Here is a 44,052-nt window from a genome sequence, read left to right on the forward strand (position 1 = left end):
GGCTTGTGCTGCTTGCTGGACGCAAGTTGGATGAGCCTTGCAACAGGACGTTGCAGTCTTGGCTCATCTTCAACGTGCCATTTTTCGTATAATCATATGCAATTTTAAATGGTTGTTGCGCTTTTGTTGTGTACGTCAGTGAACCGAGTAAATTCGCATCGTTCATGTTGATTTGAAATAAAGTCATACCGTTTGTAAAAAAGATTGGCTAAAACATATGTCATTTATGATAAATCCTTTTATACCAAGGGTTTATCACGACGTTTTAATCAATCTTTATTTTAATTATGGCTATTTTGAACAGACTTTATTTTAAAATAATAATTCATTCTATCAATTACTGTTTTTCTTTTTATAAAGTCGCCACTCATAAAGGGCAGCTCCTATGAAACATTGAACAAATACCGCCTTATATAAAAATAATACAAGCGCCGTTGACATATTATCTCTTGATGGATCATAAGGTAAGCCATTTTCAAACTGGACATTACTAAAAAGAAAATGTAAAAACAGGCTTCCTATAGTTCCAATTAAAATAAAAATCAAATTGCTTTGTGACTCTGGCTGTAGCTTTTCTCTCAAAAAATAATTACTCATAAACAGAATAAAAGGTGTAACAAGTACTAATAGATAAGCTATAAAACGATATACCTGATCAGTTAAAATACTGAACAAAAAACCACCTAGATGTAATATGCCAATCGCTACAATATTAATTAATGTCAGTCTAATACATTTCATCCATATACATCCTTTTAATATTTATATTTAGAGTTACCAAATAACTTAGCAATTGGTTTTCGAATATTATGAACTTTTCCTCTTAAATTTAATCGTGTATGTAAAACGCTCATTTACTTATACGCAATAATTTTAATATAAATAATATATTTTTGATAAAAATGCACCATGTAAAAAATTAACATAAAATACAAATAGATAAAAGGGTTATTTAAAGAAATACTTATTTTATTAGTAAAATTTTATTTTTTACTTACATTCATCAAAAATAGGGCAAATAAAAAGGAACCACATCAAATGTGATTCCTCTTCCTAAAATAAATCTTATTTCACTTTAATCTCATTGTCTTCTACATAAACTGTTAGTGTGTCGCCAGGTACTTTTTCACCTTTTAATAATTCTTTTGCGACTGGTGTTTCTACATGGCGTTGGATGAAGCGACGAAGTGGTCTTGCGCCGAATGCAGGATCTGCTCCTTCTTTCGCAATCCAATGAATAACATCATCGCCAACTACCAATTTAATCTCTTGTTCTGCTACACGTTGTACGAGATGGTTCACGTACTTACGTGTAATTTCGTAGAAGTGCTCATCTGTTAATGCGTGGAACATGATGATATCATCTAGACGATTTAATAGTTCTGGTTTGAAATGATTTTTCAATTCTGCCATCACTAAATCTTCCACTGCATGTCCTTCTGTATTGTGTAAATCAAGTAAATAGTGTGAACCGATATTCGATGTCATAATGACAACTGTATTCGTAAAGTTCACCATACGTCCTTGACTATCTGTAATACGACCATCATCTAAAATTTGAAGGAGAATGTTTGCGACATCTGGATGTGCTTTTTCAATTTCATCTAATAGAATGACCGAATACGGATTACGACGAACTGCCTCTGTTAATTGACCGCCTTCTTCATAGCCGATATAACCTGGAGGTGCACCCACAAGTCGAGATACACTATGTTTTTCCATGTATTCCGACATATCAATACGTACAAAATGGTCTTCTGAGTCGAATAGTTGTGCTGCGAGTGCTTTCGCAAGTTCTGTTTTACCTACACCAGTTGGTCCTAAGAATAAGAACGAACCGATTGGTTTATTCGGATCTTGGATACCTGCACGCGCGCGCCATACAGCTTCTGAAACAAGACGAACTGCATCATCTTGTCCGACTACACGCTCATGTAGTGTATCTTTTAAACGAAGTAATTTTTCACGTTCTCCCTCTAACATTTTCGTTACAGGAATACCAGTCCAGCGAGATACGATACTCGCAATTTCTTCCGCTGTGACATCTTCACGTAATAGCTTATCTGAGCTTTCTACTTCTTCTTCTAAATTCGCTAGCTCTTTTTCAAGCTCTGGAATTTTACCATGTCGTAGAATCGCCGCTTTATTCAAGTCATATTGACTCTCTGCTTCTTCTAATTCATGACGATATTGATCGAGTTTTTCACGTTTTTCCTGCACAATTTGAAGCGCATTTTTTTCACGTTCCCATTGTTCACGCATCGATTGTGATGAATCTTTTAATTCTTGTAATTCTTCACGTAACGCTTCTAAACGCTTTTTACTCGCATTGTCGCCTTCTTTCATCAATGCTTGTTCTTCAATTTCCAACTGCATTTGTCGACGTGTAACCTCATCTAATTCAGATGGCATCGAGTCGATTTCTGTACGAATCATCGCACACGCCTCATCGACTAAGTCAATCGCTTTATCTGGTAGGAAACGATCTGTAATATAGCGATTTGATAATTCTGCCGCTGCCACAATCGCACGGTCATGGATACGTACACCATGGTGTAATTCGAAACGTTCACGTAAACCACGTAGAATGGAAATTGTATCTTCTACAGATGGTTCGCGTACAAGCACTTGTTGGAAGCGTCGTTCAAGTGCAGGGTCTTTTTCGATATTTGTACGATATTCATCTAATGTTGTCGCACCGATACAATGTAGTTCACCGCGTGCTAACATTGGTTTTAACATATTCCCTGCATCCATCGAACCTTCTGTTTTACCTGCACCAACAATGGTATGAATTTCGTCGATGAATAAGATAATATTTCCTTCTGCTTCACGTACTTGTTTTAAAACACCTTGTAGACGTTCTTCAAACTGTCCGCGATAACTTGCGCCTGCAATTAATGCGCTCATATCAAGTTCATATATTTGTTTATCTTTTAAACCTTCAGGTACGTCTTTTTTTACAATACGTTGCGCTAATCCTTCAACAATCGCTGTTTTACCTACACCTGGTTCACCGATTAGAACGGGATTATTTTTTGTTTTTCGAGATAAAATGCGAATGACATCACGAATTTCTTGGTCACGTCCAATAACAGGGTCCATCTTACCTTCTTTAACTGCCTCTACTAAATTACGTCCATACTTCTCTAGCGGATTTTCTTCTTCTTGGTTCATTTGATTCATTTGCATTATTTTTTCCTCCTGTTTGACTATCTTTGACTATTTATTAATTTTATTATATCGACTTCATTTCAAAAACTCAAGTAATATATTTGACCTTTTTTGACTTTCATGTTTTTTGTACTGTTTATTATTTATGTTAAAATAAAAAACAGTTAATTATGGAGGTGTTTTGATTGTGTTTGATGCAGTCCCCCAAATCGTCCAGCAGATTTTTAAAGCACATGGTACAAAACATCATTTCGTTCGTCATCAACATATTTGTACTGCAGGTGAAGCGGCAACACATCTTTATTTTGTGGAAAAAGGTCGTATTGCCATTACAAAAGAGAGCGTTGGTGGTAAAGAATTAACACTTTGCATTGCGACGAAAAATGATTGTATTGGTGAAAGTATTTTATTCACCCCACTTATTACATACCCACTTTCAGCAAAAGTATTAGATTGTTGTACCATTTTTTCAATTTCGAAAGAACAGTTGGAACATGAATTATCCGAAAACCTTGCAGCACTACGGGAATGTCTCACATGGATTCAAATTCAAAGAATGCGTGAACAAACTAAATTACGCGACTTACTGCTATATGGAAAAAAAGGCGCACTCTCCTCTATACTCATTCGTTTAGCGAATTCATATGGCGAAAAGAAAACAGACAAATCGATTCAAATTAGTGAAAAATTTACACATAGTGAACTAGCAAGTCTTTGTGCAACAAGTCGTGAAGTTGTAAACCGCTTATTACAAGAATTCAAAAAAGAAAAAGTCATATCAGAAGAAAATGGCTACCTTACAATCCATCGTTTAGATTATTTACAGCAGTTTTGTGAATGTGAGCAGTGTATCGAATTTTTATGTCGTATTAATTAGACATGAAAAGAAGACCACTGCTTTTTTGCATGGTCTTCTTTGTTGACTATATTTCGATTAGCTATATTCTAATTATATGTTTCATAAATTAACTACTTTTAATCACATGCATGTTCTTAGATTTTAACTCTAGAACCGTATCACATTGTTCTGCAATCTCTTTTTCATGTGTAATGACAATGACACATTTATTTTGTTCATGTGCTAGTTGTTTAAACAGACGAATGATTTCGAGTGAGTTTTGTTCGTCTAAATTACCTGTCGGCTCGTCTGCTACGACAAGGCGCGCATCACAACACATGGCGCGTACAATCGCAACTCGCTGTTGCTGTCCGCCTGATAAATGTTGGACATTCTTCTTCGCCATTTCAGTGTCAATTCCTACTTTTTGCAACATCTCGAGTGCATATTCTTTACGATTCGCTTTTTTTGAATGCGTAATTTCAAGTGCTGCTGTTATATTATCAAGTGCCGATAAATAAGGTAGTAGATTATACGACTGAAAGACAATCGATACACATTCATTACGATAACGTGTTAACCCAATCTTTTTTAATGACTTCCCTTCGTAATAAATATCACCTGATTTTGGTGTATCCAGTCCTGCAATTAGCGATAAAAAAGTCGTTTTTCCCGAACCACTCGATCCTAAAATACCGTATAATTTTCCTTCATCAATAGCAGCTATAGCTGCAATGATTGGTCTAACTGTTAGAGAGTTATTATTACATTCAAAATTAAATTTCGGAGAGGAGAATTTTATGAAATTATTTAACAGAATATTAAAACTTAAAAATCTAGAAATTTTTAAGTTTTTCAAAGAAAGCAATTCGGTATGTTACATCTTGCTAGAAGATACTAGACGACCTCTTTCAAAAGAAGAAATAAAACATGATCCATTATGTTATATGGATGAGGAAGATATAAATGAAATTTTAAATGTTTTCAAAATTTCATTTATAAGTGATGAGAAACTAGAAGAAGATTCTTATTTTTTAAGAACTTTTTTCTCAGAATTAGTTAATAATACAGATATAACTACTTTTATTATCGATGAGTTTGTAAAAAAAGATTTATATGATGCCCCCCATTTAGATGAAGTTCCATTTTTCAATAACTTGTTGACATATATAGATTCGGATATTGTATTGAGCGAAATAGATGATCATAAATGGATGTATTTATCTCAAGACTAAGAAAATATCACTCTAATTTATAATTTTTGTAGTAGAATACTTAAATTTTAACAAAAAAGGCTGTTTTTTTGTTTTGTATAGGCGTGTGGATGTGACTTATGCAGAAACAGCATCGCCCAAAATGAAAATCCGCAAACAGACTAAAAAGAGCTTCAGCATTTTCATATGCCGAAGCTCTCTTACTTTTAACTGGGATTTTACCCAGACTCTTCTAACCATTTTATTTTTTTAAGATGTCATTAAATTGTTTTTCAAAAATCGGCGCAAAAGATTCGGCATACGTATTTGTAATATGATCGTAATCACGATAAACGACAACATTCCCAATAATCGGTCTGAATTCATCACCTATTTTGAAATACTGTGTTAAATCTAATGTATGAAATTCTTGATTTTTCTCTAAGTTTGTCCAAGCTGCTCCGTCTAATTGATTTTGTTCACGATTCATTTTCTCAATCGTTTTTTGCTCACCATCTTGATCAAGAGACTCCACAACATTGAATGTATAGCGTGGATTATCACGTAACGCTAAAATTTGAACACCCGCTTCCTTTAATTCACGCAGTGGATTTAAAAGATGTTCTTGAATACGTTCTTTATCTGTATTCGAAGCTGTCGCATGTCCTACTACTAAATCGATATCCTGTTCTTTAATATAGGCTAATGTATTTTCCACCCACTTAGACTTGATATCATCTTCATCATAACCTGTAGAAAAACGAGTAGCTGAACGTGTCATATTGAGTACACGATAATCCGTTCCTTCAACTGCTTTTAATACGCCACCTAGCCATTGTTCGGAATGTGAACTTCCGACAACTGCGATGGTAGCTGTGTACCCTTCTTTTTTACCATAGACACCGACTTTTACATCCGCTTTTTTTTGAGTTTGATTACTACCATCTATATGCGACTGTGGTAAATCATTAAATACATTGGCTAAAGTTGGATAGGCAGGTACATCTGGTACTTCAACTTTTCCAAGAGCTGCTACTGCTCCAGGATAATTTTCAACAGTTTTATTTTTAGCTTGTTGATTTTGCGTAAAAAGATTTGTACTCACCAAAACAGCAATTAAAATAAGGTTCACCGTTCCAATCCATGAAATTCTACGGAATGCACGATGCGTTGTAGATGATTCGCGAATCGGTTTTTCAATAAAGCGCGTCATTAAGTACGATAAGATGAACGATGCAATAATAATCGTCATACCTTCTAAAAAGTTCGGATTCTCTCGGCTAATATTATAATGATAGAACGAAAGAATAACCCAGTGCCATAGATAAACACCGAAGGATAAACCACCTAATTTAATCATGACAGGTGAGGCTAAAATACGACGTACACCAAAACGAGTTACCACTGTTCCAGATACAATAATAAAGACAGCACAAGCCATTGGCCATAGTGCAATATAACCTGGGAACATTTGTGATACATCAAATAACATACCTGTTAAGATTAGGCCAATTAAGCCTAGCCATCCTAATATCATTGCGACTACTTTATTGATGCGAATGTATGCTAGATTTACACACAGTAATCCACCTAACGAGAATTCCCATACACGTGTAAATGTAATGAAATAAGCAAATGGTTGGTTCACTGAAGTTAAATATATTGAATAACTAAGTGATACGATGAATACACTACCTAAAATAAAATTAATTAATTTTCGGGTATTCGTGATTTGATATTTTTTAATCGCCCATAAAATAAATGCAAATAATATAAACCAAATTATGTAAAATTGACCTTGGATGGACATCGCCCAAAAGTGTTCTACAGGAGTTTTCATTTGTTGTGAATCGAGATAATCTGTATTTGAAAATGCTAACTGCCAGTTTTCAAAATAGAACATGGAAGCAATAATTTCTTTAATCGTTTTATCTAGGATTGTTTGCGGTAATAAAAAGAAGCTAAGTAAAAGAACGACTGCTAATATAAAAAATACGGATGGCAATAAACGTTTCAATAGCTTAGAAATATAGGGTAGGAACTTAAACGTCCCTGTACGATTAATGGTTGAAATAATAGAGGTTGTGATTAAAAATCCAGAGACTACGAAGAAGACATCTACACCACCTGAAACGCGGTTAAACCAAATATGGTATGTGGCGACTAGAAGTGCTGCAACAACACGTAAACCCTCGATTTCGGGTCGGAATTTACGTTCAATTTGAATCAATTGTTTATCCATTTTAAAAAAATTCAATTCTCCTATCTTTATTTATTCATAAAAAAATGACCTTTACGATTCAAGTATCGAACGTGAAAGGCCATTCTATTATTAACGTACGCCTAGAGCCATTTTTGCATAACGCGTCATATTGTCTTTTGACCATGGTGGATTCCAAACAATATTTACGTCTACATCTTTTACTTCTGGTAATTCAAATAGTGCTGTACGAATTTGGTCGATAATCATTGGTCCCATTGGGCAGCCCATTGATGTTAATGTCATTGTAACCATTGCGACGCCTTCATCATTCATATCTACGTCATAAACAAGACCTAAATTAACGATATCAATCCCTAATTCTGGGTCAATAACGTTTTCAAGTGCGCCTAGGATACTGTCTTTCATATCTTGATCGATTGCCATGAAAGTTTACCCCTTTCTACATAGTGTTAAGTTTATCATAACAAAATTTAAGGCTTATGCCAAATACTCTGCAAACCAATCAACGTTCGCAAGCATACCTTTACGATTTACTTTATGACCTGAACTTTTTGATGTCATATGTTGCCACTTCTCAGGATCATCTGCATACTGTTCTTTCATTGCTTCATAAAAAGCGTGTGCTGGTGCATATGGAACCATTTGATCTTTTTTACCATGCCAGAAGAATACAGGTCGTCCTGCTAATTTTTCAGGATGACTACTAATTTCGAAGTAAGCTAGCGTGCGGTATAAATGTGCCAATTCTTCTTCAGAAAGCGGTAATGGTAATCCCATCGCCTCCACTTGTTCGATTTGTGCTTTTGCTAAATCAACATAGTTTGGTGTACCCATCATCACTGCTGCTACATCAATCCATGGATAGACAGTTAGGCATCCTAATGTCGTAATCGCTCCCATTGACGTACCACTTAAACCAATTTTTGTACCTTCTTGAATAATCCCTTTTTCTTGTAACGCGTGGTAAATTGTTTCAACTTCCTCGATATTCGTTAAGACAATCTCCCAAAATCGTAAACTTAATTGAACAGGATCGAGATGTTCGTCACGATCACCATGTAAGATGGCATCTGGCATAATGACACGCATTCCTTTATTCACATAATTATAAGCATAGTGCAAATTATGCTCTTTCGCACTTTCAAAACCATGTAGAAATAGGATGGTTGGTGTCGACGCATCCATCGTTTCATCATAGATGTGTAGTAGTGGGATATTACCCCATTGTTCTTTTTTAATCTCCATTTCCTGTTCACTCCTTTACATTCTTATCCTTATCGTAACAGAAATTATTTTATGTGACGAATAAAAATGAACAAAATCGGGAAAAGGTCATTTTATAAAGCAGTAGACAATTTGAGTAAGTATTGTATAGGGTTCCAAGCGATTTTTGCTTTAGCCGTTGGTATTTTCTTTTTGGCACGCGGAGTTTTTGCTTTGGTGAAAGACAAAGCTGCCAGATTAATCGTTTTAAGTTTTGTATATGGTGCAGTGCTTATAATTTATGCGTTCTTTTATAATTCAATTAATTCTTGGTTGTTCTTTGGTGTCATTATCGTATTCAGTACAATTGTATTCGCTATAAATCCTAAAAAAGTAAATTAGTAAAATGAGATGAAAAGAAAATTAGCAATTTACAATTTTCTTTTTTATTATGACTTATTCACTCTTTTCGAAAGGAAGTTTTGACGGAATACGGTGTATAAGGTTAAAATTACGGGATAGAGAGGAGTTTTGCGATTCATGAAGCCTCATTTAATTGCGCTTGATTTAGACGGCACATTATTAACGGATGAAAAAGTGATATCACCTACAACAAAAGAAACAATCTTGCAAGCAAAGTCAGTAGGACATCAAGTAATGATTGCAACTGGGCGACCTTTTCGCGCCAGCAAACATATTTATGAAGAACTAGGACTACATACACCAATCGTTAATTTCAACGGTGCATACATTCATCAACCTCATCACACGCAGTTTAAAACACAACATAATCCGATTCAATTACATACTGCAACGGACATTGTGGAATCTCTTCATGAATACCGTCTTACCAATGTCATTGCGGAAGTGATGGATGATGTTTATGTTGAACAGCAAGACGATCCACTTCTTGCGATTTTAGGAATGGGTAATCCACGTATGACATATGGCAAAATTAAAGAGCATCTAAAAGATGATCCAACAAGTTTATTACTTCATGCGAGTGACCAAGAAGTTGCAATCATTCGTGAATTTTTAGAACATACGAAAGCAGAAGTAATTGATCATCGTCGTTGGGGTGACCCGTACCATGTAATCGAAATCGTGCGCAGCGGTATTCATAAAGCAATTGGTTTAGGGATCGTTTCAAAGCATTTACAAATTCCAAAAGAACGTATTATTGCATTTGGTGATGAGGATAATGATTTAGAGATGCTTGAATATGCCGGTCTTGGCGTGGCAATGGGCAATGCGATTGGCGATGTAAAAAATATTGCAAATGAGATTACGGACAGTAACAACGAAGACGGAATCGCGCGTATTTTACGTGAACGTCTAAAACTCTAAATGAATTATAGGAGGTGTAAGCACATGAAACTATTTGCAGATAGCGCATGTGATTTACCACAATCTTTTTATGTAAATAATAATGTACATCTATTTCCACTACGTGTTGAGCTAGATGGCAAAGAATTCGACGATGTCATTGGCATTGATGTACAAAAAGTATATGACGAAATTCGAAATGGCAAATCGCCAAAAACCTCTCAAGTATCACCTGAAGTATTTTTGTATGCTTTTGAAGAACTTGCAAAATCAGGCGAGGAAGGTTTATATATCGCATTCTCTTCTGAACTTTCAGGTACATACAACACTGCTCGTATGATGCGTGAACAGGTGCTTGAAAACTATCCTGATTTAAAACTCGAAATTATTGACTCGAAATGTGCATCACTTGGTTATGGTATGGTCGTAAAAGAAGTGGTTCGCATACGCGACCATGCCTACTCATTTGAAGATATTGTAGCGCGTACACGTTTCCAAGCAGAACATATGGAACACTTATTTACTGTAGAAGACTTAGATTTTCTTGCTAAAGGCGGACGTGTTTCTAAAACAAGTGCTTTCATTGGTGGATTATTAAGTATTAAGCCACTCCTTCACGTAGAAGATGGCAAACTAATTCCAATCGAGAAAATGCGTGGTCGTAAAAAAGTGTTTAAGCGTATTTTAGACGTAATGGAAGAACGTGGTGAAACACTATCTAAACAAGTCATTGCAATTAGTCATGGTGACGACCTAGCAGCTGCACAGGAAATGAAGGAAATGATTATCGAACGCTTCCACCCTGTAGCTGTTGAGTTACATGTGATTGGTTCGACTATCGCATGTCATGCAGGTCCTGGAACAATCGCTGTCTTTTTCTTAAACGAATTATATCCTGAAGCTCTATAAATCAAAAAAAAGGTTGAGACCTATGTGTTATAAACACATTAGATCTCAACCTTTTTTAAAGAGATACACTATATTCCTTCCCCCCTTCTTTTTTCGCACGCCACCAATCACAATCGTAATCATAAGCAATACAAATAGTGTCCCTACAACCGCCAGTGATAGATACGGAAATTCAACATTCTTTCTTGGCTGGATTTCAAAAATTTCTGCCTGTTCACGATCTAATGCGATACGATATTTTTGATTAGGACTCGCATAGATCTTTTCTTCATCTAATAAGCTTACCAATTCTCGATTCTTGCCTATCGCTTTTTCAGAAAGGTTCATTTGCTGCGTCTGGTCTGTATTATTGACAACTACGAGCCACTTCTTTTTATCATCATATCGTTCGTAAGCGACAAAACCATCTTGATGATTTAATAATTTGAATGAACCATTTCGCAAGGTTGGATTATCTGAACGAATTTTTTGAAGCTTTCCGATGTAATCTGTTAGCTCATTATTTTCTTTAAATTCCATCATGCCAAGTGTATCGGGTGGACTTTCTCCACTCATTTCATTTTCAGTACCATACATCATAATAGGCGTCCCTGGTAAAGTAAATAAGGTCGTTAGCGCCAATTTCAACTGTGGACTCGATTCACCTTTCGATATTTTGGTGTGTTCTGAAAAACGTGTATTATTCACATCATCAATCATGAGTAGACGTGGATTAACTTCACGATCTTCTCGAATATTTTTCACAACCGATGTAGCAGTCGTATTCGGTTTTTTAAAGACTTCCTGAAAAGCTCTCATCTTTCCTACATCATAATCCACATCAAAATTCGCATCTGAGTCATTATCAGATAGGACGACTAAGTCAGGATTACTTGCTTTTAAAATCAACATTAAATCATTTAAAAAAGTTGGATCTACACCTTGTATCCCTGTAAGTCGAATACCATCCACTTGATTATGATAAGCATAATCTGCTGCAGCTTTCATCAAAGCTTTTTTCACTTGTTTATTTTCTAAATTCCAATTAATCGTTCCCTTTTCAGTCGCGGGCTTCGTCCAATTCGCTTTTTCACCTTTTGGAATCAATATATTCTTTTCACTCACACCATTAATCGGAAAATCAGCAATTATTTTGATTTGCTCTTCATTTAAGGCTTCACGCATCTTTTGATAATCTGCTTCTGTCCCAAAGTAAGGCTGTAGTTGACCATAATCCACTACCTTTTTTCCGCGATAGTCTTCTGCTTTTGCTAGGCTTCCGAGTGAAACATATGAAAAACGCAATTTTTTAAAATAACTTGCCTTCGTTCGAACTCCTTCAAAATCGCCACCCATAAAAGGCTCTTTTAGATTTGTCGGTCCATTATTTGCTGGGTTCCCATCCACAAAACGATCAATAATAATGTCATAAATACTCTCATCGTGCATGTCCTGCTTAGCTTTTACAAAAAAGGTAGGCGAAATTAAAAAGAGTAAACATAACGACAAGATGAAAGAACTTATTTTTTTCATCTATCCTTTGCCACCTTTCATAATCTATTCACTCTTATCCTTTACCCCCTTTAACGAAAAAAAGTAGTACAAACCATAAAAATTGGTCTGTACTACTTTTTATAGGTGGTTTTTTAGAAGAACTGGAAGCCCATTGGCAATTTGAAGCCCAGTACAAGTACAACGATTAAGCAGATAATAAAACCTGCCCACATACCACCAGTCGATTTACCTTTATTGCTGCGAACTAATACTAATTCCATAAAGGCGATTACACCTAAACCGAATAACAGTTTAAATCCGTACAACATACCCTGGCCGTAGTCAAGCGCTGTAATGAATAAAGCAACACCTGTTGCGATAATCAAAATATAGAATAGACGTAAAATCATATGTGTAATTTTGCGCCCTTTTGAACCTTTTTGCATACTAACTGCAACAAAGAATAAAATTAGTGCTACAACCCATGTCGTAATATGCAAATGAGTTTGTGAACCTAAAAATTCAAGCATGTTTTTCACCTCGTATAATTGTCATATTTCTTTTTCATGTTACCAAAGAGATGCAGACTATACAAACAAAAATACCCACAGAAAACGAATATAGGAAGAAGATACAAAAACATCGTTCTAAATAGCATAGATGCACAAATGCTACTTCTACTGTTCCCCTATTCAGCTAAAAGTTAACTAAGTAAAAAAGGAATTCTTATTGCTTGGTTCAGGTCATTCGAGGGCGAAAATGGGACATTCGCTATTCAGTTCAGGTCATTCGCTCGTCCAATCAGGTCATTCGAGGGCGAAAATGGGACATTCGCTATTCAGTTCAGGTCATTCGCTCGTCCAATCGGGACATTCGAGGGCGAAAATGGGACATTCGCTATTCAGTTCAGGTCATTCGCTCGTCCAATCAGGTCATTCGAGGGCGAAAATGGGACATTCGCCCAAATAACAAAAAAATCTCGACAGCCGAGGCATGTCGAGATTGAATAATATCTTATTCGAAACGGTTTACTAATGTACCGATTCCTTCGATTGATACTTTTACTGTGTCGCCTGCTTTTAAATACGTTGGTGGAGTCATACCTTTACCAACTCCTGCTGGCGTACCTGTTAAAATCACATCACCTGGTTCTAATGTTACCATGCTTGAGATTTTTACAATCAAATCTTCAACAGTATGCATCATGTCACGTGTTGTACCATTTTGACGTACTTCATCGTTGACTTTTGTAACTACTGTTAGATTTTGTGGATTTGGAATTTCATCTTTCGTTACTAAATAAGGTCCCATTGGGCAAGACCCATCTAGACTTTTTGCTAAGAAGAATTGTTTATGACGTTCTTGTAAATCACGTGCTGTAATATCATTTGCAATCGTATAACCAAATACGTAGTCAAATGCTAAAACTGCTGGAATGTTCTTCCCTTTTTTCCCGATTACAACTGCTAACTCACCTTCGTAATCAAGTGAATCTGTTACATCTGCATGAACAGAAATTGTTTGCTCATCAGCAGCAATGGCTGTCGGTGCTTTTGTGAACACAACTAAATCTTCTGGTGCATGATCAGCGCCCATCTCTTTTGCATGCTCATCATAGTTTTTCCCTACGCAAATAATGTTCTTTGTCGTACGTGGAATTGGTGCAAGCCATTCGATGTTTGTAAACGCATGTTTGAAAATAGCTGGATTTGGAGATTGTTCAGCCGCCTCTACTAATTTTCGCATTTGCTCTACAAATTCAAAACCATAAGTCATACCTTCAACAATTGTTTCAGAAAACGAAGGTAAGACATTTAACGATTTTTGAATTGCTAGTACATCCCAAACTGCTTCTTCTCTTTTTACTTTCGGACCAAAGCCGATTTCATTGTTGTAACGAAATGATAAAATTTTCATGAATAGTGGCACTCCTTCTTTTTTTACAATAATACCTTATTTTCTATTAAATTTCCTCTATTTTTCAAATCTCTTTCCATATGTGACGCTTTTCCAAAGCGCTTCTACAGGACCTTGTTTAAAGTACTTGAACCAAATCATTGAAAAAACGAGCTGAATCGCATAAATTGCGAGTGCAATATAGAATAATTGTAACAGACTTAGCTTGCCATACAAACCAAAACCAAAGCCATAAAATAAAATACTTTGGATAACAGACTGCATTAAGTAGATTGTTAATGACATGCGACCTGCTGCTTGAATCGGTTTTGTAATGATTTGCACCCACGGAATGAGTCCAAGAAGTACAATTAATGATACATAGCCTACCGTTAAAATCGGCGCACCGATCACTTGACCAATACCTTCATAAAAAATCGAAGTAGGTTCATGATAAATGAGATTTTTTAAATAGAGTCCGAGTGATAGCCCTATAATACATAAGACGAACCAAAGCTTCTTAAGTTCTCCTGCTCGTTCAATTAAGCGCCACTGACTTGCGGCAGCACCAACAAGCATGAATGGAAGAATTGTAAAAAATGCTGAAATCCACATCATAATTGAATATTGTAAGGATAAATCATTTAAACGTTGGAAAAAGATTTCGATGACTCCACCATAACGATAAGACTCAATCGACTGTGCCACACCTGCTACATCTGTGTATTCAGACGAATCGGAAATAAATTGACTTGAAATATAAAATAGAACGGTTACTGTCAAACTGCAAATACCGAATAAAATAGTCGCAATAAGTAATTGGAAAATCGGTTTTAACTTTAATAAAAATAATAAACCGAAACCAAGTACAGCATACGTTGTTAAAATATCACCATACCAGATGAAAAAGGCATGTAATAAACCAATCAGCAATAGGAAACTAAGTCGCTTGGAGCCATAACCAATGAATGATTCACCTAGCTCCTTTGATTTGTTCATTTGCAGCTGTAGACCATAACCGAATAAACCTGCAAATAAAGGGTAAAAACTTCCTTGCACAAAAATCGTTAAGTATTTTTCCATCTGTAAATCAGTTGGATGTTCTAAAAACTCACGTAGTGATACATAGTTTACAGGGAAATTAAACGCCAATAAATTGACGAGTAAAATCCCAAATAAGCTAAGTCCTCTTAATAAATCTAATGTGCCAATACGCTGTTTTGTTGGTGCAAGTTGCATCAACTTTTATCTCCTCCTATACTTCAAATCCGTGATGTGCAGCGAAAGCATAAATCATCGCACGCGTAATTTGAATATCTAAAATTTCTTCAACAGCTTGCTTATATGTGTTTAACTGAATCGAATAGCGTCGGCGTAATTCAGCTTCTAACCCTTCTGTTGTGCGCATTGTCGCTGTGAGTCGGTCTGTCTTGTAATCAAGTAGTACCCATTCACCAGAAGTCGTTTGATATAGGCAGTCAATAATCCCTTGTACAATTTGTGCGTCTCCATCTTCATCGACAATGGCACGTGTGAAAGGTAATTCCCTTTTTAAAATAGGCGCTGACTTAAACTCCTGTCCAGTTGGACTCGCAAAGAACGTCAGTAAATCTTGTGGTTCAACAACTTGCGCTTCTTCCTTTGTTAAGAGTTGGCGTTTTACGAGTGTCTGCAAAAATACTTCAATTTCTTCTACTGTTTCAAAACCTTGTTGGGGTACATGTTCCATTACTGCATGGACAGCAGTTCCTTTTTCAGTGCCACTCATATTCGTCTGTTCTTGCATGAATGTTGGTCGTGGACCTTGCGTCACTTCTACCTTCTCTTTCACAGGTTCAAAAATCATCTCGGGTTCTGCCTGATCTTCTAACAACTTCAATCGCTTCATTTCTGAAACAGACGTTTTCGATTTTTTACGCGTCGATGTTTCAAATGGATAGCGATAGTCCAGACGTTGATGAATAAGCGTAGAGAAAAATTGATTTTCTTCCGTTACAGGTGTTGGCAATACCTCATGTTCTTCCACTGCAACCGTCATATCCTGACAATCGACAATCTCTATTTTAAATCGTGAATGGTCGGGTGATGCTGTACGTTCCCTTTCTTCGACATCTGCTAGATAATCAGGGTGTCTTGCAATCGCTGGACCAATCCAATCAAAATAATTACTCGCTTTAGCACGCTGATGTTCTGGAAGCGGGTCGCCCAGTGCGAGTAGCTGCGCATCTTGCCACTTCTCCTGTGCACTCTCCCACTCTTTTACTGAACCTACTAAATAAAGTTTTTCTTTTGCACGCGTCATCGCAACATATAAAACACGCATTTCCTCCGCCTTCATCTCAAGCATTTTTTTCTCTTTCATCGCTAAATAAGGTAGTGATGTATATTCAATTCGTTTTTCAGGGTCAATCATTTTAACTGCTAATCCAAACACAGGGTCAAATAGATAGGATTGATTAAAGTCCATACGGTTGAATGGTCGCCCCATTCCTGCAGCGAATACATATGGGAACTCTAAACCTTTTGACGAGTGAATGGTCATAATACGTACGACATTTTCGGATTGTCCAATCGCTTTTGCTGTCCCTAAATCATCGCCTCTCAAGCGCATACGGTCGATAAAACGAAGGAAACGGAATAACCCACGAAATGCCGTTTTTTCATAAGCAATTGCTCGGTCATGTAAGGCACGAAGATTCGCTTGACGTTGTTTACCATTCGCCATCGCACCAACCATCTCATAATAATTCGTATCGAGATATACTTTCCAAATTAAGTCGGCTAATGAACCTCTACGCGCTAAATTACGCCAATCTTCAAGTAATAATAAGAAGCGCTGTAGCTTCTCTGCTGCCTTTGTACGCATCACTTGTCCTTGCCCAACAAAAGACTTCAGTGCATCATAAAACGACGCTTTACGGTCTGCTAGACGGATTTCAGCTAGTTCATTTTCAGTTAGACCGATAAAAGGCGCACGTAATACAGAAGCTAACGGTATATCTTGGTATGGATTGTCAATTACTTTTAATGTATTCATCATGACCATCACTTCAATAGCATCGAAGTAACCGCGTGACAGTTCTGCGTATAACGGTATTCCTGCTAACTTAAATTCCTCCACAAAATCGGCAGACCATGTCATTGAACGCATTAAAATAACTATGTCACTATATTCAATTGGACGACTGACAGGATTACCATGCTCGTCTTTTTTGAAGGCATCATAAACCAACTGTTCACGATTCATTAATTGTTGAATTTGCGAGATGATATAGCGTGCTTCTCGTTGTGAAGTACGTAATTCCTCAATCTCCTCATCTACTTCTTCCTCTTCTGTCGCATGCAGTACAGCGACCGTAATCGGCGTATCTTGTGCTGGATAAGGAGCTGCAGGTTTTAAACTCGCTGCTTCGTCATAATCAATCTCGCCAACTTTTTCACCCATGATTTGCTTGAAGATATAGTTCGTACCATCTAACACTTCATGTCGGCTTCGGAAGTTCGCATTCAAATCAATTTTCATACCTGTATCCGTCGGTTCGTCTTGATATTGTAGATACTTATTTAAAAATAATGTTGGTTCAGCGAGTCGGAATCGATAGTAGAGTAGGAACCCAGCGCCTTGCTACATTGCCGTAGTAGGTTTCCAGAGAACCCCTCCCCGAACCGTACGTACTCTTCTCAGAGTATACGGCTCTCCACTTATAACAAACCTATCGTTGTTTATGAATTTCTTTATGACATTTTACACATACAACAAGTGTTTTACGTTGCTTTGCAAGCATTGTCCATTCCCAGTATTCTTTACCTTTTAAGTTCTTCACCTTGTTTACATGATGAATTTCGAACTTCGTATCAGAATGGTTGTCCCCGCATAATTCGCACTGTTTTGCACTTAATCGTTTTTCTAATTCATTTCTGCCTTGATATACATAAAGGTTTGGTAGCTCGTCTATTTCTGATTGGATTATTTCTTTTTTCTTTTTAAAGCCATCTTTATAGAAATACGCTATTTTTTCACCTTGCTTTGTTTGATACTTCACACCCCAGTATTTACCTTGTTTAAACTTAACCTTCATTTTAGCAACTGAGGATTTGTATTTATTCGCAAGTGTTTTCAAACAGCTATATTCCATCACATAACGCAATTGCCACATTTTCTGACTTACGTTTTCTGCTAGTGCATAATAATTGTATAGTCCACGTAGTTCTGCGTTATATATTTCAATGACTTCTAAATCAGGTAAACCGACAAGTCTTGGTCGATGCAACATATCCCATTGTTTCGCATCGATATCTTTAACCATTTTATTTTTAACAATTACTTTCTCAATTGTGCCTTGAGGAATACGCAATTGCACATATCCTCTAAATTTACGTTTTTTTACACCGTTTTTGTCTTTAGCCACGCTTAAATCATGGCTAATTGAGATGTCGTAGCTTAAAAATCTTGCAAATTTTGTACTATGTGTAATGAGTGTTTTTTCTTCCGATAGTTCTAATTGCAAACGGTCTTTCAAAAACTCTTTCATCGCTTGTTTTAAGAGCTCACAGTCTTCTTTACTCCCATTTACACCGACTATAAAATCATCCGCATAACGCACATATTTCACTGCTTTATACGTTTCGGCATTTGGTTCATAGTACGGTAAATTTAAAAGTATTTTCTTATTCGCCTTATATTCTTCAATCATCTGTTGTCGTAAATTTTCGTCTTCTGTCGTATTAATTTTTTTATGCAAACGCTGATTACGCATATCATATTTTCGATATTCCGTATTTCGTTTACGTCCTATCTTTGGCTCACCTAAATCAAATGAAGGTTTTAATTTATTTTCAACATATTCATCAAATTCATTTAAATAAATATTTGCGAGTAACGGACTAATGATACCGCCCTGTGGTGTCCCGCTATAAGTCTTTTGGAATCGCCAATCTTCCACGAATCCTGCTTTTAAGAATTTCCACATGAGACGAATAAATTTCTCGTCCTTAATATGTTTTCGCAAAATATTGATTAGTACTTGATGATTGATGTTATCGAAAAATCCTTTAATATCTCCTTCAATGAACCAATTGACGCCCGTAAAGGTTTTCTTTATTTCGACTAACGCTGTATGACAACTTCTTTTCGGTCTAAAACCATGAGAATGATTTGAAAATTTCGGCTCATAAATTGCTTCTATAATCATACGACATACTTCTTGTACTAAACGGTCTGTAAATGTAGGGATACCAAGTGGTCTTGTATCACCATTTTTCTTTGGGATATGAATACGACGTACCGGTTTGGGTTGATAACTTTCATCTTTCAATGATTCAATTATTGTTTGAATCTTTTCTTCTCCGAATCCATCTGCCGTTTCTTCGTCGATACCTTTTGTTGCACTACCTTTATTTTTGTATATTTTTGTATAGGCTTTAATATAGAAATCTTCGTTGTATAAATGTCTGTATAGACGGTCAAATTGAAAACCGTCCTTCATTGCTTGTTTCGATAGATTGTATAAGACAATTTCTGAACTTTGCATAGAGCATTTCGCTCCTTTCTTTATTGTTTTATACGTTATAAGCTGCTCCCCTTCGCCATGTAATAGGCTTTCCCTATCTCGGACTACTACGGGAGCTCCGTTACCATATTGGATATTCAGTACCTTTGTACATAGCCTAATGGCATTCCAACTTAGGTAATCCCCATTTAGTATATTGTATACAGGCTCGATTCATTGTCGGAAGGAACGTTCATCCTTTTCTTCAATCTTGAAGTGTGTCTATTCTTTCATCAATCAGAAACTAGATTTCAGCCTCAATTTATAGCGTTCGTCCATGTTCAGTTGCATCCATTTAGTACACTGAACAGAATAGATTCTAGGTTTCAAACGGTTTCCTAGACGGTTAGACATGACCCCACTCGGACTATTCTTCAAGCAGTTTAGCCTTCTTCCTTATATGAATCTTTTATATCTCGCCATTCAGTCGTAGCCTTTCCGTTTAGGCTAACTTATGACTTGTACCGACATGCTACACTCCCTTTTTGGTTTCCCGCCAAGATAAGTCGGCTGATATATAAACCGTTTCTGTAGTTTATTCACCGCCAAATGGTGAAATATACAATACCCTTATGGGCGCACAATTGACTGTTTTACGTCCCCAACCATGAACAGATTGCCGTCTGCTGCTTCGCCACGTTTAACTAATTGTAAGATGGTCTCTTGCAGTCGATTCGTATCTTGATATTCATCGACTAAGACTTCTTCAAAACGAGCACGATAATCTAACGCAACTTCAGAAGGTTGTAAATCATCATCTGTTAAAATTGCTAAAGCAAAATGCTCTAAATCCGAGAAGTCAATCAAACCCTTATCTGCTTTAACAGCCGCATAGCGCGTACTAAATTGCTTCGTTAAATCAACTAATGTCTCAATGAGTGGCTTCATCGCACTCATTTCTTCGAGTAGCTTTTCAGGTGGGCGTGTGAAGTAAACCATTACAGAATCATTAATGATTTTTTTAGCTTGTTCACGTTTCGCTTTTGCACGCTCTTTCATACCTTCATCGCATGTATCTTTCTTTTGTGAAGCAAGTCGTCCCCACTTGAACTGCGAGAAGTAAGCTTGCATCTCTGACCATGTACCTTCTGTTACAAGCGCGCGTGCTACCATTAATTGTTCTAAATCTTTTTCAGCTGTTCCACCAAAAGCATCTGGACCATTCGGCTGAATCGCTAATTGACGTACTTCTTGCACTAATTGAATCGCCGCTTCCACTTGTAATAACAGTGATTGCTTAATAATTGCGGCAATCGGCAAGTCATCAATGTGTTGAATTCCTGCCACATCATATTGTTCTGGTAAACGGTCAAGCCAGTTAAATGGTTGCGGATTAACGCGAGACATCTCGTATAACTGCGCAATTAATAATTCCATCGCCTGATCATCGCGGTCAGATGTAAAAGCATCGACGAGACGATATACCTCTTGCTTATCTTCTTTTGCATAGGCTTCTTCTAATACTTCTGCCATGGTATCATCTCGTAATAAAGCAGCTTCTGTATCATTCGCAATACGGAAACCTGGATCGATATCGAGTAGATAGTTATATTGACGAATAATATTTAAACAGAACGAATGAAGTGTCGAAATTTGTGCCTTATTCATTAAAGAAAGTTGGCGGCGTAAATGTTGAGATGATGGGTCTTCATCAATCGCCTCTTCCAAAGCTTTCGACATACGCTGTCGCATTTCAGCGGCAGATGCATTCGTAAAGGTTACAACGAGTAATTGATCGACGTCGATTGGGTTCGTCGTGTCTAATACTTTTTCAATCATGCGATTAATTAAGACAGCTGTTTTTCCTGAACCTGCTGCTGCAGATACGAGCGTATCTTGACCCTTTGCCCAAATGGCTTTCCACTGAGCATCTGTCCACGTAACACTCTCTGGTTTAGTTGGAATCATAAGTTGTCGACTCCTTTCGAATTTTTTCAATAACGGTATCGTCTGATTCAGCGCGTAATGTACGATATTGTTGTTGTGTATCTGTTGTATCAAACTGACAAACTGCTTTTTGCGGGCAGTAGTCACACGCTGTTTTTTGTTTTAGACGGTAAGGGCTAATTTTTGTGTCGCCTGCTAAAATTCCTTCGCCTGCTTCTTGGTGCTTCTTACGGACGAATGTGCGTAAATCCTCTAATTCTTCACGTTGAATAACAGAAGACATTCCTCTTGAAATAGAACCATCTTTTTTCAAATAGACAGGAACGATTTGTGAACGTCCACCGACATCTTCTAATGTTTCATCCATTTCTAAAATGACATCTTCTGATTCCAGTAGTAATCCACTCATTTTGAATTTTTTCAGCATTTCAGCCTCAGTTTCAACTTCATTCAGTACTGCCTCTTGCTTGAGCATCGGATTGTGCATATGCACGTATAATACGCCACCTGGCTCTGCTTTTTCATCTAACCAATGCGTAGAATTTTCGACTGCAACATCTAAATACGTCAACATTTGAAGCGATAAACCATGATAGACATCATTCAAGTCGAGACGCTGAGATGAAGACTTATAATCAATAATACGTAGGTAAGATTCGTCTCCTACTTTTGTGGCGTCAATGCGGTCGATTCGTCCACGTAGCTTCATTTCATGCTGATTTGTTAATTCGATGACCATTGGGGGAATCGCTTCACCCGGTCCGAAAGCAGCTTCTACAGCGATTGGTTGGAACCCTGCATTTTTTGCATGGTGACGCATCGAAATCATCGTGCGTTCTACAATCATTGTGAGTTTACGTAAGATGTATTGATAACGTGCTGTACTTAGTAAAATTTGATGGTAGAGTAGTGGCACGACGACTTGAACCGCGTCACGTGCGAGTTGTTTACACTGCTCGATGGAGAGTTCACGCCATTGAATATGTTCTTTCGCTGTTTCATCTGAAATCCATTTGAGCGCCGCGTGGAATAAATCACCGATTGTTGGTGGTTCTAAACGATATTCAGCACGTTCTTCTAAACGGAGACCGTATGTGGCGAAATGAGAGAAAGGACATTTAAAATATTTTTCAACGCGCGATACACTGGATGTAATCGTACGACCATATAGCTCCTCTGTAATCTGCTGTTCCAATGGTTCCGTTTTATTATGTGTATGTGTCGCATACATAAGACGTTCATAAATCGTCTGCCATGTTGGATCTTGTTCATAATAGCTTTGCAGTGCTTGCCATTCAGGCGATAACGGAACACCATCATACTCACTTCGACGGATCTGCGCCATTAAATAGGCAAGTGCAGTTCTTGGATGCGAAATATATGCCCAGTCATCTTCAGATGTCAGTGCTTCATCTGGTGTCATAAAGATGATTTCTTCTGAGATGCCTGTTAAATCTTGTAGACGTTTTATATATAAAGAAGGAAGTAATGATTTTCCTTCTTCATCACTCATTGCATAACTCACAACAAGCTTTTCAGAAGCAGCAGTTAGTGTACGATAAATGATTAAATCTTCTTCTAATAAACGCTCTTTAGAAGTAGGTGCAATCTCAGCGCCCAGTCTTGTAAACCATTCACGCTCAGAATCTGCAATCATTCCTTCGAAATCAATACGTGTTGGATAGACACCGTCATTCATACCAACAACATAGGCTACTTTAATATTCGAAAGACGTGCTAAATCTGCATTTACAACGGTTACTTGATCAACAGAAGGCGGAATACGCGCAAACTCTAACGTATCAAAGCCTTCATCTAATAAAGGAATGACTTCTTCAAGTGTCATCTCTTGATCTCCAAACATCGTCACAAACTGATCGAGTAATTGAATGAAGCCATTCCAAGCTTGTTCATGCTCAGCTGCTTCAAATAATTTACCATGTTCTAGTTCATCTGTTTGAAGCGTCTGTAACTTCGTATATACATGCAACTCTTCCATGAAATTGAATAATGCTGCTGCATAATCTTGTCCTACTTTTGCTTTTGTAAGTGCATCACTTAACTGCTTGATTGGTTGCAACAACAATTGACGTACCGCTTCAATTTCCGCTTGCATCGCTCGTTCTTCATCTGTTTGTGTTTTTTGATAAAATTCAAGGCCGCGATATTTTTTATAAATCCAACGTGCATCGTCAAACCAACGTTCACGGTAGATTCCATTTGCGATGACATAGTTCTCCATACGATCTGCGCGCTCGCGCCAAATTGATTTATTTGCACCAACTGGGAAGAATAAATCGGTTTTCACTGCACGAAAGACAGGTTCATACATCCACCCTTTTTCAATTACTTCTAAAACAGAGCGACTTAACTCGATTAATGGATGATGAAGCATCGGTTTCTTTTGGCTGAGGAATACCGGTAAATCATACTCTTTAAAAATTGTTTCGATTAACGGATCATATACATCTGCTTGTCGATATAAGATGGCTACATCACGATAACGATGTGTTTCATCTTGTTGAATAAAATCACGAATATGACGTGCCACAGCATGAATTTCAGCTTTTCTAGTCGTCGCCGCATATAATTCAAGTCCACGATCTGCCTGTTCAGTCATCTGTTCTAATGGATAGTGATGTAGATTTTTCTCAATATAACGAAGCACATTCGATCGGAATCGTTTCGCTTCTTGTAAATAGATGGCTGGATTTATGACGACACCTAATGAAGATGCATCATCACGTATTTTTTGAGCGAGCAACGCTGGGCGGTGAAATAAAGCTTGAGGATCTTGTGCATCCCACTCTGAGTCATAAGGTAAGGCAATCGTTACATCTTTAGCATGAACTATTAACTTTAATACAAGTTCATATTCACTCTTTGTAAATGTTTCAAAACCATCAATATAAATATGCGATTGCTGAATGAGCTGACTTTGATCGACCGCTTCAATTAATAGTGGAACATAACCTTCTGAATCAATATACGCCTCACCTAATTGCTCATCAATTGCCTGCATAATAAGTTGTAAATCATGCATTTTATCTTGTAAGCTTACAGGCGCATTTACTTGGTTAGCTAGTTGCTGCTGCAATCCTAGTAAAGTCGCATGATCTATATGATAATGACTAAATTCTTTTAAAACTGCTTCAATTTCTTCAGTGAATCCTCGTTTACTCGCAGATTTTTTAAATAGTTTTAAGTCTGGTTGCAGTGATTGCAATACGTTTCGCACCAACATACGATAACCGAAGCCATTCACTTCTTGGCGGCTAATTCCACCAACTTCTGATAGTACACGCCATGCGAGTCGTTTAAAGGTTGTGGCTTGCGCACGAATCATTCCTTTGATTCCATCTGCTGTTGTCAATTGATGCTCAGATGAGAAAGACATTTGGTCAGGTACAAGTAAAAAGAGTGGATTACCTGTCGGATTTTCTTTCAACTGTCGAATAATCTCTTGTTGAAGATACGTTGTTTTACCACTTCCTGTACGACCATGTACAATTGTTAAAGCCATTTCGTCCCCTCCTTTTTTCTTCTTCCTTTATTGTACAAAAAATCAACAATGAAAACATAGATTCGCCTTTTTATTTTGAAATAAAAAATGAGGACGAACTTTATCGCTCCGCCCTCATAACATTTATAATTTTTCATGATCATCTTTTTGAAGTGAACGTAAATGCTCTTCCATTTTACGATTATTTCGTTTCTCTACATACTTTCCACCAACCCACATTAGGACAATGATGAGAACAACGACGACTGATTTCCAAGGTTTTGTAATTAGGGATTGTAAGTCAGCTCCAATCCAACTAATAACTAAAATCATAATGAATTTTGCACACATAATCGTAATAAGATAACTTTTTTTCTTTAAATTTGAAAGTCCTGCTACCACATTGACGATGGCAGAAGGTGTAAATGGAAAACAAAGTAAAATGAATAGTGGCATGAACCCTTGAATTTCTACCCACTGAATTAATTTTTTCACACCTGTTCGGTCCGTAACAAAACGAAAATATTGACTGTGACCAAATTTACGAATTAATAAAAAGACGCAGTAAGAGCCCAGTACGGCTCCTCCCCATGAAAATAAAAACCCTAACCACAAACCATAAGCAGTAGCATTTGCAACAACGAATGCAGCTAATGGCAAGAATGGTAAAAATGCTTCTATAAATGGTAATAAAATTGCACCGAATGTTCCAATAACGCGATGTTGTTCAGCTAATTGCTGAAATTGATCAATGCTCAACCAATCTGGCACAGTTGTTACCCCCTCTAAAACATACAACTCATTACTTAGTATACGATGTAACTAAGTAGAAAGTTTCTGACAAGTTATTGTTAATAAAATAAGGTGAAACGCATAAATTAGCGCTTCACCTCATACGTTTACTGTACGAGTAGTAAACCAATACGGAAATGATCGTGATGGAACACGATATGTTGACGTAGTCGAACTTCTCCGTCTGTATCTAATACTTCAATTTTACATTGCGCTGCATTTTGTTGAAGTGCACGATATAACTCTTCTTCTGAATGCACAGACTCCCCGTTCACTTTACGAATCGTTTCGCCAATTTGTAACCCCATCGCCTCAGCAGGTGAATTCGGTAAAATAGCAGCAATGACAACTCCTTCATTTTGTGGTGTCACTGCAAACTTACCTTTTCGTTCACTTAACCCGTAAATAACTGAAATGAGGATACGCCCAATGATTGCTACAAGAACACTTGCTAATCCTAAAATTGGATAGAAATAGGAGATAACCCCTTCAACGAACACTAAAGCTCCTAGTAAAACGATTGTACGCCCCATTTGTGGATAGAAGTACATCGGTAACATCTTACGTGCACGCTGTTGAAAACCGATGACGATGGGAAATAGAATAAACCCATATGTTTCACCGCCTAATGAAAAGACAGGCCAGTAGGACACAAAGCTTGTGATTGTATCTCCTGGAATGACAAGGAAAACTGGAAGAATCCACAATCTTTTTGAAAGGAATGTAACGGCCTTTAAGCCGCGAGCAGTTCGTTGTAATCGTGGTGAAGCCAAGTCTGCCCCGTACTTTTGCACAAGCATACCTTCAGCAATTAGTAGAATCCCTATTAATAAAGGGATACTTGAGAGCATACTTAACTTTAAATCACTTGCATTGATTGTAAAACCAAATAATGTGAAGCCCCAGTTTTGTGTAAATGTTACCCATAGAACTAAGAATGCCATTCCGAATGGATATACGACAGATGCTAGTTGATAATAAAAGCTCACGACGAAAAGAATCGATAACACGGTTACTAGCATGATATATTCCATCGGTAAGACAATCCCAATTAGTAAACTAAGTAGGGATACACAGAAAGCCGCAAGCCAGCCTTCACGTAATAAACGAATCGTTTCAGATAGTCCCCAATGAATTCTAATTTTAAAAGATTGACGTTCACGAATGACACGACGATAACCTAATAAAACAGTGAAGATAATTGTTATATAAAGTAAGGGGTTCATAAATAGACGTAAAACGCCTTTTAATAATTCGACAATAATGTCCCAAAACACAGTTGTTCCCACCTCTAAAAGATTTATTTATACCCCATTATATTAAGAAATGGTAGCTTATCATAATTGTACCAAAAGGCTGTTTTAATGAGTAGCATATTCTATTACATATCGACTATTTTTACCCTTTTCATACAAAGTAAAAACAAGAGCTAACATAAAATAAGACTTCAGCAAGCGTTTGCTAAAGTCTTAAAAGGTATTGAATTAATCTAATGACTTTACAACATCAGCAAGCTGCTGTTCATTCACTAAATTTAATTTTTGTTGAATAACTCCCTTTGTATTCACAAAGAATGATGTAGGGAAGTTTAGCACATCGTATTTTTTAATAATTTCACCACGTGGGTCAATCACAACAGGATACGTCATATTATATTTGTCAATAAACTTCTCGACATCTGTACTCTTACGTTCAGTACTCATCGCATTGACAGATAAAATGACAAAATTCTCATCTTTCGCATGTTCATTATAGTATGTAACCATGTGCGGCGTTTCAGCTTTACAAGGTGGACACCATGTCGCCCAGAAATTAATCATAACTTTCTTCCCTTTAAAATCCGATAACGAAACTTCTTCACCTTCTAATGTTCGAAGCGTAAAATCAGGTGCTTTTTGCCCGATTGCAATACCAGGAATATCTTCTGGTTTTTTCCCGTCAACGACTGTTGTTTTTTGTTCTTTTGGTTCTGTATTTTTTTGAATAATTGTTGTAACCGCAATGCCAATTAGCGCAATTACTAAAACAAAACTAGCAATTCTTTGCCACTTCACGAAAGTTCGCTCCTTTTCATTTTAAACTGATACCATACTGTATAGACAATAAATGTTAGGATCATCCATAGTTTAGGTTGTTGAAAACCGAGTGGTTCAACTAATAGTGTAAACAATAAATAAATAAGTGTCATACGTAACGCAAAACGATCTATGTATTCGAATGTATGCCCCCATAATATTAAAATAAAAATAGCTAAATTAAAAACAATCATTAAAATTGTTAACCACAACACACCATCATTTAAAAGTGCGTATAAAAACTGCGAGTTACTATACATACTAAGCCAATAGAAACTCTGTTGTTGAATCGTATCTTTTTCGCTTTTCACCCGTAAGACACTATAGATGAACAAAATGATCGCTGCCAACGCAATACCAAATGTTCCACCATCAAAATAAATAATCGAAAGTGGGTAATTCATAACTTCTTGCCAATTCGTTAAAACATAACTAAATTTCCAAACTAATATAAAGAGAACGAAATAATTTAAAAATGAATCAATCCATTTTCTACGTTTTAAAATAAAGAGAAAAAGAATCGTTATACTCATTGCGCCTAAAACGGCGAGCGATGTTGCAGGTAATGATAGATTGAATATGGTGTACCACATATTATTTTGCATGGACATCCTCCTATACCCATTACGGTATAATATTCTTATATGAAATACAACTAAAAAAGCCGAGTCTGAAGTGATTTTCTCTCTCTTCAAACTCGGCTTCAATTCAATTCTCTCCTCTTGAATTGAATTATAGTGAAATATATTGCAGTGGGTTTACAGCACCCGTTGCTTGATTCACCCAAGAACCAATATGAATTTCAAAGTGAACATGAGGTCCTGTTGAACGTCCTGTTGAACCAATGTAACCAATGACTTCACCTTTTTTAACTGTTTTACCAACTGATGTACTAAAACGACTCATATGTGCATAAAGTGATGTGTATGTTTGACCATTAATATTATGTGTAATCATCACGACATTACCATATGTAGATAGTGGACTTGCTCGGAATACAACACCGTCTGCTGCTGCTACAATTGGTGTCCCTTCACTATTCGCAATATCAATACCATAGTGATATTCTGCTCCTGCACCAATGTCACGTCCTGCAAAACCTGAAGTGAATCGACCTTGCGCTGGTTTCATCCAAGTACCCGATGAAGCTGTTGGTACAGATCCTACGCTTGCACTTGATGAAGAGTTACTTGAACTTGAATTGGATGTTGTTGAAATCGCTGCACTAGCTTTTTTCGCTGCTGCTGCCTCAGCCATTTTACGTGCTTTTTCAGCTGCTTTACGCTGCTCTGCTTCGATTTTCTTTTGTACTTTCGAGCTGACACTTGCAACTTCTGAATAATGATTTTCTAATCCTTTACGCTCTTTATTCAGTTTTGCTTGTTTACGTTCCATCTGTGCTAAAGCTGATTTTTTCTTATCTTGTTGTTTTTTCAAGTTTGCTTTTAATTCTTCTAACTCTTTTTTACGATCTTCTTGTTCAGCAAGTTTTTCTTTTACTTGATTTTGTTGTTCTTCTACTTTTGCCTGGTCAGCTTTTTGTTCTTCTACAATACGTTCATCCGCATTGACAATTTCATTTACTGCTGAGACACGGTCGATAAAATCAGAAAAGCTATTAGAACCTAAAAGAACATCGATATAGCCAACTTGTCCACCTGTTTCTTGCATTGCGCGTGCACGTTCTTTTAAGATTTCATTACGCTCATCAATTTTCTTTTGAAGTGCTTCAATTGATTTTTGTAATTTTTCAATCTCGTACTTTGTCTGTGCAATCTTTTGCTCTACACCTTCGATTTTGTTATCTGTCTCTTGAATTTTCACTGTGATTTTCGAAACTTCTTTTGCAGACTTCTCAATTTCAGCTTGGGCTTTTGCAATTTTTTCTTTTTTAGCTTGAAGTTCTTTGCTGATTTTACTTTTCTTTTGATCCAACGCATTTTTCTCTTTTTTCAAATCACTAACAGATTCAGCACTCGCGCTCATAGTAGGTACTAAGAGCGTCGTTGCAAGTGCTGCTGCGATTACTTTATTTTTTTGTAACACAACAAAATCCTCCTATACTTTTAAAAACTTTCGAACAGACATAAAACTGCCGACTACACCGATTAATACACCCATGACAAGTAGAATGATATCAACTTCCAAAATGAACGGCATGACATCTAAAATTTGAACAACACTGCTTTCAAGTTTTGGCGCAAGCGAACTATGCACAATGCTATAAAGCGTTGTGACACCGATAATTGGCAGAATTGAACCGATTGCTCCTAACCACATACCTTCTAAAATAAATGGCACACGAACAAATGAATTCGTTGCTCCAACCAATTTCATAATTTCGATTTCGCGACGACGTGCTGTAATCGTAATTTTAATTGTATTAGAAATTAAGAATGTCGCTGTTAATAACAACGCAATAATTAATACAATGCCTACTTTTTGACTAATATTTAATACATTAAATAATTTTTCAATTTTATCTTTACCATACTTCACTGTGTCGACAGCTGGATTTTTCTCAATCTCTTTTGCGACTTTTTCTGTTTGTTCAGGATCATCTGCCTTCACATACAGTACATTATGAAGTGGATTTTCTTGTTTAAATAGTGAAACATCATTACCAAAATCTTTGACTAATTTATCAAGCTCTTGTTTCTTCGACGAATACTTTACAGATTCTACACCTGGCATTTTTTCTACCTGTTGCTGTAATTCTGCTTCTGATGTTTCGTTTGCACTTAAATCAATTAATACTTTAATTTCAACATCATTCTTAATATCTGTAGACATCTTATTCAAGTTCATCATGATTGTTAAAAATACACCAACTAATAGTAGTGTTACTGTTACAGCACTAATCGATGCAAAACTCATCCAACGATTTCGTGCCATCGAGATGAAACTCTCTTTAAAATGACGCTTCATTGTATTAAAATTCATAACCGTAGTCACCCCCACGTTCATCTCGAACAATTTGTCCGTTTTCAATGGCGATTACTCGTTTACGCATTGTATTTACAATATCTTTGTTATGTGTAGCCATAATAATCGTTGTTCCTCTAGCATTAATCTCATCAAATAAACGCATAATTTCCCATGATGTTTCAGGATCTAAGTTACCTGTCGGCTCATCTGCAATCACGACTTTAGGTGAATTAACGATAGAACGTGCTATTGCCACACGTTGTTGTTCACCACCTGATAATTCATCCGGGAACATTTTTACTTTTTTCGTTAAACCAACTAATTTTAAAACATCCATTACACGTTTTTTTATTTCTTCTGGATCTTTTTCAATTACTTCTAAAGCAAATGCAATATTTTCATATACATTTTTACGAGGTAATAATTTAAAATCTTGGAAAACAACACCCATATTACGACGCAAAAACGGAATTTCTCTATCTTTTAAAGTTGTAAGGTCTGTTCCGTTTACTTTGATTTCACCTGAAGTTGCTTTTTCTTCTCGATACATCATTTTGATGAATGTCGACTTACCAGCACCACTCGGTCCAACAATATAAACAAACTCACCTTGCTTAATTTGTATGTTCAGTCCCTTAACAGCTACTACACTATTCGGGTACTTCTTTACAACATTTTTCATTTCGATCATGTTCGTACCACCTATTATTATAAATTGTAGTTCGTTTCTCTTTGTGACTACTGAATTTGAGCACATAGGTATCTAAGAACTCAACTGCACTTCAATAGTATATCATCTAAAAATCATTTCTCCATTACAGTTCCATTTCAATTTGCTCCTCGCTTGTAACACTTCGTCGAATTTCATCCATTCTACAGAAAAACAGGCTTTTTTTCACATAACTAATAGTATCTATTTTACTAAAATAACAGGGAATAAGTTACAAAAAAATAGATTTTATACGTTTTTTGCATTCTTTTTTTCAAAGAACAGACATTTTTTGTTTTTTTATCACAAATCGATTCAATATATAATAAGTTACCACAAAACACTTCTCTTCTATTTTTTAGCGTTCACAATGAAAAACTGGAACCGCACCACAGCGCGATTCCAGTTTTTATGCTCATATGAGAAAATGTTTTACAGTTATGTCCTAGCTTTTTCGTATATCCGAAACAACACTTTGTTTCAGCATCATCTATTTATACAGTATAACGAACAATGACAGAGCCTGTTTGTGTTTCGCCATCAATTGTTAATTGATGTGCGTCAGGTACAACTTTACGGAAACGAACAGACTTATTGAACATTTGATTATCTTCACGTAAGAATTCAACATCTCCCAAAACAACATCCATCTTACCAAATGTAGAAGATAATTCACCGATTAAAGATACGCTTTCAGGAACATATAGCTCGATTGTCCCTGCTGCTGTATTGGCTTTAATGCGTTCTGTTTGTTGTGATTTCGATGTAACCACAACGTGTCCGTTTAGTGATTTCGCTTCAATCGAACGTAATGAACCGTCAATATATACACGTCCATTCATCGTCTCTGCTTCAACTTCACGTCCTGCAACATCGCGAATATCAATGCTTCCATTCGCTGATTCAACATCTACTGAATCGAATGTGACATCCGAAATATGAATCGAACCATTTTTCGTTTCTACATTGACTTGATCCGCATTAATGCTGTGTAATGTAAAGCCACCGTTGAATAGGTTGGCACGAATACGACGATAATCGCCTTTTGGTACATACATGATGACATCTGTTTTCAACATTTTCGCTGTGTTATGAATGCGTAATGTTCCTGCATCGTTTCCACAGTTAAACTGCTTTTTAATTTCTTCATTTGATAAATCTTTTTGAGCACCCACTCGGAATAACGGTGTAGCCGATACTTCTAAATAAGCCGAACCATCTACAGAGTCACGAATAGTTAACTGCCCGTTTGGCATATCTACGCTAATATTATCAAACAATGTATTTTCAATCGGTTCAATCCAACTAAATTTGTTGTTTCCTGATGTCATCGAAGAGAAGTCAATATCGCGTACTTTATTGACTGCTGCACCAATAAAGTCCATGAATTTTGTACCGAATTCATTAAAATCACGCTTTATATCATTAATAAACTCATCTTCTTTTTTCGATTTTTCATCTTCCTGTGTATGTTTATAGGTTTGTTCTTCTTTTAGTTGCTCTTGTTGATGTGTTGATTGTTTAACTTCTTCTTTTTTTGGTGCGTCTTCTGACTTTACACCTTTTTGATCCAACTTCTCTAGTAATGTAATTGCCTCTTGTGCGCTAATGGTGCCGTTTTCAACTAACTGTAAAATTCGCTTACGTTCATCTTGCATTGTTGTGGCCTCCTTGTGCTTTAATACTTACTAATACGTTTGAACCAGACAGAAGGTTTCATTTTCCGGTTGCTTCTTGTAAATCTTTTTCCAAGCGTTTACGGTCACGCTCTAAGATAGGCAGTAGGTACTTCCCTGTATAGGAACCCTTCACCCTCGCTACTTCTTCCGGTGTACCTGTCGCAATAATTTGACCACCTCGGTCGCCACCTTCTGGACCTAAATCAATAATATGATCCACCGTCTTGATAACATCTAAATTATGTTCAATAACGAGTACTGTATTACCACCGTCTACTAAACGCTGTAAAACTTTTAAAAGGCGTGCGATATCATCGACATGCAGTCCAGTTGTTGGTTCATCTAAAATATAAATTGATTTACCTGTTGAGCGCTTGTGTAGCTCTGAAGCCAACTTCACACGCTGCGCTTCACCGCCAGAAAGAGTTGTTGCAGGTTGCCCCATCTTCACATAGCCTAGACCTACATCGACAAGTGTTTGAAGTTTACGCGCGATTTTCGGAATGTTTTGGAAGAATTCCAGACCATCTTCAACCGTCATCTCCAACACGTCTGAAATCGAGCGGTCTTTATACTTCACTTCTAACGTTTCACGGTTATAACGTTTACCATGACATACTTCGCATGGTACATATACGTCTGGTAAGAAGTGCATCTCGATTTTAATAATCCCATCACCACGACAAGCTTCACAGCGTCCGCCTTTTACGTTAAAACTGAAGCGCCCTTTTTTATATCCGCGTACTTTCGCTTCATTCGTCGCTGCATAAACATCACGAATATCATCAAATACGCCCGTATACGTTGCTGGGTTTGAACGAGGTGTTCGTCCAATTGGTGATTGGTCGATGTCGATAATTTTCTCGATTTGTTCCATTCCTTCGACTGCTTTCACAGCACCTGGTTTTGCTTTTGCTCGATTAATTTTTTGCGCTAATGCTTTATACAAAATTTCATTAATCAATGTACTTTTACCCGAACCCGATACGCCTGTAACCGCTGTGAAGACGCCAAGTGGAATATCAACTGAAACATTTTTTAAATTATTTTCCGAAGCTTTTTGAATCGTAATCATGCGTCCATCGTTTTGACGACGTTCTACAGGTACAGGGATATATTTTTTGCCGCTTAAATATTGACCCGTTAATGATTGTTCATTTGCCATGACTTCTTTTGGCGTACCAGCAGCGATAATTTCGCCACCATGAACACCTGCTCCCGGACCAACATCAATTAAATAATCTGCCGCAAGCATTGTATCTTCATCATGCTCTACAACGATTAATGTATTTCCTAAATCACGCATGCTTTGCAATGTTTCAATTAAACGGTCATTGTCACGCTGGTGTAAGCCAATAGATGGCTCATCTAAAATGTAAAGAACCCCTGTTAATCGCGAACCAATTTGCGTTGCTAGACGAATTCGCTGTGCTTCACCGCCTGAAAGTGAACCAGAAGCACGATTTAGCGTTAAGTAATCCAACCCTACATTATCTAAGAAAGAGAGACGTTCTGAAATTTCTCGAAGAACGAGCTTCGCAATTTTCATATCTTTTTCACTCAATTGTATTTCTTGAAAGAAGGCAAGTGCTTCTTTTATTGAAAATGTCGTAATCTCACCAATATGTTTATGATCGACTTTTACTGCAAGTGATTCGGGTTTTAAACGATAGCCTTTACATGATGGACAGTTCGACTGTGCCATGTATTTTTCCATTTGATCGCGTACATAGTCTGACGAAGTATCTTTAAAACGGCGTTCTACATTGCGTAATACACCTTCAAATTCAATCTCCTGCTCACGTGTTTTTCCAAATTCATTTGTATAACTAAAGAAGATTTTTTCGTCCCCTGAACCTTTTAAAATAATATCTAATTGCTCTTTTGGTAAGTCTTTCATTGGTGTATCCATATCAATATTGAAATGATCACAAACTGTTTTTAATAGTGTTGGATAATACTGTGAACTTGTTGGAATCCACGGCTCAATTGCGCCTTCATTCAATGTTAAATCACAATTTGGAATAACTGCCTCTACATCGACTTCTAACTTTGTTCCTAGACCATCACATGTTGGACAAGCACCAAACGGGTTGTTAAATGAGAACATACGTGGTTCTAATTCGTCAACTGAGAAGCCACAGATTGGACATGCGAAATGTTCACTGAATAAAAGCTCTTCATATTCCATTACGTCGACCATTGCACGACCTTCAGCAAGGCGTAATGCTGTTTCGAGAGAATCACTTAGACGTGCTTCCACGCCTTCTTTTAATACGACGCGATCAATCACTGCCTCGATTGAATGCTTTTTATTCTTTTCTAATGTTAAATCATCATCTAAATCACGAATTTCACCGTCAATACGTACACGTACATAACCTTGTTTTTTCAAGTCTTCTAGTAATTTGACATGTGTACCTTTTCGTCCAGAAACGATTGGAGATAGAATTTGCATCTTTGTACGTTCAGGATATTGCTTTAAACGATCGACCATTTGCTCAATGGTTTGTGATGCAATCTCAATGCCATGATTTGGACAGATTGGCTTACCCACGCGTGCGTATAAAAGACGCATGTAGTCGTAAATCTCTGTCACAGTCGCGACAGTGGAACGTGGGTTTTTACTTGTTGTTTTTTGGTCGATAGAGATGGCTGGTGATAAACCTTCAATTAAATCCACATCAGGTTTATCCATTTGTCCTAAAAACTGACGTGCATAAGCAGAAAGAGACTCGACATAACGTCGCTGTCCTTCTGCATAGATTGTATCGAATGCGAGTGAAGATTTACCTGAACCCGATAACCCTGTCATGACAACGAGTTGGTCGCGCGGAATTGCCACATCGATATTTTTTAAATTATTTGCGCGTGCGCCCTGTACAATAATTTCAGTATTCTTCAAAATGGTCTCACCCTTCTGCTTTCAGTTCTAAAATCGTATCACGTAGTTCTGCTGCACGTTCAAAGTCGAGTGCTTTCGCCGCTTCTTTCATTTCGACTTCTAGTAATTCAATAAGTGATATACGTTCGTTCTTCGTTAATTTCTTACCTTCTGTCACCTTTGAAATATACGCTTCTGGCTCTTCCGCCGCTGTTGTTGCACGAATCACATCGCGAATTTCTTTACGAATCGTTTGTGGTATAATGCCATGTTTTTCGTTATAGGCAAGCTGAATGGTACGACGACGTTCCGTTTCATCGATGGCTTTTTGCATCGAATCGGTCATACGGTCTGCGTACATAATGACATGCCCGTTCGCATTACGTGCCGCACGTCCAATTGTTTGAACAAGTGAACGTTCTGAACGTAAGAATCCTTCTTTATCGGCATCTAAAATTGCAACAAGCGAGACTTCTGGGATATCCAAACCTTCTCGTAATAAGTTAATTCCGACAAGAACATCAAATACGCCCATACGCAATTCACGAATAATCTCGATTCGCTCCAACGTCTTAATTTCAGAGTGTAGATAGTTTACTTTAATGCCCATCTCTTTTAAATAATCTGTTAAATCTTCGGACATTTTCTTCGTAAGTGTCGTAATTAATACACGCTCATTTTTCGCAATCCGCGCTTGAATCTCATCAATTAAATCGTCAATTTGCCCTTCAATTGGACGCACTTCAATGATTGGGTCAACCAATCCTGTTGGACGAATAATTTGTTCTACCATTTCAGGTGTATGTTCTAATTCATATGGTCCTGGTGTTGCTGAAACGAAAATTGCATTATGAATATGTTTTTCAAACTCCTCAAATGTTAGTGGACGGTTATCAAGTGCTGAGGGTAAACGGAAACCATGGTCTACTAATACACCTTTACGTGCTTGGTCACCATTGTACATTCCGCGAATTTGCGGCAATGTTACGTGACTTTCATCTACTACAAGTAAGAAATCTTCTGGTAAATAGTCGAGTAGCGTATAAGGTGTTGCACCTGCTTCACGAAGCGTTAAATGGCGTGAATAGTTTTCGATTCCTGATGTAAAGCCCATCTCACGCATCATTTCTAAATCATAATTTGTACGCTGTTCTAAGCGCTGCGCTTCAAGTAACTTTCCTTCTTCACGAAGCACTTCTAAGCGTTCTTTTAATTCTGCTTCGATATTTTCAATCGCTACTTTCATTTTTTCTTCTCGTGTAACGAAGTGGGATGCTGGGAAGATCGCAACATGTTCACGATCACCTAATACTTCACCTGTTAATGCATCCACTTCTCGAATACGGTCAATTTCGTCACCGAAAAATTCAACACGAAGACAATGCTCATCACGCGAAGCTGGGAAAATTTCGACTACATCGCCGCGCACACGAAAAGTACCGCGAATGAAGTTTAAATCATTGCGATCATATTGAATATCTACTAATTTACGCAGTAATTGATTGCGCTCAATCTCCATGCCTGTACGAAGTGATACGACCATCTCTTTATATTCTTCCGGATTACCTAAACCATAAATACATGATACAGAAGCGATGATAATTACATCTTGTCTTTCAAAAAGAGCTGACGTAGCAGAGTGACGTAATTTATCAATTTCATCATTAATACTCGCATCTTTTTCAATGAATGTATCCGTCTGTGGTACATAGGCTTCTGGTTGATAATAGTCATAATAACTAACGAAATATTCAACCGCATTATTCGGGAAGAACTCTTTAAATTCACTATATAACTGTCCTGCTAATGTTTTATTATGTGCAATAACAAGTGTTGGCTTCTTTACTTCTTGAATCACATTTGAAATCGTAAATGTCTTACCTGTACCTGTTGCACCAAGTAATGTTTGATGTTTTTTTCCTGCTTTAACACCCTCTACTAATTCTGCAATCGCCTGTGGTTGGTCACCACCTGGTTGATAGGGCGCTTGTAAATCAAAATCATGTGACATGCGGCTGCCTCCTCATTTTCTCATTCTTCTATTTTAACATATCTCAAACCCTTTTACGAACATACGTTTCTTAATTGGAACAAAAATAAGATTTCTATTAAGTTACCCCTAATAGAAATCCTATGTCATCATTTATTCTTCATCAATCAAAGTGTCTTGTAATTGAATTAATTCTTTTGTAAATCGTTTAAAGGCTTCTTTATCTCTTTCGTCTAACGCGACATCAATTGCTTCACGAAGTAAGCGAATTTGTTGGTCTGCTAAAAGATGTTGTAAAAACATATCCATGTACAAATCGTTCAATAAGTCTTGACCTTGTAACCCTTGACTAAGTGGCTGTTCATTGTTTGGAGAGTTCTGCTGTGAGTAACGATATTCCATCTTCATCACCTCGAATACCTTTTTGCTATTATATGCGAAAAAGATTCAAGAAAGCAACTAAAAGAAACTATTTATTTCAAAATTATCTGACTTTATAGAAATAGCCCGTTTTCTAAAAACGCCACTTTTGTCTAAATACCATTGCTTATGGCTACAAAATCACATATAATCATTTTAATAAATTCCATTAATTGGTTTTTGTTAAACAAAAGAAAAAGGAGTGTCAAATATGATAAAAGATCGTCTACCTGTTATTCTTTTAGAAGATTTTCGATTTAATGATGCAATCCAAGTTCTTGAACCAGTCATTTCTAAAAACAATCAACAACGATTTACATATGTACTTGAAAAACAACGTGAATATCTCATTCAATCTTCTATTAAACGCGTCATTCGAAAATGTTGCTTTCTTTTTGGGACATCATTAGATGAAGCATTGCGTTTTTCACGTACGATTACTAAAGCTACAAATAAACTTCCTATCGTACTTGGAACAACTGAACAACCTTATATTTTAATTCCTACCCTTTCTCCTGATCGTCCCTACACCATGTGGCTCGCACATCATGCTATTTTAAATTGCGATGTAAATTCTAAAGTGGACTGCGTTGTTCATTTAGATAATCAAATCCGTCCATTCTTTAAAACAAATGTCTCAACCGCTACATTACAAACACAACTTACACGTGCGATGTTTTTAAAAAGAAATTATCGTTTATTAAAAGATTTAATGCCTGAACCGATTTCTGAAAATCATGTGGTATTCATCGATTCCAATAACTTAAAACGATTAGACTAAAAAATAAAGAATCGCCGATAGACATCAGGATTCTTTATCTCTCATTTATTAAATTAACGAACGTAAATATGCATTGATGAATAAATCTAAATCGCCGTCCATTACTGCTTGTACATTGCCTGTCTCAGCATTTGTACGGTGATCTTTTACCATTGAATACGGGTGGAATACATATGAACGAATTTGGCTACTCCAACCAATTTCCTTTTGCTCACCACGAATTTCATCTACTTCTGCCTGTTGTTCTTCAACTTTTAATTGATACAATTTTGCTTGAAGCATATTCATCGCTTTTTCACGGTTTTTAATCTGTGAACGTTCAGCCTGACATGTTACGACAATTCCCGTTGGTAAATGCGTAATACGAATTGCTGAGTCTGTCGTGTTAATATGCTGACCACCAGCACCTGTTGCGCGGTATGTGTCTACTTTTAAGTCTTCTTGACGTACTTCAACCGCAATTTCATTATTGAATTCTGGAATCACGTCACATGATACGAAAGAAGTATGACGACGACCAGCTGAGTCGAATGGTGAGATTCGCACTAAACGATGCACACCTTTTTCGGCTTTTAAATAACCATATGCATTATGTCCTTGGATTGATAATGTAACGGATTTAATCCCTGCTTCATCGCCCGGTAGATAATCAAGTGTTTTCACTTTGAAGCCATGTTTTTCTGCCCAACGTGTATACATACGTAGCAGCATTTCGCCCCAATCTTGTGATTCCGTACCGCCAGCACCTGGATGTAATTCTAAAATGGCATTATTCGCATCATATGGACCACTTAATAATAATTGCAGTTCATAATCGGCTACGCTCTTTTTAAATGTTGCGAGTTCTTCTTCCAAACCTTCATGCAAATCATCGTCTGGCTCTTCTTTTAAAAGCTCTAACGTCATTTCAAGATTTTCTTGTTCCTCTACAAGACGATGAAATTCATTGACGATTTCTTTTAAACCCTTTGATTCCGCAATAATTTCTTGCGCTGCATTTTGGTCATTCCAAAAATTCGGGTCAAGCATCATTTCATCTGTCTCTTGAATACGTGCCTCTTTGTTCTCTAAGTCAAAGAGACCCCCTAAAATCATTTATTTTCTTCGCTGTGTCATCTAATGCATTTCGTACTTCTGATAATTCAATCATACATATTCCTCCAAATAATTTTGATATTTATAACAGAAAAGAGGTTAGCCACAGAATAGGCCAACCCCTCTTTTTCTGATTTATTCAGTCGCACCGTGGCAGTTTTTATATTTTTTACCGCTGCCGCAAGGACATAAGTCATTACGACCGATTTCTTTTTCTTTACGGATTGGACGTTTTTTCTTCGGTTTTGAACCTTCTTCTTTCGGGTTCACAGCTTGTCCTTTTGCTACTTCTTCACGTTCTAAGTTCGAACGAATTTCCGCTTTCATTGCAAAACGGGCAACTTCAGAACGAATTGCTGCAACCATTTCTTCAAACATACGGAAACCTTCTTGCTCGTACTCACGTAATGGATCGATTTGTGCATAGGCACGTAAATGAATACCTTGACGTAATTGATCCATTGCATCAATATGGTCAATCCATTTTGAATCGATTGCACGAAGTAAGATAACTTTTTCGAACTCACGCATACGTTCTTCAGATAACTCAGCCTCTTTTTCATCGTATGCAGCTTTAATTTTTTCGCGTAGCATCTCAATGATTGCTTCAGGCTCTTTATGCTCAAAGTCTGCAACACGCACTTCACCTTCTGGTAATAGTGTGCTACCAACATACGCTTCTAAACCTTGTAAATTCCATTCAGAAGGTGTATCACCTTGTGTATATGTTGCTACAGCAGTTGTTAGTTCTTCATCAATCATTGATTCAACTAATTCACGCATATTATCTGTTTCTAACACTTCATAACGCTCTTTGTAGATGATTTCACGTTGTTTACGTAATACATCATCATATTGTAGAAGACGTTTACGTGCATCAAAGTTATTACCTTCTACACGTTTTTGCGCTGATTCTACAGCTCTCGATACCATTTTCGATTGGATTGGTTGCGTATCATCCATACCTAAACGTGTCATCATCGCTTTCATACTGTCTGAACCAAAACGCTTCATCAATTCATCTTCTAATGATAGATAGAATTGTGTCACACCCGGGTCACCTTGACGACCAGCACGACCACGTAACTGGTTATCAATACGACGTGATTCATGACGTTCTGTACCGATTACAGCAAGACCGCCTAATTCAAGAACGCCCTCACCTAATTTAATATCTGTACCACGACCAGCCATGTTTGTCGCGATTGTTACAGAACCTTTATGACCTGCTTCTGCAATAATCTCTGCTTCAAATTCATGGTTTTTCGCATTTAAAATCTTATGTGGGATTTTTAATTTTGTTAAAAGTTGTGATAATAATTCAGATGTTTCGATCGCTACTGTACCAATCAATACAGGTTGACCTTTTTTATGACGTTCTGCGATATCTTGTGCAACTGCATTAAACTTCCCTTGCATTGTTGCATAGATTAAATCAGGATGGTCTTCACGTGCGATTGGACGGTTCGTTGGAATCACGATTACATCCATATTATAAATGTTACGGAATTCCTCTTCCTCTGTTTTCGCTGTACCTGTCATACCTGATAACTTTTGATACATACGGAAGTAGTTTTGGAATGTAATTGTCGCCATCGTCATCGATTCATTTTGAATCTCAACGCCCTCTTTTGCTTCAATTGCTTGGTGAAGCCCTTCTGAATAACGACGACCATTCATAATACGACCTGTAAAGCTATCAACAATCATCACTTCGCCGTCTTGTACTACATAGTCAACATCTAAGTGCATCGCAACATGTGCACGTAACGATTGGTTAATCGCATGGTTTAAACCAACATGTGTTAAATCAAATAGGTTCTCAATATTGAAAGCACGCTCAGCTTTTTCAATCCCTTGTTCTGTTAGCGTTACACCTTTTGATTCAATATCATAGTTATAATCTTCATCTTTTTTCAGCATACGTACAAACGCATTTGATTGTTTGTATAGTGCAGCTGATTGGTTTGCTTGACCTGAGATAATTAACGGTGTTCTCGCTTCATCAATTAAGATGGAATCGACCTCATCAATTACAGCAAAGTGTAATGGACGTTGTACGCGTTCTTCTTTATAAAGCACCATATTATCACGTAAGTAGTCAAATCCAAGTTCGTTATTTGTACTATATGTGATGTCACATGCATAAGCAGCACGTTTTTCTTCTTTTGATAAACTGTTTAAGTTTAAACCTACCGTTAAACCTAAAAATTCATAAAGAGGACGGTTAATCTCAGCGTCACGACTTGATAAATATTCGTTGACTGTTACGACGTGTACACCTTTACCAGTTAGGGCATTCAAATAAACAGGTAATGTACCTGTTAAAGTTTTACCTTCACCTGTTTTCATTTCCGCAATGTTACCACCATGTAATGCAGCACCACCCATTACCTGTACGCGGTAAGGGAACATTCCAAGTACACGCTTCGCAGCTTCACGTACAACCGCAAAAGCTTCTGGTTGAATTTGATCAAGTGTTTCACCATTATTTAAGCGCTCACGAAATTCCGTTGTCTTTTGTTGTAATTGTTCATCCGTTAATGCTTCCATCTCTTTTGAATACGAATCAACCGCGTCTGCAATCTTCTCGATTTTTTTCAGTTCACGTTTATTCGGATCAAAAACTTTATTAAATATGCCAAGCATTTCATTTCACATCCTATATAGTCTTATATTTCATTTTATCATTTTTAAAGTTCTTAGTGCAAACGAACGATATATTTATTTCTCTCGTACGAGTTACTTGGTTTATTTTTTTGAGTCAATTATTTCATTCGACTTAGAAATAGCCTAAATTTTTACTTTCACACGACTTTTTGATTATATCATTAAAAAGGTGCGATATGATAGCATTCTTCACATTTTTTACACCAAAAAGGAGAACTAGCTGAACTAGTTCTCCTTCTATTCTAAAATAAATTATTGGTTTGTTTCAATTAAACCGTACTTGCCGTCTTTACGTTTATAAACAATGTTTGTTTCGTTTGTTTCTGCATCTGTGAAGATATAGAAGTCATGACCTAACAAGTTCATTTGAAGAATGGCTTCTTCATGATCCATTGGTTTTAAATCGAATTGTTTTGTACGTACGATTTCTAAACTTTCTTCTGCATCATCCGCTACTCTCTCTGGCTCAAGCTGAATTTGTGCAAAATAAGTGCCTACGCCTTCACGCTCACGGAATTTACGATTCACTTTTGTTTTATGCTTACGAATTTGACGCTCTAGTTTTGCAACTACTTGGTCAATCGCTACATACATATCATCATTTCGATCTTCAGCACGAAGCATTAATTTCTTCATTGGAATTGTAACTTCCACTTTAGAGCTACGATCTTGATAAACTTTTAGGTTGATGTGAGCTGTAGCATCAATTTCCTCATTGAAGTATTTTTCAAGTTTTCGGACCTTATTTTCAGCATACTCTCGAATTGCTGGAGTAACTTCAATGTTTTCACCACGAATGTTAAATGTTAGCATATTAACTCCTCCTTCATGAACCTATATCTACTATATTCTACT

General features: G+C 37.0%; 33 protein-coding genes and 2 pseudogenes. 6 read left to right on the plus strand and 29 right to left on the minus strand.

Annotation, left to right across the window (positions count from 1 at the left end; all coding sequences use genetic code 11):
- The 3 genes from KGI01_RS07765 to KGI01_RS07775 all read right to left on the minus strand — a co-directional run.
- A partial coding sequence (locus tag KGI01_RS07765) for a hypothetical protein (RefSeq protein WP_141274224.1) occupies positions 1 to 187 on the minus strand: 187 nt, incomplete at its 3' end.
- Between the two features lie 146 nt (positions 188 to 333).
- Positions 334 to 741 carry a hypothetical protein gene (locus KGI01_RS07770; RefSeq protein ID WP_141274225.1) on the minus strand — a complete coding sequence of 136 codons (408 nt, stop codon included), beginning with the start codon at positions 739 to 741 and terminating at the stop codon, positions 334 to 336.
- A gap of 324 nt (positions 742 to 1,065) precedes the next feature.
- On the minus strand, positions 1,066 to 3,186 hold the full coding sequence (locus KGI01_RS07775) for an ATP-dependent Clp protease ATP-binding subunit (protein WP_373863123.1): 2,121 nt from the start codon (positions 3,184 to 3,186) through the stop codon (positions 1,066 to 1,068).
- A 175-nt stretch (positions 3,187 to 3,361) separates the two neighbouring features.
- Between KGI01_RS07775 and KGI01_RS07780 the strand changes: the two genes are divergently transcribed.
- Positions 3,362 to 4,051, plus strand: a complete 690-nt coding sequence (locus tag KGI01_RS07780) for a Crp/Fnr family transcriptional regulator (RefSeq protein WP_170214757.1) — start codon at positions 3,362 to 3,364, stop codon at positions 4,049 to 4,051.
- An 88-nt stretch (positions 4,052 to 4,139) separates the two neighbouring features.
- On the opposite strand, the gene KGI01_RS07785 is transcribed toward KGI01_RS07780, so the two are convergent.
- Positions 4,140 to 4,751: an ABC transporter ATP-binding protein gene (locus KGI01_RS07785; RefSeq protein WP_141274247.1), complete on the minus strand. Its 612-nt coding sequence runs from the start codon at positions 4,749 to 4,751 to the stop codon at positions 4,140 to 4,142.
- Between the two features lie 145 nt (positions 4,752 to 4,896).
- Here KGI01_RS07785 and KGI01_RS07790 point away from each other — a divergent pair, with 145 nt between their 5' ends.
- Positions 4,897 to 5,247 carry a terpene synthase gene (locus tag KGI01_RS07790; RefSeq protein ID WP_255314761.1) on the plus strand — a complete coding sequence of 117 codons (351 nt, stop codon included), beginning with the start codon at positions 4,897 to 4,899 and terminating at the stop codon, positions 5,245 to 5,247.
- Positions 5,248 to 5,467: 220 nt separating this feature from the next.
- Here the strand turns inward: KGI01_RS07790 and KGI01_RS07795 are convergent, their stop codons facing one another.
- From KGI01_RS07795 to KGI01_RS07805, 3 genes are all read right to left on the minus strand, one after another.
- Positions 5,468 to 7,462 (minus strand): acyltransferase family protein, encoded by a 1,995-nt coding sequence (locus KGI01_RS07795; protein WP_307723179.1) that lies wholly within the window; start codon positions 7,460 to 7,462, stop codon positions 5,468 to 5,470.
- 75 nt (positions 7,463 to 7,537) lie between these two features.
- Positions 7,538 to 7,846 carry a metal-sulfur cluster assembly factor gene (locus KGI01_RS07800; protein WP_068457542.1) on the minus strand — a complete coding sequence of 103 codons (309 nt, stop codon included), beginning with the start codon at positions 7,844 to 7,846 and terminating at the stop codon, positions 7,538 to 7,540.
- Between the two features lie 60 nt (positions 7,847 to 7,906).
- On the minus strand, positions 7,907 to 8,674 hold the full coding sequence (locus tag KGI01_RS07805; protein ID WP_141274229.1) for a prolyl oligopeptidase family serine peptidase: 768 nt from the start codon (positions 8,672 to 8,674) through the stop codon (positions 7,907 to 7,909).
- Positions 8,675 to 8,740: 66 nt separating this feature from the next.
- Here KGI01_RS07805 and KGI01_RS07810 point away from each other — a divergent pair, with 66 nt between their 5' ends.
- The 3 genes from KGI01_RS07810 to KGI01_RS07820 all read left to right on the plus strand — a co-directional run bounded on the left by KGI01_RS07810 (position 8,741) and on the right by KGI01_RS07820 (position 10,867).
- On the plus strand, positions 8,741 to 9,034 hold the full coding sequence (locus tag KGI01_RS07810; RefSeq protein WP_141274230.1) for a hypothetical protein: 294 nt from the start codon (positions 8,741 to 8,743) through the stop codon (positions 9,032 to 9,034).
- 138 nt (positions 9,035 to 9,172) lie between these two features.
- Positions 9,173 to 9,979 (plus strand): Cof-type HAD-IIB family hydrolase, encoded by an 807-nt coding sequence (locus KGI01_RS07815; protein WP_141274231.1) that lies wholly within the window; start codon positions 9,173 to 9,175, stop codon positions 9,977 to 9,979.
- Between the two features lie 24 nt (positions 9,980 to 10,003).
- Positions 10,004 to 10,867 (plus strand): DegV family protein, encoded by an 864-nt coding sequence (locus KGI01_RS07820; protein WP_141274232.1) that lies wholly within the window; start codon positions 10,004 to 10,006, stop codon positions 10,865 to 10,867.
- Positions 10,868 to 10,912: 45 nt separating this feature from the next.
- Here the strand turns inward: KGI01_RS07820 and KGI01_RS07825 are convergent, their stop codons facing one another.
- The 19 genes and pseudogenes from KGI01_RS07825 to KGI01_RS07915 all read right to left on the minus strand — a co-directional run bounded on the left by KGI01_RS07825 (position 10,913) and on the right by KGI01_RS07915 (position 38,633).
- Complete coding sequence (locus KGI01_RS07825; RefSeq protein ID WP_141274233.1) at positions 10,913 to 12,379, minus strand: alpha-amylase family glycosyl hydrolase; 1,467 nt, start codon at positions 12,377 to 12,379, stop codon at positions 10,913 to 10,915.
- A 113-nt stretch (positions 12,380 to 12,492) separates the two neighbouring features.
- Positions 12,493 to 12,870 (minus strand): YisL family protein, encoded by a 378-nt coding sequence (locus tag KGI01_RS07830; RefSeq protein ID WP_068455470.1) that lies wholly within the window; start codon positions 12,868 to 12,870, stop codon positions 12,493 to 12,495.
- Positions 12,871 to 13,354: 484 nt separating this feature from the next.
- Complete coding sequence (locus KGI01_RS07835; protein ID WP_141274234.1) at positions 13,355 to 14,257, minus strand: fumarylacetoacetate hydrolase family protein; 903 nt, start codon at positions 14,255 to 14,257, stop codon at positions 13,355 to 13,357.
- Positions 14,258 to 14,314: 57 nt separating this feature from the next.
- Positions 14,315 to 15,475, minus strand: a complete 1,161-nt coding sequence (locus tag KGI01_RS07840; RefSeq protein WP_255314764.1) for a DUF418 domain-containing protein — start codon at positions 15,473 to 15,475, stop codon at positions 14,315 to 14,317.
- Positions 15,476 to 15,491: 16 nt separating this feature from the next.
- Positions 15,492 to 17,837, minus strand: a pseudogene (gene addA, locus KGI01_RS07845) (helicase-exonuclease AddAB subunit AddA); the annotation flags it as partial.
- Between the two features lie 112 nt (positions 17,838 to 17,949).
- Complete coding sequence (gene ltrA, locus KGI01_RS07850; RefSeq protein WP_141274236.1) at positions 17,950 to 19,767, minus strand: group II intron reverse transcriptase/maturase; 1,818 nt, start codon at positions 19,765 to 19,767, stop codon at positions 17,950 to 17,952.
- Between the two features lie 594 nt (positions 19,768 to 20,361).
- Positions 20,362 to 21,693, minus strand: a pseudogene (locus KGI01_RS07855) (UvrD-helicase domain-containing protein); the annotation flags it as partial.
- The gene (gene addB, locus KGI01_RS07860; protein WP_141274238.1) at positions 21,680 to 25,195 is read right to left on the minus strand and encodes a helicase-exonuclease AddAB subunit AddB; all 3,516 of its coding nucleotides are present in this window, start codon (positions 25,193 to 25,195) and stop codon (positions 21,680 to 21,682) included. The gene addB and the pseudogene KGI01_RS07855, both read right to left, overlap by 14 nt.
- Before the next feature lie 123 nt (positions 25,196 to 25,318).
- Entirely contained in the window at positions 25,319 to 25,945 is a 627-nt protein-coding gene (locus KGI01_RS07865; RefSeq protein ID WP_068455492.1) for a TVP38/TMEM64 family protein, read from the minus strand.
- 128 nt (positions 25,946 to 26,073) lie between these two features.
- The gene (locus KGI01_RS07870; protein ID WP_255314762.1) at positions 26,074 to 27,243 is read right to left on the minus strand and encodes a PDZ domain-containing protein; all 1,170 of its coding nucleotides are present in this window, start codon (positions 27,241 to 27,243) and stop codon (positions 26,074 to 26,076) included.
- A 207-nt stretch (positions 27,244 to 27,450) separates the two neighbouring features.
- Positions 27,451 to 28,020 (minus strand): peroxiredoxin family protein, encoded by a 570-nt coding sequence (locus tag KGI01_RS07875; RefSeq protein ID WP_141274239.1) that lies wholly within the window; start codon positions 28,018 to 28,020, stop codon positions 27,451 to 27,453.
- Positions 28,017 to 28,646, minus strand: coding sequence for a hypothetical protein (locus KGI01_RS07880; RefSeq protein ID WP_141274240.1), 630 nt, complete (start codon positions 28,644 to 28,646; stop codon positions 28,017 to 28,019). The genes KGI01_RS07875 and KGI01_RS07880 overlap by 4 nt, the downstream gene beginning before the upstream one ends.
- A 127-nt stretch (positions 28,647 to 28,773) precedes the next feature.
- Positions 28,774 to 30,087: a murein hydrolase activator EnvC family protein gene (locus tag KGI01_RS07885; protein WP_141274241.1), complete on the minus strand. Its 1,314-nt coding sequence runs from the start codon at positions 30,085 to 30,087 to the stop codon at positions 28,774 to 28,776.
- 12 nt (positions 30,088 to 30,099) lie between these two features.
- Complete coding sequence (ftsX, locus tag KGI01_RS07890) at positions 30,100 to 30,984, minus strand: permease-like cell division protein FtsX (protein WP_141274242.1); 885 nt, start codon at positions 30,982 to 30,984, stop codon at positions 30,100 to 30,102.
- Positions 30,974 to 31,660 carry a cell division ATP-binding protein FtsE gene (ftsE, locus tag KGI01_RS07895; protein WP_068455508.1) on the minus strand — a complete coding sequence of 229 codons (687 nt, stop codon included), beginning with the start codon at positions 31,658 to 31,660 and terminating at the stop codon, positions 30,974 to 30,976. Before ftsE ends, ftsX begins: the two co-directional genes overlap by 11 nt.
- Positions 31,661 to 32,172: 512 nt before the next feature.
- Positions 32,173 to 33,336, minus strand: coding sequence for a DUF4097 family beta strand repeat-containing protein (locus tag KGI01_RS07900; protein WP_068455512.1), 1,164 nt, complete (start codon positions 33,334 to 33,336; stop codon positions 32,173 to 32,175).
- A 58-nt stretch (positions 33,337 to 33,394) separates the two neighbouring features.
- The gene (gene uvrA, locus KGI01_RS07905) at positions 33,395 to 36,262 is read right to left on the minus strand and encodes an excinuclease ABC subunit UvrA (RefSeq protein ID WP_141274243.1); all 2,868 of its coding nucleotides are present in this window, start codon (positions 36,260 to 36,262) and stop codon (positions 33,395 to 33,397) included.
- 7 nt (positions 36,263 to 36,269) lie between these two features.
- Positions 36,270 to 38,252 (minus strand): excinuclease ABC subunit UvrB, encoded by a 1,983-nt coding sequence (gene uvrB / locus KGI01_RS07910; RefSeq protein WP_141274244.1) that lies wholly within the window; start codon positions 38,250 to 38,252, stop codon positions 36,270 to 36,272.
- A gap of 132 nt (positions 38,253 to 38,384) precedes the next feature.
- Positions 38,385 to 38,633: an IDEAL domain-containing protein gene (locus KGI01_RS07915; RefSeq protein WP_068455520.1), complete on the minus strand. Its 249-nt coding sequence runs from the start codon at positions 38,631 to 38,633 to the stop codon at positions 38,385 to 38,387.
- A 229-nt stretch (positions 38,634 to 38,862) separates the two neighbouring features.
- Between KGI01_RS07915 and KGI01_RS07920 the strand changes: the two genes are divergently transcribed.
- Positions 38,863 to 39,432: a competence protein ComK gene (locus KGI01_RS07920; protein WP_068455523.1), complete on the plus strand. Its 570-nt coding sequence runs from the start codon at positions 38,863 to 38,865 to the stop codon at positions 39,430 to 39,432.
- A 48-nt stretch (positions 39,433 to 39,480) separates the two neighbouring features.
- On the opposite strand, the gene prfB is transcribed toward KGI01_RS07920, so the two are convergent.
- From prfB to hpf, 3 genes are all read right to left on the minus strand, one after another.
- Positions 39,481 to 40,579, minus strand: a protein-coding gene (gene prfB / locus KGI01_RS07925; protein WP_141274250.1) for a peptide chain release factor 2 whose coding sequence is annotated in 2 segments (ribosomal slippage) — positions 39,481 to 40,515 and positions 40,517 to 40,579 — 1,098 coding nt in all. Because the reading frame shifts where the segments join, the coding sequence is not laid out codon by codon here.
- 83 nt (positions 40,580 to 40,662) lie between these two features.
- Complete coding sequence (gene secA / locus KGI01_RS07930) at positions 40,663 to 43,176, minus strand: preprotein translocase subunit SecA (RefSeq protein WP_141274245.1); 2,514 nt, start codon at positions 43,174 to 43,176, stop codon at positions 40,663 to 40,665.
- A 273-nt stretch (positions 43,177 to 43,449) separates the two neighbouring features.
- Complete coding sequence (hpf, locus tag KGI01_RS07935; protein WP_141274246.1) at positions 43,450 to 44,010, minus strand: ribosome hibernation-promoting factor, HPF/YfiA family; 561 nt, start codon at positions 44,008 to 44,010, stop codon at positions 43,450 to 43,452.
- Between the last annotated feature and the right edge of the window lie 42 nt (positions 44,011 to 44,052).

It is taken from the genome of Kurthia gibsonii (assembly GCF_006539985.1).
Taxonomy (GTDB): domain Bacteria; phylum Bacillota; class Bacilli; order Bacillales_A; family Planococcaceae; genus Kurthia; species Kurthia gibsonii.

Bases quoted from the DNA above. Each gene is read 5' to 3' on its own strand.
- KGI01_RS07770 (WP_141274225.1), bottom strand. From the start codon at position 741: ATGAAATGTATTAGACTGACATTAATTAATATTGTAGCGATTGGCATA.
- KGI01_RS07775 (WP_373863123.1), bottom strand. From the start codon at position 3,186: ATGAATCAAATGAACCAAGAAGAAGAAAATCCGCTAGAGAAGTATGGA.
- KGI01_RS07805 (WP_141274229.1), bottom strand. From the start codon at position 8,674: ATGGAGATTAAAAAAGAACAATGGGGTAATATCCCACTACTACACATC.
- KGI01_RS07810 (WP_141274230.1), top strand. From the start codon at position 8,741: ATGAACAAAATCGGGAAAAGGTCATTTTATAAAGCAGTAGACAATTTG.
- KGI01_RS07815 (WP_141274231.1), top strand. From the start codon at position 9,173: ATGAAGCCTCATTTAATTGCGCTTGATTTAGACGGCACATTATTAACG.
- KGI01_RS07820 (WP_141274232.1), top strand. From the start codon at position 10,004: ATGAAACTATTTGCAGATAGCGCATGTGATTTACCACAATCTTTTTAT.
- KGI01_RS07825 (WP_141274233.1), bottom strand. From the start codon at position 12,379: ATGAAAAAAATAAGTTCTTTCATCTTGTCGTTATGTTTACTCTTTTTA.
- KGI01_RS07830 (WP_068455470.1), bottom strand. From the start codon at position 12,870: ATGCTTGAATTTTTAGGTTCACAAACTCATTTGCATATTACGACATGG.
- KGI01_RS07835 (WP_141274234.1), bottom strand. From the start codon at position 14,257: ATGAAAATTTTATCATTTCGTTACAACAATGAAATCGGCTTTGGTCCG.
- KGI01_RS07840 (WP_255314764.1), bottom strand. From the start codon at position 15,475: ATGCAACTTGCACCAACAAAACAGCGTATTGGCACATTAGATTTATTA.
- ltrA (WP_141274236.1), bottom strand. From the start codon at position 19,767: ATGCAAAGTTCAGAAATTGTCTTATACAATCTATCGAAACAAGCAATG.
- addB (WP_141274238.1), bottom strand. From the start codon at position 25,195: ATGGCTTTAACAATTGTACATGGTCGTACAGGAAGTGGTAAAACAACG.
- KGI01_RS07880 (WP_141274240.1), bottom strand. From the start codon at position 28,646: ATGCAAAATAATATGTGGTACACCATATTCAATCTATCATTACCTGCA.
- ftsX (WP_141274242.1), bottom strand. From the start codon at position 30,984: ATGAATTTTAATACAATGAAGCGTCATTTTAAAGAGAGTTTCATCTCG.
- ftsE (WP_068455508.1), bottom strand. From the start codon at position 31,660: ATGATCGAAATGAAAAATGTTGTAAAGAAGTACCCGAATAGTGTAGTA.
- KGI01_RS07900 (WP_068455512.1), bottom strand. From the start codon at position 33,336: ATGCAAGATGAACGTAAGCGAATTTTACAGTTAGTTGAAAACGGCACC.
- uvrB (WP_141274244.1), bottom strand. From the start codon at position 38,252: ATGTCACATGATTTTGATTTACAAGCGCCCTATCAACCAGGTGGTGAC.
- KGI01_RS07915 (WP_068455520.1), bottom strand. From the start codon at position 38,633: ATGGAATATCGTTACTCACAGCAGAACTCTCCAAACAATGAACAGCCA.
- KGI01_RS07920 (WP_068455523.1), top strand. From the start codon at position 38,863: ATGATAAAAGATCGTCTACCTGTTATTCTTTTAGAAGATTTTCGATTT.
- secA (WP_141274245.1), bottom strand. From the start codon at position 43,176: ATGCTTGGCATATTTAATAAAGTTTTTGATCCGAATAAACGTGAACTG.
- hpf (WP_141274246.1), bottom strand. From the start codon at position 44,010: ATGCTAACATTTAACATTCGTGGTGAAAACATTGAAGTTACTCCAGCA.